Source organism: uncultured Stenotrophomonas sp., from assembly GCF_963519925.1.
GTDB classification, from domain to species: domain Bacteria; phylum Pseudomonadota; class Gammaproteobacteria; order Xanthomonadales; family Xanthomonadaceae; genus Stenotrophomonas; species Stenotrophomonas maltophilia_AE.
Map to the genome: position 1 here is coordinate 1 of NZ_CAUQPH010000006.1, position 57,671 is coordinate 57,671.

General features: G+C 66.0%; 34 protein-coding genes and 3 pseudogenes (1 of these 37 running past the window's edge). 28 read left to right on the forward strand and 9 right to left on the reverse strand.

What is annotated here, in order from left to right:
- The 4 genes and pseudogenes from RWO33_RS02300 to RWO33_RS02315 all read left to right on the forward strand — a co-directional run.
- A pseudogene (locus RWO33_RS02300) lies at nucleotides 1-434 on the forward strand (hypothetical protein); the annotation flags it as partial.
- A gap of 228 nt (nucleotides 435-662) precedes the next feature.
- Entirely contained in the window at nucleotides 663-953 is a 291-nt protein-coding gene (locus RWO33_RS02305) for a hypothetical protein (RefSeq protein WP_314101660.1), read from the forward strand.
- A gap of 73 nt (nucleotides 954-1,026) precedes the next feature.
- The gene (locus tag RWO33_RS02310; RefSeq protein WP_314101661.1) at nucleotides 1,027-1,326 is read left to right on the forward strand and encodes a putative quinol monooxygenase; all 300 of its coding nucleotides are present in this window, start codon (nucleotides 1,027-1,029) and stop codon (nucleotides 1,324-1,326) included.
- A 258-nt stretch (nucleotides 1,327-1,584) separates the two neighbouring features.
- Complete coding sequence (locus RWO33_RS02315) at nucleotides 1,585-2,196, forward strand: hypothetical protein (RefSeq protein ID WP_314101662.1); 612 nt, start codon at nucleotides 1,585-1,587, stop codon at nucleotides 2,194-2,196.
- Nucleotides 2,197-2,311: 115 nt separating this feature from the next.
- On the opposite strand, the gene RWO33_RS02320 is transcribed toward RWO33_RS02315, so the two are convergent.
- A complete protein-coding gene (locus tag RWO33_RS02320) occupies nucleotides 2,312-2,878 on the reverse strand; it encodes a hypothetical protein (RefSeq protein ID WP_314101663.1) in 567 nt (188 codons plus the stop codon).
- A gap of 415 nt (nucleotides 2,879-3,293) precedes the next feature.
- Here RWO33_RS02320 and RWO33_RS02325 point away from each other — a divergent pair, with 415 nt between their 5' ends.
- From RWO33_RS02325 to RWO33_RS02335, 3 genes are all read left to right on the forward strand, one after another.
- The gene (locus RWO33_RS02325) at nucleotides 3,294-4,208 is read left to right on the forward strand and encodes a hypothetical protein (protein ID WP_314101664.1); all 915 of its coding nucleotides are present in this window, start codon (nucleotides 3,294-3,296) and stop codon (nucleotides 4,206-4,208) included.
- Nucleotides 4,209-4,836: 628 nt separating this feature from the next.
- Nucleotides 4,837-5,112, forward strand: coding sequence for an alanine-zipper protein (locus RWO33_RS02330; protein ID WP_314101665.1), 276 nt, complete (start codon nucleotides 4,837-4,839; stop codon nucleotides 5,110-5,112).
- Between the two features lie 156 nt (nucleotides 5,113-5,268).
- Nucleotides 5,269-5,985 (forward strand): hypothetical protein, encoded by a 717-nt coding sequence (locus RWO33_RS02335; RefSeq protein WP_314101724.1) that lies wholly within the window; start codon nucleotides 5,269-5,271, stop codon nucleotides 5,983-5,985.
- A gap of 31 nt (nucleotides 5,986-6,016) precedes the next feature.
- On the opposite strand, the gene RWO33_RS02340 is transcribed toward RWO33_RS02335, so the two are convergent.
- The 3 genes from RWO33_RS02340 to RWO33_RS02350 all read right to left on the reverse strand — a co-directional run bounded on the left by RWO33_RS02340 (nucleotide 6,017) and on the right by RWO33_RS02350 (nucleotide 9,080).
- Nucleotides 6,017-6,889: a LysR family transcriptional regulator gene (locus RWO33_RS02340; RefSeq protein WP_314101666.1), complete on the reverse strand. Its 873-nt coding sequence runs from the start codon at nucleotides 6,887-6,889 to the stop codon at nucleotides 6,017-6,019.
- 14 nt (nucleotides 6,890-6,903) lie between these two features.
- Complete coding sequence (locus tag RWO33_RS02345) at nucleotides 6,904-7,938, reverse strand: putative sulfate exporter family transporter (protein ID WP_314101667.1); 1,035 nt, start codon at nucleotides 7,936-7,938, stop codon at nucleotides 6,904-6,906.
- 74 nt (nucleotides 7,939-8,012) lie between these two features.
- Nucleotides 8,013-9,080, reverse strand: a complete 1,068-nt coding sequence (locus RWO33_RS02350; protein ID WP_314101726.1) for a LacI family DNA-binding transcriptional regulator — start codon at nucleotides 9,078-9,080, stop codon at nucleotides 8,013-8,015.
- Between the two features lie 334 nt (nucleotides 9,081-9,414).
- On the opposite strand from RWO33_RS02350, the gene RWO33_RS02355 reads away from it, so the two are divergent.
- The 7 genes and pseudogenes from RWO33_RS02355 to RWO33_RS02385 form a co-directional block, all read left to right on the forward strand.
- The gene (locus RWO33_RS02355) at nucleotides 9,415-12,546 is read left to right on the forward strand and encodes a TonB-dependent receptor (protein ID WP_314101669.1); all 3,132 of its coding nucleotides are present in this window, start codon (nucleotides 9,415-9,417) and stop codon (nucleotides 12,544-12,546) included.
- A gap of 67 nt (nucleotides 12,547-12,613) precedes the next feature.
- Nucleotides 12,614-13,372 carry a SapC family protein gene (locus RWO33_RS02360; protein ID WP_186308812.1) on the forward strand — a complete coding sequence of 253 codons (759 nt, stop codon included), beginning with the start codon at nucleotides 12,614-12,616 and terminating at the stop codon, nucleotides 13,370-13,372.
- 3 nt (nucleotides 13,373-13,375) lie between these two features.
- Nucleotides 13,376-14,395: a cupin-like domain-containing protein gene (locus RWO33_RS02365; RefSeq protein WP_314101672.1), complete on the forward strand. Its 1,020-nt coding sequence runs from the start codon at nucleotides 13,376-13,378 to the stop codon at nucleotides 14,393-14,395.
- Between the two features lie 13 nt (nucleotides 14,396-14,408).
- Nucleotides 14,409-15,938 (forward strand): tryptophan halogenase family protein, encoded by a 1,530-nt coding sequence (locus tag RWO33_RS02370; RefSeq protein WP_314101674.1) that lies wholly within the window; start codon nucleotides 14,409-14,411, stop codon nucleotides 15,936-15,938.
- Nucleotides 15,939-16,003: 65 nt separating this feature from the next.
- Nucleotides 16,004-17,497 carry a xylulokinase gene (gene xylB / locus RWO33_RS02375; protein ID WP_314101675.1) on the forward strand — a complete coding sequence of 498 codons (1,494 nt, stop codon included), beginning with the start codon at nucleotides 16,004-16,006 and terminating at the stop codon, nucleotides 17,495-17,497.
- A gap of 45 nt (nucleotides 17,498-17,542) precedes the next feature.
- Nucleotides 17,543-18,877 (forward strand): xylose isomerase, encoded by a 1,335-nt coding sequence (gene xylA / locus RWO33_RS02380; RefSeq protein WP_145477556.1) that lies wholly within the window; start codon nucleotides 17,543-17,545, stop codon nucleotides 18,875-18,877.
- A 155-nt stretch (nucleotides 18,878-19,032) separates the two neighbouring features.
- A pseudogene (locus RWO33_RS02385) lies at nucleotides 19,033-21,471 on the forward strand (exo 1,3/1,4-beta-D-glucan glucohydrolase); the annotation flags it as partial.
- Between the two features lie 14 nt (nucleotides 21,472-21,485).
- Here RWO33_RS02385 and RWO33_RS02390 read toward each other — a convergent pair.
- On the reverse strand, nucleotides 21,486-22,544 hold the full coding sequence (locus RWO33_RS02390) for a LacI family DNA-binding transcriptional regulator (protein WP_145477558.1): 1,059 nt from the start codon (nucleotides 22,542-22,544) through the stop codon (nucleotides 21,486-21,488).
- A 137-nt stretch (nucleotides 22,545-22,681) separates the two neighbouring features.
- Here RWO33_RS02390 and RWO33_RS02395 point away from each other — a divergent pair, with 137 nt between their 5' ends.
- The 8 genes and pseudogenes from RWO33_RS02395 to RWO33_RS02430 all read left to right on the forward strand — a co-directional run bounded on the left by RWO33_RS02395 (nucleotide 22,682) and on the right by RWO33_RS02430 (nucleotide 35,457).
- A complete protein-coding gene (locus RWO33_RS02395) occupies nucleotides 22,682-24,907 on the forward strand; it encodes an alpha-glucuronidase family glycosyl hydrolase (protein WP_314101676.1) in 2,226 nt (741 codons plus the stop codon).
- A complete protein-coding gene (locus RWO33_RS02400) occupies nucleotides 24,904-26,898 on the forward strand; it encodes a sialate O-acetylesterase (RefSeq protein ID WP_314101677.1) in 1,995 nt (664 codons plus the stop codon). Before RWO33_RS02395 ends, RWO33_RS02400 begins: the two co-directional genes overlap by 4 nt.
- A 17-nt stretch (nucleotides 26,899-26,915) precedes the next feature.
- Nucleotides 26,916-28,583: a glycoside hydrolase family 43 protein gene (locus RWO33_RS02405; protein ID WP_314101728.1), complete on the forward strand. Its 1,668-nt coding sequence runs from the start codon at nucleotides 26,916-26,918 to the stop codon at nucleotides 28,581-28,583.
- Nucleotides 28,580-31,249, forward strand: a complete 2,670-nt coding sequence (locus tag RWO33_RS02410; protein ID WP_314101678.1) for a glycoside hydrolase family 3 C-terminal domain-containing protein — start codon at nucleotides 28,580-28,582, stop codon at nucleotides 31,247-31,249. The genes RWO33_RS02405 and RWO33_RS02410 overlap by 4 nt, the downstream gene beginning before the upstream one ends.
- Nucleotides 31,242-32,696: pseudogene (locus RWO33_RS02415) on the forward strand (MFS transporter); the annotation flags it as partial. The gene RWO33_RS02410 and the pseudogene RWO33_RS02415, both read left to right, overlap by 8 nt.
- A 21-nt stretch (nucleotides 32,697-32,717) precedes the next feature.
- Nucleotides 32,718-33,698 (forward strand): glycoside hydrolase family 43 protein, encoded by a 981-nt coding sequence (locus RWO33_RS02420; protein WP_314101730.1) that lies wholly within the window; start codon nucleotides 32,718-32,720, stop codon nucleotides 33,696-33,698.
- Nucleotides 33,688-34,536, forward strand: coding sequence for an aldose epimerase (locus RWO33_RS02425; protein ID WP_314101679.1), 849 nt, complete (start codon nucleotides 33,688-33,690; stop codon nucleotides 34,534-34,536). The genes RWO33_RS02420 and RWO33_RS02425 overlap by 11 nt, the downstream gene beginning before the upstream one ends.
- A 192-nt stretch (nucleotides 34,537-34,728) precedes the next feature.
- Nucleotides 34,729-35,457: an OBAP family protein gene (locus tag RWO33_RS02430; protein WP_314101680.1), complete on the forward strand. Its 729-nt coding sequence runs from the start codon at nucleotides 34,729-34,731 to the stop codon at nucleotides 35,455-35,457.
- A 301-nt stretch (nucleotides 35,458-35,758) separates the two neighbouring features.
- Here RWO33_RS02430 and RWO33_RS02435 read toward each other — a convergent pair whose 3' ends face one another.
- From RWO33_RS02435 to RWO33_RS02445, 3 genes are all read right to left on the reverse strand, one after another.
- Nucleotides 35,759-38,773: an NACHT domain-containing protein gene (locus RWO33_RS02435; protein WP_314101681.1), complete on the reverse strand. Its 3,015-nt coding sequence runs from the start codon at nucleotides 38,771-38,773 to the stop codon at nucleotides 35,759-35,761.
- Nucleotides 38,774-39,609: 836 nt separating this feature from the next.
- The gene (locus RWO33_RS02440) at nucleotides 39,610-39,825 is read right to left on the reverse strand and encodes a hypothetical protein (protein ID WP_314101682.1); all 216 of its coding nucleotides are present in this window, start codon (nucleotides 39,823-39,825) and stop codon (nucleotides 39,610-39,612) included.
- The gene (locus RWO33_RS02445) at nucleotides 39,822-48,533 is read right to left on the reverse strand and encodes a glucoamylase family protein (protein WP_314101683.1); all 8,712 of its coding nucleotides are present in this window, start codon (nucleotides 48,531-48,533) and stop codon (nucleotides 39,822-39,824) included. The genes RWO33_RS02440 and RWO33_RS02445 overlap by 4 nt, the downstream gene beginning before the upstream one ends.
- 201 nt (nucleotides 48,534-48,734) lie before the next feature.
- Between RWO33_RS02445 and RWO33_RS02450 the strand changes: the two genes are divergently transcribed.
- Nucleotides 48,735-50,120, forward strand: coding sequence for an NAD-dependent succinate-semialdehyde dehydrogenase (locus tag RWO33_RS02450; protein ID WP_314101684.1), 1,386 nt, complete (start codon nucleotides 48,735-48,737; stop codon nucleotides 50,118-50,120).
- 56 nt (nucleotides 50,121-50,176) lie between these two features.
- Here the strand turns inward: RWO33_RS02450 and RWO33_RS02455 are convergent, their stop codons facing one another.
- Nucleotides 50,177-50,737 carry a fasciclin domain-containing protein gene (locus RWO33_RS02455; RefSeq protein ID WP_314101686.1) on the reverse strand — a complete coding sequence of 187 codons (561 nt, stop codon included), beginning with the start codon at nucleotides 50,735-50,737 and terminating at the stop codon, nucleotides 50,177-50,179.
- A 183-nt stretch (nucleotides 50,738-50,920) separates the two neighbouring features.
- Here RWO33_RS02455 and ltaE point away from each other — a divergent pair, with 183 nt between their 5' ends.
- From ltaE to RWO33_RS02480, 5 genes are all read left to right on the forward strand, one after another.
- Entirely contained in the window at nucleotides 50,921-51,949 is a 1,029-nt protein-coding gene (ltaE, locus tag RWO33_RS02460; protein ID WP_314101688.1) for a low-specificity L-threonine aldolase, read from the forward strand.
- Nucleotides 51,950-52,340: 391 nt separating this feature from the next.
- Complete coding sequence (locus RWO33_RS02465) at nucleotides 52,341-53,420, forward strand: efflux RND transporter periplasmic adaptor subunit (protein WP_314101690.1); 1,080 nt, start codon at nucleotides 52,341-52,343, stop codon at nucleotides 53,418-53,420.
- Nucleotides 53,417-56,515 carry an efflux RND transporter permease subunit gene (locus tag RWO33_RS02470; protein ID WP_314101692.1) on the forward strand — a complete coding sequence of 1,033 codons (3,099 nt, stop codon included), beginning with the start codon at nucleotides 53,417-53,419 and terminating at the stop codon, nucleotides 56,513-56,515. Before RWO33_RS02465 ends, RWO33_RS02470 begins: the two co-directional genes overlap by 4 nt.
- The gene (locus tag RWO33_RS02475) at nucleotides 56,512-57,501 is read left to right on the forward strand and encodes an aspartyl/asparaginyl beta-hydroxylase domain-containing protein (RefSeq protein ID WP_314101693.1); all 990 of its coding nucleotides are present in this window, start codon (nucleotides 56,512-56,514) and stop codon (nucleotides 57,499-57,501) included. The genes RWO33_RS02470 and RWO33_RS02475 overlap by 4 nt, the downstream gene beginning before the upstream one ends.
- Nucleotides 57,498-57,671 carry the 5' portion of a response regulator transcription factor gene (locus RWO33_RS02480; RefSeq protein WP_314101694.1) on the forward strand. 522 nt of this gene lie beyond the right edge of the window, so 174 of the gene's 696 nt are visible here — the first part of the coding sequence; it begins with the start codon at nucleotides 57,498-57,500; its stop codon lies beyond the right edge, outside the window. The genes RWO33_RS02475 and RWO33_RS02480 overlap by 4 nt, the downstream gene beginning before the upstream one ends.

The following is a 57,671-nucleotide window of genomic DNA, read 5'->3' on the forward strand; positions in this document are numbered from 1 at the left end:
GCGTCGCCCCGGCCGCTCCGGATGCCGCCGCCGGTCCGGCAATGGTTGGCCCCGCGGCAGCGCGTCTGGCGCCGCCGCGCCCGATGCCGGGTCCGGGCATGGGTGATCGTCGTGAGGTGCGTGCAGAAGTCAACCGCATCATCGTCACCAGCCTGCAGGGCCAGGGCCTGAGCCCCGCCGACCAGCAGTACCTGGGCCAGCTGATCGCCCGGGAGACCGGCATGAGCCAGGCGGAAGCCGAAGCCCGTGTCACTGAAATCCAGACCCGCATGCGTGCGGCGCTGGAGGAAGCGAAGAACACCGCCAAGCAGGCGGCTGATGATGCCCGCAAGGCGACTGCCTACGCCGCGCTGTGGCTGTTCATCACGCTGCTGATCGGCGCCTTCGTGGCCAGCCTCACCGCCACCTGGGGCGGCCGTCGCCGCGACCTGTAAATCCATCGAGCAAGGAGAACGAACATGAAAATGCTGCTGCTGTGGGCACTGGGCGTGCCGATCCCGCTGTTGATCCTGTGGGCCATCTTTACCTGAGCATGATCCGCACGTAAGAACGAAGAAGGCCGCCTCCGGGCGGCCTTCTGCATTGCTGCCTGGCAGCCCCGCTTGACCCCGGGCAGGCAGCGCCCGAAGATCGGCACTGACCAACGGGATCAGGGATCGAGCATGGCCGGCATCATCGGGGATCTGCTGGAGGGCATTGCTGGATTCGTGACCGACGTGTGGCTGCTTCGCCGGCAGCGCAGCGCCAGGGGCCGTCCCGGAAACAGCTGGGGCGACGATGCCGCCGACGTCGTGGTGTTCAATGCATGGGCGATCGGGCTGTCGATTGCGGCCGTAGCGCTCGCATCGATCCTGTTCTTCGTGCTGAAGCTTCCGTCATGGATCAGCCTGGCCCCGGTACTGGCAGGTGGGATCTACCTCGGCTATCGATGGCTGGCCCTGGCGCGGGCGTGAGGCGCGGGCAGCGGACGCGCAGAGACCGTAGCGGACGCATACTATTGACCCACCTCAAGGGTCAGGACCAGCCATGTACGGATTGATCGGCAAGATGCTCGTCGCACCCGGCCAACGCGACGCGGTGATCGATATCCTTCTGCAGGGGACGGGATCCATGCCTGGCTGCCAGAACTACATCGTGGCCCGCGACCCCACCGACCAGAACGCAATCTGGATCACAGAGGTGTGGGACAGCGCGGAGCAGCACCGCGCCTCACTGGCATTGCCGGCAGTGCAGCAGGCCATTGCCCAGGCGCGGCCGCACATTACCGGCTTTGGCGAGCGCTTCGAAACCGAGCCGGTTGGTGGTTTTGGGTTGCCGGGTTCCTAGCGAGCAATAGACATGCGCTTCTCGAAATCCATCATGTTTCGCAACGCGGTGGTGGAGCATCTTCACCATTCCTTCCCTGGCCTTTTCGCGACCGGAGAAGCAGGCAAAGCGACGCCAGGGCGCGGGCATGGATCGGGCAGGCTTGGCTGGCCGGTATCTTTTCTGAGCGCGGCACAGTAGTTGTACGGGCGCGCCGGGGCAGGGCAGCTGATGCAATGCCGGGGCATCGGCCGTCCGGCCGCCGTCCTGGAGCTTTCCATGCGCATTCGTACCCTTTCCCCCTCCGCCGTGCTCGTTGCGGCTCTCGTCGCCGCCGGCGCGAGCAGTGCCGCACCGCCCGCCGCTACACCCGCCGCCCGTACCATGCCCGGGCCCGTCAACGCCGCATCCGCAGGGGTGACCCTGCAGGGCACGATCACCGCGCTGGATACCCGCACCCGTGCGGTCACCGTGACCGGTGCCGATGGGGGTGCGCTGGAATTCGTTGCCGGCGCCGACGTGCGCAATTTCAACCAGCTGAAGGTAGGCGACAAGGTCACCCTCGATTACACCGCCGCGGTGGCCCTGGACCTGCAACCGGCCGGCAGCGCGCCGGTGGGACTCACAAAGTCGCAGTCGCAGACCATCCCGACCCGGGGCGCCAAGCCGGGCGGCGCACGCTCGAGCACGCTCGAGCTGGTCACCGAGGTGGCAGCGGTGAATCCCACCGCCAACACCATCGCCCTGCGAGGCCCCAGCGGCAACACCCAGCTCATCGCGGTAGAACGCCCGGACCTGCGCGCCAAACTACCGAGCGTGAAGCGGGGCGATCTGGTCAAGATTTCCTACACCCAGGCGGTCGCGGTGGCGATTCGCCGCGACAGTCCGTAATCGCTACGCCGGACGAACGCTGACGGCGTGAACCAGCGCTTGTGCCCCGCCACGGAATGTGGCGGGGCCTGTTCGTGTGTTCGCGAATCCGGGCCGCGCAGGAGGCGGGTGGCGGTTACAGCGCCCCTTCGCTGCCGGAATACGTGACGCTCCACGGCTTTCCCTTCTGGTCGGTCATGCACGACCAAGGCGCATCAGCGCCGGGCACGCGCACCTTGACCAGAATCCCGGCTTCGGCCCCCAGCGCCTCGCTCACCGCAAGCTTCGCAGCGGGAACACGCGTCTTGGCGGCCACGGCTGCGAGGCAGGCCTTCTCTGCAGCGGGATGCGATTCGCGCCGCGTCGCTCCGGCCGGCGCCGCGCCCGGAGCGGCTGATGCGGTCGAGACCACCTTGCACACGCCATTGGCGCGGTTCTTCCCGGTGTAACTCACATCGCTGGAGCCATCCGGATTCCGACTCACCGAGACAGTGACGCCAAGTTTGGCATCCCTCGCTTCGTAGTAGTTTTCGTTGGATACCTTCAATGCGGCCTCCCGGCCGTTGATGAAGGCCGGCCCGCCCTCGTCCACGTGCAGCTCGATGTTGCCCGGGCAGGTGGCGTTGAGCTGCGGGATCTGCGCCTGCGCCTCGAAGGTGGCCAGGGAAGCAAATAGGGACACGGATACCAGCATTGCGTTCATCACCGAACTCCGTTGGCAGGGGCATGGTTGTCTGAAAGGGAATCGCTTACCGGACTGCAGTCATCCCAGCTTATCGGCCGCGACCGCATACGCAGTGTGTTGATCCAGCCACCCTCGTGTTCACGCTGATGGGACTGCCATTTACTCGCCCCCCCCTGGGCCGCCATGCAACGCTAACCGGCCGGCAGGCGCTGCTATGTCTGAGAGAGTCTCGGTCTCAGCCCGTACTACACGGGGGCAAGCCGTTTCCGACAATGCTTGGGCACGCTGTCGATCCATCGCGTATCTGCTCAATTCCAACTACCGCAGGCCTTACGACGATCAAGCGTGCTGGCACGCGGCGAAAAATCGGCCCACAAATACCAAATGGGACGCGTTCGCATCTACGATTGCCGCCGAACTTGAGGTTGGTCACATGAAACGAAGATATCCAATAGCCGCCACGCTTGTTGCGATTGCCATATCAGCCACCTTCGCCGGCATAGCCGCGCTTGCCCTCAGCAATGCCGAAGTAAAGGAGCTGGCTGAGAAATCACACGCGGACGCCGTCGTTGCACAGCATCCTCAGGACCGGCGCGAACCGGGTGGTGCAGCCACTCCATCGCAACGGATATCCCAGCGACAAGTTCAGTCGCGGCTGGACCCGGAGGTCTTCAACGCACTGAGCGAACGGACTTACTACATCTCACGCATGCAGGTACGGCCTAAGGGGGATGCATTGGACTATGTCCAGCCCCTGCTTCGACGTTCTCGAGAAGGCGACGCCTTGGCAAGCTTCAAGATCTATCTCGCTGTTGCCGATTGCAGGACGAAACTCTCAGGAGCAGCCAACAAGGGCGCCGCCGCAGGCATGACTGAAGCGCAGCACTTGACGCAGTTGCTGGCGGCAGACGAGTGCATCGCTCTCGCCAACGATCAGGAGGTGATGACTAGTAACTGGCTACCGTTGGCCGCGGAGCAAGGTTCAATCGAAGCCAAGCTGTACTACAGCCTGGATGTGAACTCTGTACTAGGTGATTCACGGCAAAGGCTCGCAGATCCTGAAGCGACCATCGCATGGAAGGAGAGGGCGATGGCCTACCTTCATGAGGTGGCGGGAACAGGAAACGTAGATGCAATGGCCGCCCTCTCCAATGCATATGAGCAGGGGATTCTCGTACCGAAAGATTCCGAGGTGTCCTACGCCTACACATTGGCAACCAACAGAATGATGCCAGACGAAAACCGTGAATATCTGATGCGATCAATGGAACAAGGGCTTTCGATCAAGCAACGGGAATCGGCCGTCGCCCTATCTCATCAGATCTATGATTCCTGTTGCAAGCCTTGAATGTAGGGTCAATATGATCAAAAGGAAGAAGATCGCAATTGGTGTGGCGGTCGTGACGATTGGTGTCGGAATGGCTGCGGCGAACGAGTTCATTGAGCCTCGCATATTTGGTCCTTTCCACTGTGACGCCTGCATGGTTGAGCCCATTATGCCCGGGCCGTCCACAGAGGCATTCCTGCAAAAATTGCGCGCCAATCTACTCGTGCAGCGTAATCAGACCTTCACTGGCGACAAGATTGCGGTTTGTAGTCGCGGATTCTGCACTACGTACACGATCACTGAAATGAATGGTTTTCATGGCGGTGGGACGCTTGATAACCGTTCACCGATCAATAGTGGCAGGCCCTCCGGTTCGAGCGTTCTGGGGGGAGGCTCCAATGCCGGGGGAGGATGGACAGGTTCCGTAACTACGGGAGCCCCGACTCCCGTTCCGATGGTGCCGTGCAATCTAGGAGGCGCCGTCCGCATGGTGCCGGCAGGGGGTGCGACTTCTAGCACAGCCTGCCGCGACTCTCTTCACAGTTCATCTACGTAACCCAACGCAAGCTACATGCGGGGTCATGGCTCCGGTAAAAATCCGCTCCAAGCCTGCAATATTTCCGACGTCCCAGACGAAAGGAGAAGTGGAATGAACATCTCGAAGAAGCATGTGGCAACAGCGCGTACCCTGGTCGTCGCACTCGTCGCAGGCTTGAGCCTCGCCGGTTGCGCCAGCTATAAGAACGAGTTTGCAACGATCAACTCGCGACTGGATTCACTGGATACCAAGGTGAACAGCGCGGCCCAGAGTGCAGACCAGGCCAACCAGTCCGCACAGCAGGCCAACCAGCGTCTGGATCAGATCGAAGGTCGCCTCCAGCGCCTCGAGTCGCAGCCGACCACCAAGCGTCAGCCGCGCGGCTGATCGCTGTTGGGCAATACGTAACACAATTTTGAAAACCGGGACCCGGTGGCCGTTCGTGGCCACCGGCTTCTTTGCTTGACCCGCAGTAGCTTCAAGGAATCCCCCATTACCATGTCCCTGCATTCTTCCTTCCGGCCTGTCTTTGGCGCCTTGGCGCTGGCCCTCTCACTGGCCTGTTCTGGTGCGGCTGTCGCCCAGGAAGAGCGATCCATCGAGGCGGATCACTCGTCAGAAGCGGTGGACATGCTGCCGACCGGGCAGGAAGTATCCCAAACGCTGATCGATCTGGCCGGTTGGATCAAAGCAAGCAACGACACCGTCGGTTATCCGTTTGCCGTCATCGACAAAGCGAATGCACAGATCCTGGTGTTCGACGGCAAAGGGAAGTTGCGCGGTGCAGCGCCCGCACTGTTTGGTTCGGACAAGGGCGACTATTCGGACCCCAGCGTCACCAAGTATGCGTTGAAGGATATCCCGCAGGGCCAGCGCACCACGCCGGCGGGTCGTTTCATCGGGGGGTATGGCCCCTCGCTGGATACCGGGCGCGTACTTTGGATGGACTTCGATACCGCGGTGTCCATCCATCCCACCGCGACTGGCGTCAAGTCCGAGCGCCGCCCCGAGCGACTGGCATCGCCTGCGCCGGATGACAACCGCATCACCAACGGCTGCATAAACGTCGACCCTGGTTTCTATGCCAAGGTGATCAAGCCGACCTTCGAAAAGGGCGGTCTGTTCTTCGTGCTGCCGGAGGTCATGGCCATGGCCGATGTCTTCCCGGATTTCGTTGAGAGCCAGTCCACCGCGCAGCACAAGGAAGGCAAACGCCCCCGGCGTGAACGCGCGGAAGCGCGGGACGGTGTCTCGCCGTAAAGGCGGGTGACAGGCAGCCGACGAATGTCGACTACCGCAGCAACTTCAGGAATGCATCGACGGCAGGCGCCTGCCAGGCGCCTTCGCGCCGGATGATGCTGAGCGGCCGCTGCAGTGCGAGCGCCCTTACCGGCAGCTTTACCAGCCGACCATCCTGCAATTCGCTGCTGACACTGATCGTTGGCAGCCACGCAAGGCCACCTCCGTGGATCGCCGCCTGCTTCAGCGCTTCGGTGTTGCCGAACTCGACGATGCTGCCGGTCTCCACGCCAAGCTGCTTCAGCAGGGTGGCAATCAACTCGCGCGTGCCCGAGCCGGGCTCCCGCATCAGCAGCGGTTCGCCGTCGATATCGGACGGCCTCATCCGTTTGCGCAGCGCCAGCGGGTGATCGGCGCCGACCACCGGGATCAGCTCATCGCGGCTGAAGGCGTCCACCGCCACGCCCTCCACCCGGATTGGACCTTCAACGAAGCCCAGGGTGAAGCGTAGATCGGCCACCCCCTGTGCCACCTGTTCGGTATTGCCCACGAACAGGGAAATGCCAATGCCGGGGAAGGCCCGCCGGAACCGGGCGATGTAGCGGGGCAGCACGTAGGTGCCGATGGTGTTGCTGGCGCCGATCGACAGCTGCCCGGCGCGCGCGTCGGCGAAGTCGCGCATGGCGGCCTGGGCGCTGTCGGCCACCGCGAACAGGCGCGCCGAATAACCGTGCAATACCTTCCCCGGGTCGGTCAGGCGCATGCCGCGCGGCTGCCGCTCGAACAGCAGTACGCCCAGCCGCGCTTCGAACGCCTTCAGCTCGCGCGACAACGCCGGTTGCGAAACATGCACGCGCAAAGCCGCCGCGGAAATACTACCGGTCTCGGCAATGGCATGGAAAATGGCCAGGTGATGGAGGTTCATCTGCAGGATTCGGCTCAGAGCTGCCCGCTAACGTACTGCACCAGGAGGCTGCTGGCAGCCACCGCCACCCAGACGCCAAGGCCGAGCGCGATAGGCCGGATACCCGCGGCCGCCATGCGGCGGAGGTTGGCCGACAGGCCGATGGCGGACAGCGCGAACACGATCAGCACCTCGGCCAGCCCCTGCAGCACCGGCAGCGCTGCGCTGGGCACCCAGCCGGCCGTGCGCAGCCCCGAGGCGACCAGGAACCACAGGATGAACCACGGGAAGAGGGCGCCCAACCTGAAACCTCCGCTGCCTGCATCCGTGACGCTGCGCCGCTTCGCCAGCGCGGCCATCACCAGAGCCAGGACGAGACAGATTGGAATGATCAGGGTGGAGCGGGTCAACTTGACGATGGTGGCGTAACCGCCGGCCAGGTCGCTGTAGGCATAGCCGGCGGCAACCACCGAGGACGTATCGTTGATGGCGGTGCCGGCCCACAGGCCAAAGCCCGTGTCGCTCATCTGCAGCAGGTGCCCCAGCAGCGGGAACAACAGCACCGCCACCACGTTGAACAGGAAGATGGTCGAAATGGCGAGCGCGGTATCGTGATCGTCCGGCTTCAGGATGGGCGTGACCGCGGCAATCGCGGAGCCGCCACAGATCGCCGTGCCGACGCCGATCAATAGGGTCAACTTGCCTTGCACGCGCAGCCAGCGGCCCAGCGCCCAGGCGCTGACGAAGGCCACGGTGATGGTGACCAGGGTGACCGACAGCGATTCCAGTCCGGTCCGGAGCACGTCAGCCAGGCTGAGGCCGAAGCCCAGGGCAATGATCGACCACTGCAATATCTGCCTGCTGCCGAAACGGATACCGGCGTCGAAGGCAGCGCCCGGCGCAAGCACGTGGCGGACGGCGATGCCCAGCACGATGCCGAACACCGGGGCACCGATCCGGGGCAGCAGGTGGCCGAGCAGTAGCGCCACGATGGCGAGAATGGCGGTCAGCAGCAGGCCATGGCCATGACGTCGGCCCCAGTCGGCGGGGAGGGCGAAGAATGCGGGCATTTCGATCGGCGCAGGAGAGACAGGTGCCCAGTCTGATCCCGCCCTCGATATGCATCCAATACAATTAATCTGGCTCAGCCATGCATGAAAGGCATGGCTCCCCCGGGCGTGGACACCGACGCACGCGCCACCAGCTGGTGCGCCAGCACATGGCTGCCTGCAGACTGCCCGGTGGCGCCGTTGCGCCGGATCTCGCGCAGCAGCAGGTCAATGGCGGTGTCGGCCATCTGTGCTACCGGCTGGTGGATGGTGGTCAGCTCCGGCCACACCATCGTCGATGCCGTGGTGTCATCGAAGCCCACCACGGACAGGTCGCTTGGCACCAGCAGTCCGCGCCGGTGTGCCACCGAGACCACGGCCGAGGCCATGTCGTCGTTGCTGGCGAAGATCGCGGTCGGGGGCCGGGGAAGGGCGAGCAGGCGTTCCGCCGCTTCCAGGCCGGAGCGGTAGGTGAAGTAGCCCGGCTGGACGTGGGTGTCGTCGTAGCCGATGCCAGCGGCGTCCAGCGCGTCGCGGTAGCCCTGCCAGCGGTGTGCGCTGGCGGTCTGGTTGGGATCGCCGGTGATGTAGCCGATGCGCGTATGTCCGTGCGCGACCAGGTGCTGCACCATCTCGAACGCTGCCAGGCGGTCGTCGATGCGGACGCAGGCAATGCGGTCGCTGAAATGCCCGGAGGCGATCGCCACCACCGGCACGCCGCTGTTGATGAACTCGGCCACGATGCGCTTTGACTCGCACAACGGCGGTGGCAGGATCACGCCCGCCACGCGGGTGGCCAGTTGCCGCGCCGCGTCGCGACGTGCCTGCGCGCCGAGCCCGTCCCAGGTGGCGATCAACAGCTGCGCTGCGGCCCGGGTGGAGCCGCGCAGTGCACCGACCAGCAGTTCGCGCAGGTAGCTGGCGCTGGGATTGGTGTAAATCAACGCGATGCAGGTGTGCTGCGCCGCCGCCAGCGCACTGGCGGCCAGGTTGGGGCGGTAGTCCAGCGCGGCCACGCTGCGCTGCACCCGCTCGCGGTTGCTTTCACGCACGCCGGCATGGCCATTGATCACGCGCGACACGGTCATCGGGGACACGCCGGCATGCGCGGCGACTTCATCGATGGTGACCGCGCTGCCCTTGCGGCGCACCGCTCTGGACATGTTCCTCAAGGATGGGACTCCTTTGCTGCGCTGCATGATGACAAGCGTGTGACCGGGTGATTAGTCTGCGCCGTGACGCGATGGTAGCGCTACCACTGAGCCGATGTAAGGCGCAGCGGCACCCCCCCCATTTACCGCGCGGCTGTTCCTGCAGGTCTGAAACGAGTTTGAGTCGCAGCGCTCCTGAAAAGCGCGTTGCGATATTCGGTGTGGAAGACGGGCCTCGCCCGTGCGTGCCCCCAGGAGGGGCGGTACATCCATTCGATCGTATGTCAGAGGGGAGAGTCATGAGCGCTTGTGCTTTCCGTCGTACCCCAGACCTGAGGGCTCATCCATGAGCCGCAGGCTGGCGAAACTTACTTCCCGGGCCATGTTCACCTTCGTCGGTGGCGTCCTGGTCATCAATCCCGCCTTCGCACAGGACGCCGCGTCGCCGGCACCTGCCGCGCAGCAGCAGTCCGCGTCTACACCGACCCAGCTGGACACGGTGCAGGTTACCGGCATCCGCAACAGCCTCAGCCAGGCGATGGACATCAAGCGCGACTCCGCCGGCGTGGTGGACGCGATCAGTGCCGAGGACATCGGCAAGTTCCCCGATACCAACCTGGCCGAATCGCTGCAGCGCATCACCGGTATCTCCATCGAGCGCCGTGATGGTGAAGGTGCGCAGGTTACCGCCCGTGGCTTCGGCCCGCAGTTCAACATGGTGACCCTCAACGGCCGCCAGATGCCCGGTGCGGACGCGTTCGGCGCGGCGGGGCAGGTCGCCATCGGCGGTGTTGACGGCGGCACCCGTGCGTTCAACTTCGCACAGCTGGCGGCCGAAGCGGTCAATGGCATCGAGGTCTTCAAGACCAGCCAGGCCAACGTGCCCAGCGGCGGTATCGGCGCCACCATCAACATCCTCACCGGACGTCCGTTCGACCATGAGGGCACCGTTGCCAGCGCCGGGGCCAAGATCGTCTCCGACCAGAGCCAGCCGTTCGACAACGACCTGACCCCTGAACTTTCCGGCATCTTCAGCTACACCAACCCGGACAAGACCTGGGGCGTGGGCGTCAGCGCGAGCTACCAGAAGCGCAAGGGTGGCTCGGTGCAGGCCACCAACAACTACTGGAACATCCAGCCGTGGACCGGGACCATGCCCGGCAACCCGACGGTGACCAACGCCCCGGCCATCGGCGCGCTGTATGGGCGCCCGAACGACCTGCGCTACGCCTTCGCCGATTTCGAGCGCGAGCGCATCAATGGCCAGGCGGTGCTGCAGTTCGCACCGACCGACGCGGTGACCCTGACCCTGGACTACACCTACTCGACCAACGAGATCGAAGAGAATCGTGGCGAGCAGGGCATGTGGCTGCAGAACAGCAACTACACCGATGTGGTCTTCGACACCAGCGGTGCGGTGGCTACGCCGATCTACATCCGTGAGATCGCCGGCACCAAGGACTTCGGGCTTGAACAGCAGCGCAGCATGCAGAAGTACAAGCTGGGTTCGCTCGGCTTCAATGCCACCTGGAACATCACCGACCGCTTCAAACTGAGCTTCGACGGCCACGACTCGAAGAACGAGAGCCGGCCGAACGATCCGCTCACCGGCGGCGGCTCCATCTTCTCCAGTATCGCCGGCACCAACAACTGCACCAGCGGCCCGCAGTGCGGTGGCACGTACGTGCAGGAAATGGTCTGGAACAACGGCCTGCCGGTGGGCACCCAGGTCTGGTACCCGACCGCTGCCGATGCGATCGCCAAGACCAACGGCGTGGTCAACGGCGGGTTCGTGCCGGGCGAGATCGGCTCGCAGGTGCTGCGCATCAATTCGCAGACCCAGATCAGCGAGATCAAGCAGGGTCGCATCGACGGTGAGTGGGCCTTCGACGCGGGCCGCTTCCAGTTCGGCGTAGACTCCAGCAAGCAGACCACCCACCGCATCCAGGCTGCGGAGAATTACAACACCCTGGGCGACTGGGGCGTGGCCAATGTCAACGGGGACGTTGCCAACGGCCTGATGGACCTGCTGCAGCCGGTGAACATCGTCGGCATGTTCGACGACTTCAACGTCAACAGCTTCAGCGCCTGGCGTGGCGACGCAGGTCGGCTGGCGCAGTGGGCGGGACAGTACTACGGCGCCAACCTCGGCGTCAGCCCGCAGAATGCCGCCGACAACCGGGTCGAAGAGAAGACCAATTCGGCCTATATCCAGGTCGAGCTGGACGGCGACCTGGGCGGCCACCGCACCAATACGCGCCTGGGCGTCCGCTACGAAACCACCGACGTGGTGTCGACCTCGATCATCGCCATTCCGGAAGGCATCCAGTGGCAGGCCAACAATGACTTCCGCGTGCTGTTGTCCAACGAGCAGCAGCCCTTCACCGAGAAGACCAGTTACAGCTACATCCTGCCGAACCTGGACTTCAGCATCGACCTGCTGGATGACCTGAAGGGCCGCGTGTCGTTCGGCAAGAGCATCGCCCGCGCACCGATCGGCAACCTGTATGCCGGTCCAACCGCACAGCAGCCGTTCGGCTCGGTGCTGATCGATCCGTCTTCGCGGGCCAGCGGCACGGCGCAGAACCCGGCCCTGAAACCGCTGGAATCGGACAACCTGGACCTGGCGCTGGAATGGTACTTCGCCGATGCCAGCTACGTGTCGGTGACCTACTGGAACAAGCGGGTCAGCAACTTCATCGGCAACACCATCGTGCAGGAAAACCTGTACGGTCTGCGCGACCCGTCCTCGGGGCCGGACGCGCAGGCGGCGCTGGGGTTCCTGACCAGTGGGGCGTGTATCGCACAGGTGGGTCCGGCCAACGCGGCGGCCTGCTCGGCCAACGACACCTCGCTGTTCACCGCGCTGGCGCTGCTGCGCAACAACCCCGCCGGGCTGGGCGCCTACAACGGCACCGACGCGCAGGTACTGGCCACCGAAGCGGCCTACGACCTGGTAGGCGAGGCGGACGACCCGCTGTACCAGTTCAACGTCAACCGCCCGATCAACCAGAACGAATCCAAGCTGCACGGCTGGGAACTGGGCGGGCAGTACTTCTTCGGCGACACCGGCTTCGGCGTGCTGGCCAACTACACCATCGTCAATGGCGACGTGGGCTACAACGACGCCGGCGACCCGAACGTCGACCAGTTCTCGCTCACCGGCCTCAGCGATACCGCCAACGCCATGCTGATGTACGAAAAGTACGGCTGGTCGGTCCGCCTGGCCTGGAACTGGCGCGACCAGTACCTGATCCTGGCCAACCAGGGTTCCAGCCGAAACCCGTACTATGTGGAAGAGTACGACCAGTGGGATCTCAGCGTGGGCTACACGCTGAATGACAACTGGTCGTTCAGCCTGGAAGCGATCAACTTGACCGGTGAGGACGTGCGTTGGCGTTCGCGCACGTCGCAGATGATGGTGAAGCTGGCCGACCAGGATCCGCGTTACATGCTTGGCGTTCGTTACAGGTTCTGAACAGGCCACGGGTGCCGCTGTTCCGGCGGCGGCACCCGTGCAGGCTCCTGCTGGGATTGGACTACACATGCCGCGTTACGAAATGCTCAACAACATCGCCCACCGGGAGCTGCGGGTAGCGACCGGGTTCGGGCCGGAATATGGCGACGCGGTCGGCATGGTGCCGGCCTACCCGAGCGAGTACGCCGAACTGCAGCGCGAATACCCGATCTTCCTGCGCAGGGACGCCGCCAGCGGGGAATGGCAGTCGGTGGCCTTGCTGGGGTTCGAGCAGCACGAAAACCTGTACCTGCAGGAGGGCCGCTGGAACGCCTCCTACCTGCCCGGTGCAGCGGCCAAAGGGCCGTTCCTGATCGGGTTCCAGGAGAATCGCATCGATGGCGAGCTCACCCGGGAGGCGGTCCTGCACGTGGATCTCGACCATCCGCGCGTGGGTACGTCGCAGGGTGAGCCGGTGTTCCTGCCGCAGGGTGGCAATACGGCGTACCTGGACCACATTGCCAACGTGCTGCGCGGCATCCACGACGGCCATGCGTTTGGCGCCGACATGTTTGCCATGCTCGACGCGAAGGGACTGATTCAACCGGTCACGCTCGACGTGCAGATCGACCCGCAGAACAGGGTAGGGGTGAACGGCCTGCACGCGATCGACCGCGACCGGCTGGCCCAGCTGGACGGTGCCGCGTTGGCGGAACTCAACCGAGCCGGCTACCTGGAAGGGGCGTACCTGATGCTGGCGTCGCTGCACAACATGCGGCGGCTGATTGCCGAAAAGCAGCGTCGCCTGCGCTCACAGGACGCCGCCGTGGCGGCGGGCAGGAACTGACCGATGCCGGATGGCGTTGCCATGCGCACCCTGGAGGGCCTGCAGCCCGACGCGCTGCCGCTGGAGGCATTGGTTGCCGCTGGCGAGCCGGTGGTGCTGCGTGGCATCGCGCGTGACTGGGCGCTGGTACGGGCGGGGTTGCGCTCCACCCACGAGGCGCTGGCGTACCTGCGCGGTTTCGATGCGGGCGTGCCGGTGCAGTACTCCTTCGGCGGCCCCGAGATCGAGGGGCGCCCGTTCTACAACGACGATTTCACCCGGTTGAATTTCGAGGTGCGGCGCGGACTCCTGACCCAGGTGCTGGATGAGATCGCCGACACCCTCGATGCGCCGAAGCCGCCCACCTACTACGTGGCCTCGCTGCTGATCGAACGTGCGCTGCCCGGGTTCGCACAGGCCAACGATGCCGGACTGGCCGGGCTGGGCATCGACGCGTCGGCCAGCATCTGGATCGGCAACCGGGTCACCGCCTCCTGCCATTACGACACCCCGGACAACCTGGCCTGCTGCGCGGTGGGCCGGCGCCGGTTCACCCTGTTTCCGCCGGAGCAGATCGAGAACCTCTATCCCGGCCCGCTGGAACCGACCCCGGGCGGGCAGGTGGTCAGCGTGGTGGACTTCGACCATCCGGACTTCGACCGCCATCCCCGGTTCCGTGACGCGCTGGCGAGCGCGCAGACCGCCGTGCTGGACCCGGGCGACGCGATCTTCATTCCCAGCATGTGGTGGCACCACGTGCGCAGCCTCGAACCGTTCAACGTGCTGGTGAACTACTGGTGGCGCAGCGTGCCGGGCTTCCTGTCTTCGCCGCTGCCGGCGCTGCAGCATGCGATGTGGGCGCTGCGCGATCTGCCGCCGCGCCAGAAGCAGGCCTGGGCAAAGATCTTCGAGTATTACGTATTCGGTCCCGGTGAGCGCGCAGGGCAGCACCTGCCCGACGCTGCCCGGGGTGAGCTTGCACCGTTCGATGAGACGCAGGCGCGGCGCACGCGCGCGCAGCTGCTCAGCCGACTCAACCGCTGATGGGGGCATCGCTTTGAACGCTGCGAACACGACCGAAGGACGGATCCGCAAGGTAGTCATCGCCGGCGGCGGCACCGCAGGCTGGCTGGCCGGCTGCGCGTTGTCGCACCAGTTCCGCGAGCAGCTGGACATCACCCTGGTGGAGTCCGAGCAGATCGGCACCGTCGGCGTCGGCGAATCCACCGTGCCGCCGATCCGCACCTTCCACCGCTTCCTGCAGATCGATGAGCAGGAGTTCCTGCAGGCCGTGGCCGGCACCTTCAAGCTCTCGATCTCGTTCGAGAACTGGCGCCGCCCCGGCGAGCGCTTCATCCATCCGTTCGGCACCATCGGGCAGGGCACCTGGGCCACCCCGTTCCATCACTTCTGGCTGGACAGCCTGCGCCGCGGCATGCCCTCGGACCTGGGCGACTTCTGCCTGGAAAGCGTGGCCTCGCGCGGCGACCGGTTCTCGCTGCAGACCCAACCGCAAGTCAACTACGCCTATCACTTCGACGCCGGGCTGTACGCGAAATTCCTGCGCCGCCGTGCCGAAGCGCAGGGCCTGCGCCGGGTGGAAGGCAAGATCCGCGAGGTGCGGCAGCACGCCCACGACGGTTCCGTTGCGGCGCTGGTGCTGGAAGACGGGCAGGTGATCGAGGGCGACCTGTTCATCGACTGCACCGGCTTCCGCGGCCTGTTGACCGAGCAGACCCTGCACAGCGGTTACGAGGACTGGAACCAGTGGCTGCCCAGCGACCGTGCCGTTGCGGTGCAGACCGAGTCGGTCAACCCGCCGGTGCCATATACCCGTGCCATCGCGCACGAGGCCGGATGGCGCTGGCACATCGCGCTGCAGCACCGGGTGGGCTGTGGGCTGGTGTTCTCCAGCCGCCACCTGTCCGATGACGAAGCGCAGGCCAAGCTGCTTCGGGATGTCGAGGGTCCGCCGCTGCGCGATCCGTGGCTGGTGCCGTTCCGCAGTGGACGCCGCTTGAAGGCGTGGAACAGGAACGTCGTGGCGCTCGGCCTGGCCAGCGGCTTCATCGAACCGCTGGAATCGACCAGCATCCACCTCACCATCAGCGCCGTGGTGCGGCTGATCCAGCTGTTCCCGTTCGACGGGATCACCCCGGCCCTGACCGCGCTGTACAACGATGTCAGCCGCCAGGAAATGGAGCACGTGCGTGACTTCATTATCCTGCATTACCACGCCACCCAGCGCGACGAGCCGATGTGGAAAGCCTGCCGCGAGATGGAGCTGCCCGAATCGCTGGCGCTTCGGCTGCGTGCCTGGCGCGAACGCGCACACGCCTGGCAGGACCCCGGCGAACTGTTCCGCGTCGATTCCTGGACCAGCGTGCTGATGGGGCAGGGCATCCAGCCGGGTCCGCCGCACCCACTGGCGCGCGCGCTCGGCGATGCCGATCTGCGCACGCTGCTGGCGCGGATCCAGCAACCGGTGCAGCAGGCGGTTGCGACGATGCCATCGCAGGCGGATTTCATCGAGCGCTACTGCAAGGCACCGGCAGAGGTCTGGCCACGGAGCCTGGCCACCGCCTAGCGTGGCCGTGTTCTGCTGCAGGAAATTGGTAGCGCTACCTTTCTGGAATACATGGGGAATATTGGATGGATCTGGTTGCTGGAATCGATGCAGGTACGCAGAGCCTGAAAGTGCTGGTCTACGACCCGGCCAAGCGCAGCGTGGTGGCCAGCGCCAGTGCCCCGCTTGAACTGGACAGCGCCGCCGACGGCAGCCGCGAGCAGCGCCCGGCCGACTGGGTGGCTGCACTGCACACCTGCTTCGCGGCCATCGCCCCTTCGGTGCGCGCGCGCATCTCCGCGTTGGCCGTGTCGGGCCAGCAGCACGGCTTCGTGCCCCTCGATGCCGCAGGGGAGGTGCTGGCACCGGCCAAACTGTGGTGCGACACCAGCACCTCGGCCGAGTGCATCCAGATCATGGACGCGGCGGGCGGCACCGGAAAGACGATCGCCCTGGCCGGCAACCCGATCCTGACCGGTTACACCGCGTCCAAGCTTCCGTGGACGAAGACCCACCGGCCGGACGCGTACGCACGCCTGGCCACCATCCTGCTGCCGCACGACTACCTCAACTTCGTGCTCACCGGCGAGCGCTTCTGCGAACATGGCGATGCCTCAGGCACCGGTTGGCTGGACGTGCGCACCCGCACCTGGTCGCCGGAGCTGCTGCGCGCGACCGATCCGGACCGCAACCTGGCGGAGTGCCTGCCGCCCATCGCGCCGCCCGACGCCCTGTTCGACATCGTCCCCGCCGCCGCAAAAGCATTTGGACTGCCTGCCACCGCGAAGGTGGCCGTGGGCGGTGGCGACAACATGATGGCCGCCATCGGCACCGGCTGCGTGGCGCCCGGCCGCCTGGCGATGAGCCTCGGCACCTCGGGCACGCTGTTCGCGTACTCCGACACGCCGGTGGTCGACCCCGACGGCGCGTGGGCCGCGTTCTGCTCGTCCACCGGCGGCTGGCTGCCGTTGATCTGCACCATGAACTGCACCGTGGTCACCGAGCAGGTGGCCGACGCGTTCGGTTTCAGCACCCGCTTTGGCGACGGACACCTGCGCGCCACCGCACCCGGCGCCGACGGCCTGGTGATGCTGCCGTTCCTCAATGGCGAGCGAACCCCGGACCTGCCGCATGGCAAGGGCGTGCTGGCCGGGCTGGACACCACCAACATGACCCCGGCGCACTTCTACCGTGCGGCGATGGAAGGGGCTACCTACAGCCTGAAGTACGGCTACGACGCCTTCGTGCGTGCCGGCATGCGGTTCGAACGCATCGTGCTTACCGGCGGCGGCAGCAACAGCGCGCAGTGGCGGCAACTGGTGGCCGATGTGTTCGGCCTGCCGGTGGACGTACCGACCCAGCCCGAAGGCGCTGCGTTCGGCGCCGCGCTGCAGGCGCTGTGGGCGCTGGGCAAGGCGCGCGGGGACGCGGACTCGATCGCCGACATCACCGAGCGCCACGTTGCGCTCGACCCGCAGCTGTCCGCACGCCCGGATGCCTCGCGGGGCGCCGCCTACGCCGCCGCCTACGACCGTTTCCTGCGCCACCTTGATGCCATCACGCCGCTGCAGCGCGGCTGATCCCGCTTTTTTCGCGACACCTCGCACAACGAAAGGAACCGCAGCATGAGCACCCAGCCCTTCATCGGCGCCACCGAATACTTCCCCGGCATCGGCCGCATTCCCTTCGAAGGCCGCGGGTCGGACAACCCGCTTGCGTTCAAGGTGTACGACGCCAACAAGGTCATCGGTGGCAAGACCATGCAGGAGCACCTGCGCTTCGCGGTCTGCTACTGGCATACCTTCTGCAACGCCGGGCATGATCCGTTCGGCCCGGGCACCCGCCACTTCCCGTGGGAGGCCGGCACGCCGATGGCCAGCGCCGAAGCCAAGGTCGACGCCGCGTTCGAGTTCTTCACCAAGCTGGGCGTGCCGTACTGGTGCTTCCATGACATCGACCTGGCGCCGGACGCCGACGATGTCGGCGAGTATGAGAAGAACCTCAAGCACATGGTCGGCCTGGCCAAGGAGCGCCAGGACGCCACCGGGATGAAGCTGCTGTGGGGCACCGCCAACCTGTTCTCGCACCCGCGCTACATGAACGGTGCCTCGACCAACCCGGACTTCGCCGTGGTGGCACGTGCCGCGGTACAGGTGAAGGCGGCGCTGGAAGCGACGGTGGAGCTGGGCGGCGAACACTACGTGTTCTGGGGTGGCCGCGAAGGCTACGCCTCGTTGGTGAACACGCAGATGAAGCGCGAGGTCGACCACTTCGCACGCTTCCTCACCATGGCGCGCGATTACGGCCGCAGCATCGGCCTGAAGGGCAATTTCCTGATCGAGCCCAAGCCGATGGAGCCGATGAAGCACCAGTATGACTTCGACAGCGCCACCGTGGCCGGCTTCCTGAAGGAACACGGCCTGCACAAGGACTTCAAGCTCAACATCGAAGCCAACCACGCCACGTTGTCCGGCCACACCTTCGAACACGACCTGCAGGTCGCCTCGGACCACGGCCTGCTGGGCAGCATCGACGCCAACCGCGGCAATGCACAGAACGGCTGGGACACCGACCAGTTCCCGACCGACCTGTACGACACCGTCGGCGCGATGCTGGTGGTGCTGCGCCAGGGCGGGCTGGAAGGCGGCCTGAACTTCGACGCCAAGGTGCGGCGCGAGTCGACCGACATGGAAGATCTGTTCGTTGCCCATATCGGCGGCATGGACGCCTTTGCCCGCGGGCTGGAAGTTGCGCATGGGCTGCTCAACGACTCGCCGTGGGAGCAGTGGCGCGCCGAGCGCTACGCCAGCTTCGACAGCGGCGCCGGCAAGGACTTCGAACATGGCAAGCTCAGCCTGGCGGACCTGGCCGCACTGGGGGCGAAGGGCGGTGAGCCCAAGCAGATCAGCGGCAAGCAGGAACGCTACGAAAACCTGATCAATACCTACCTGCTGCGCTGATCGCGGCAACAAGGAAGAGCGCCATGACCCACCACACCCTCCCGCGTCGTACCCCCGTCCTGATGGTCGCGATCGTCTTGGCGCTGGTTGCCTGCAAAGGCGACGACAAGGTCGCCGCCACGGCGGCGCCCGCAGCCACTGCCGAGGCCACCCCGTGGCCGTCGGTGAGCTGGCCGCTGGCCGAAGACCCCGCCCTGGAAAAACGCATCACCGAGCTGATGGCGGGCATGACGGTGGAGGAGAAGGTGGGCCAGCTGATCCAGGGCGACATCGCCAGCACCACCCCCGAGGATGTCCGGAAGTACCGGCTGGGGTCGATCCTGGCCGGCGGCAACTCCGACCCCGGCGGCCGCTACGACGCCTCGCCCGCGGAGTGGCTGGCGCTGGCCGATGCCTTCTACGCGGCCTCGATGGATACCGCGCAGGGCGGCAAGGCGATCCCGGTGTTGTTTGGCATCGATGCGGTGCACGGGCAGAGCAACATCGTCGGCGCCACCCTGTTCCCGCACAACATCGGGCTGGGCGCGGCGCGCAATCCGGAGCTGGTGCGCCGCATCGGCGAGATCACCGCGCTGGAAACCCGGGCCACCGGCATGGAATGGGCGTTCGCGCCCACCGTGGCGGTGCCGCAGGACGACCGCTGGGGACGTACCTATGAGGGCTACTCCGAATCGCCCGAGGTCGTAGCGAGCTACGCCGGCAAGGTGGTCGAAGGATTGCAGGGCAAGGTCGGTTCGCCGGAATTCCTCGACGGACGCCATGTCATCGCCTCGGTGAAGCACTTCCTCGGCGACGGCGGCACCACCGACGGCAAGGACCAGGGCGACACGAAAATCAGCGAAGCCGAACTGGTACGCATCCATGCCGCCGGCTACCCGCCGGCGACCGCCGCCGGCGCGCAGACCGTGATGGCCTCATTCAACAGCGTCAACGGCGAGAAGATGCATGGCAACAAGCCGTACCTGACCGATGCACTGAAGGGCCGGATGAACTTCGGCGGCTTCGTGGTCGGCGACTGGAACGGCCACGGCCAGGTCAAGGGCTGCACCACCACCGATTGCCCGGCGACCATCAATGCCGGGCTGGACATGCCGATGGCCTCGGACAGCTGGAAGGGCATGTACGAAACCACGCTGGCTGCGGTGAAGGCCGGCACCATTTCGCAGGAACGCCTGGACGACGCCGTGCGCCGGATCCTCAAGGTAAAGATGCGACTGGGCCTGTTCGAGGCCGGCAAGCCGTCCGCGCGTGCGGTGGGTGGCCAGTTCGCCCTGATCGGCGCGCCGGAACATCGCGACGTGGCCCGCCAGGCCGTGCGCGAATCGCTGGTGCTGCTGAAGAACCAGGGCGGGGTACTGCCGCTGGCGCCGAAGCAGCGCATCCTGGTCGCCGGTGACGGCGCCAACGATGTCGGCAAGCAGGCCGGTGGCTGGACCCTGAACTGGCAGGGCACGGGCACCACCCGCAAGGACTTCCCGAACGCGGACACGATTTTCGAGGGCATCGCCCAGCAGGTCAGGGCGGCGGGGGGGCAGGCCGAGTTCGCAGTGGATGGCGCCTGGAAGGCCAAGCCGGATGTCGCCGTGGTGGTGTTTGGCGAGAACCCGTATGCCGAGTTCCAGGGCGACCTGGCAACACTGGCGTACAAGCCGGGCGACGAGACCGACCTTGCGCTGATCAGGAAACTCAAGGCAGAAGGCATTCCGGTGGTCGCGGTCTTCCTGAGCGGTCGCCCGCTGTGGGTCAACCGGGAGATCAACGCTGCCGATGCCTTCGTTGCCGCATGGCTGCCGGGCTCGGAAGGCGCTGGCGTGGCCGACGTGCTGCTGCGCAGGCCGGACGGTGCCGTGCAGAACGACTTCAAGGGCAAACTGAGCTTCAGCTGGCCGCGCACCGCGGTGCAGTACGCCAACAACGTGGGGCAGAAGGACTACGATCCGCAGTTCGCGTTCGGCCATGGGCTGACCTACGCCGACAAGGGCGACCTGGCCGCGCTGCCTGAAGTCTCGGGGGTGACCGGTAACGAGGGCGCGGCGGGCGTGTTCTTCGCCCGCGGCGACGCCGGCGCCGGCATGGCGCTGCGGCTGGAAACCGCCACCGGGCAGGGCGTGACCGTCACCAAGGTGCCGGAGGGCCTGGACGGCGACCTGCTCAAGGTCACCGGGGTGGACCATCTGGTGCAGGAAGACGGCCGTCGTTTTGCCTGGTCGGGAACGGGTGAGGCGGTCGCCGCCCTGCAATCGCACACCGCCCTTGACCTGCAGCGCGAGAGCAACGGCGACCTGATGCTGGTCACCACGCTGCGAGTGGACGCCGCACCCAAGGGCGATGCCTGGCTGGCGGTGGGCTGTGGCACCGGCTGCACGGCGCGGGTGGCGATCGGCCCGACCTTGGCGAAGCTCCCGGTGGGGCAGTGGACGCGGGTGGGCGTGCCCTTGAAGTGCCTGGCCGGTGCCGGCGCGCAGGTGGGCACGCTGGATCGCCCGTGGTCGCTGGTGACCGCGTCGGCCATGACCGTCTCGATGTCGCGCGTCGCGCTGGGCGCTTTGAACGAAGCGGACGTCACCGTCGCCTGCGCGGGCGCCGGCGCATGACGCTGCGGCGCGCCCTACCGACCCTTGGGCGGGCGCGCCACCGAGTCGCGCATCACCAGCCGGTGCGGCAGCACGTGGTCGGTCAACGGGCGCGCTTCGTCGTTGCGGTGGCGGATGGTACGCAGCAGGATATCGATGGCCGCATCGGCCATCGCCGCAATCGGCTGGTGGATGGTGCTCAGCTCCGGCCACACCGTGGTGGCGGCCGAGGTGTCATCGAAGCCGACCACCGAAAGGTCGCGTGGTACATCCAGTCCCCGCCGGTGCGCGACCGAAATGGCGGCAGCGCCCATGTCGTCGTTGCTGGCGAAGATGGCGGTCGGCGGCCGCGCGTGCGCGAGCAGCAGCTCTGCCGCGCCCAGCCCGGAGCGGTAGGTGTAGTTGCCACGCTGGACCAGTTCGGGATCCACCTCAAGGCCCGCCTCCTGCAGCGCGACGACAAAGCCGTCGTAACGGCGTGCGCTGGCGCTGAGGTCATCGCGACCACAGATGAAGCCGATGCGCGTGTGCCCGTGTTGGATCAGGTGCTCGGCCATTTCCTTTCCGGCGTGGAAGTCGTCGATGCGCACGCAGGAAATACCGTCCCCCTGGCGACCGGACGCGATCGCCACCACCGGGATGCGCGCCTTCACCAGCTCGCCCACGGCGGCGGCGGATTCGCACAGCGGCGGTGGCAGGATCACGCCATCGACCCGGCTGGCGAGGCTGCGCGCGGCCTTGCGCTCGGCCTCGGCATCCATGTTCTCCCAGTAGTCGATGGTCAGCTGCACCGGTGCGTTGGACGCCACGCGCAGCAGGCCTACCAGCAGCTCACTCAGGTACGCACCGCTGGGGTTGGCATAGATCAGCGCGATGCGGGTGTGCTGCGCGGCGGCCAGCGCACTGGCCGCGACGTTGGGCGTGTAGCCCAGCTTGCGCACCGCGCGCATCACGCGGTCGCGGGTCTCTTCGCGCACATTGCCCTGGTTGACTGCCCGCGACACGGTCATCGGCGAAACGCCTGCCAGCGCCGCCACCTCGTCGATCGTCACGCCACTGGTTTTGCGGCGGACCGATTTCTTCGGCTTGTCCAATACGCGTTTCCTTTCGTTTTCGCAACGCTACCGTGCGGCGGGCAGGGGAGATGATGCAGCGACCAAGGCACGTCTCCAGCTTACCCGGTTTACTGCCGAAAACGCCGCATCGTGCCGCTGTCGAACGGTGTCATTGGATGTCGAGCGCTGTCATCGCCTTGCTGCTTTTTGTAGGCAGCGCACGCGCCGAAGACGGTCATTCGCTGTGGATGCGCTATGTACCGGTCGAGCCCGTGCTCGCCGCCACGTACCGCGCGCAGTTGAGCGATATCGTCGCGCCCGACGCGACGCCGACGCAGCGCGCTGCGCGCGCGGAACTGGAGCGCGGGCTGGCCGGTCTGCTGGGCAAGTCGCCGCGGATGCATGCCGATGCAAGCCGGTATTCCGTGATCCTGGGAACGCCGCGGTCGTCCAACGTAATCGCAGCGCTGCACGGCGAGATCGATGCGCTGGGGCAGGATGGCTATGTGCTGAAGCGCGTGCAGCACGACGGACGCAGCGTGCTGGTGGTGGCAGGGCAGCGTGACATCGGCGTTCTCTACGGTGTCTTCCACCTGCTGCGCCTGCTCCAGACCGGGGCCGCGCTGGACAGGCTGGACGTGCACGAATCACCGCCCGTGCCGCTGCGGGTACTCGACCATTGGGACAACCTGGACGGCCATGTCGAACGCGGCTATGCGGGTCGCTCGCTGTGGGACTGGCAGAGCCTGCCGGAATGGAAAGACCCGCGTTACACCGATTACGCGCGCGCCAATGCTTCGCTGGGCATCAACGGCACCGTACTCAACAACGTCAATGCCAGCGCCTGGAGCCTGGCGCCTGCGTACATCGAGAAAGCGGCGGCGCTGGCGGAGGTGTTTCGTCCCTATGGCGTCCGCGTTTACCTGAGCGCGCGCTTCAGTGCCCCGATCGAGCTCGGTGGTCTGAAGACCGCGGATCCGCTGGATCCGGCGGTGCAACGCTGGTGGCGCGACAAGGTTGCCGACATCTACGCCCGTATTCCCGATTTCGGCGGCTTCCTGGTCAAGGCCAACTCGGAAGGACAGCCGGGTCCGCAGGGTTACGGGCGCTCGCATGCCGACGGCGCCAACCTGCTGGCGGACGCGCTGGCGCCGCACGGCGGCGTGGTGATGTGGCGGGCCTTCGTCTATGCCCACGACGTGCCTGCCGACCGCGCCACCCAGGCGTATACCGAGTTCGCCGGACTGGACGGTGCGTTTCGTCCGAATGTGATCGTGCAGGTCAAGAACGGGCCGATCGATTTCCAGCCGCGCGAACCCTTCCACCCACTGTTCGGGGCGATGCCGCGCACCCCGCTGATGCTGGAATTTCAGCTCACCAAGGAGTACCTCGGCTTCGCCACGCACCTGGTGTACCTGGGGCCGTTGTTCGAGGAAGTGTTGCGCGCCGACACCCGCCGGCGCGGTACGGGACCGACCGTCGCCGAGACCCTGGCCGGCATCGCCGGGGTGGCCAACATCGGCAACGACCGCACCTGGACGGGCTCGCACTTCGACCAGGCCAACTGGTACGCCTTCGGGCGCCTGGCCTGGAATCCGCAGGCCTCGGCGCGCGATATCGCAGCGGACTGGGCGGCGATGACGTTCTCGCCGGACCCGGCCGTGGTGCAGCCCATCGTCGGCATGATGATGGGCTCGCGCGAGGCGGCGGTGAACTACATGACCCCGCTCGGCCTGCACCACGTGATGGCGCGCGGCCACCATTACGGGCCCGGGCCCTGGGTGGACGGTGGTCCGCGTGCGGACTGGACCTCGGTGTACTACCACCGCGCCGACCGTAACGGCATCGGCTTCGACCGCACCGCAAGCGGCAGCAACGCCGTCGCCCAATATGCCCCGGACGTGGCCGCCACCTATGCCGACCCCGCGAAGGTTCCAGAGCCCCTGCTGCTGTGGTTCCACCATGTCCCCTGGGACCACCGCATGGCGTCCGGGCGCACCCTCTGGGACGAGCTGGTCAGCCGCTATTCCCTGGGCGTCCGCCAGGTCCAGGCCATGCAGGCCACCTGGGCCACCCTCGCACCGCCGCCCGCCAACGCGGACGCACCGGCATCCGCAACGGAACCCGCACCCGTAACGGAACGCGCACACGTAACGGAACCCGTACCCGTAGCGCGGGGCTCAGCCCCGCTTGCCGGCAGCATCGACCCCCAACGACACGCCCAGGTAGCCGCCTACCTGCAGATCCAACTACGCGAAGCCCAATGGTGGCGCGACGCCAGCGTCGCCTATTTCCAATCGATCAGCGGCCGGCCCTTGCCCCCGGGCGAACCCGCACCGCCGCACCCGCTGGCGTACTACGAGGCACTGCAGTTCCCTTCCGCACCAGGAGACGGGCGATGAAAAGCTCACGCTGGGCAGTGGCCGCCGTGTTGCTGGGAATGGTCACGCCATCACTGGCCCAGGAATCGGCGCAGACACTCCTGCACCCGCTGTTCCGGGACCACGCCGTTCTGCAGCGCGGCCAGCCGATACCGATCTGGGGCGATGCCGATCCGGGCGCGGCAGTAGCCGTCACCTTCGCTGGCCACACCGTCACCGCTCGCGCAGCGGCCGACGGGCACTGGCGCGCCACGCTTCCCGCCACCGCAGCGGGAGGGCCTTATTCACTCACCGTGCGCGCAGGCCAGGTCACCCAGGTCGCCCGTGACCTGCTGATCGGCGACGTGTGGCTGTGCTCCGGCCAATCGAACATGGAGCTCCCGGTGCGGCGCGCGCTCGACGCGGACAGCGAGATCAGCTCGGCCACGCACCCGGACGTCCGCCTGTTCACCGTGCCCAAGGCCGCGGCGGTCACGCCGCAACAAGGCTTCGCCGGCCCCGTTTCATGGCAACCCGCATCACCGGACAGCGTGCGCGACTTCTCCGCCGCCTGTTTTTACTTCGCGCGCGAGCTGAGAAAGACCGTCAACGTGCCGATGGGCCTCATCCAGTCGGCGTGGGGCGGCTCGCGGATAGAGGCCTGGACCAGCGCCGATGCGCTGCGCGCGCAGGGCGGCATGGACGAGGCGCTGGATGTCCTCGCACTGCATGCCCACGATACTGCCGCGGCAAACGCACACTGGGGCCAGATCTGGCAGCAGTGGTGGTCGCAGCGCGAGGGTGCCACGCCCGGCGATGCGCCCTGGCAGCCCAACGCCAGCCACGCCGGGTGGCACGCGGCACCGGCCCCGCTGGGCGCGTGGGAGCGCTGGGGCGTGCCGGCGCTGTCCAGTTACAACGGCATGGTCTGGTACCGCAGCCAGGTCACGCTGACCGCCGCGCAGGCAGCACAGCCGGCCACGCTGGAACTCGGGCCGGTGGATGAAACCGACGTGACCTGGGTGAATGGCGCCGCGGTGGGCAGCCAGTACGCCCCCGGCGAAGCACGCCGGTACCGGCTTGCTGCCGGTGCATTGAAGGCGGGCACCAACCAGGTGGTGATCAACGTGCTCGACACGTACGGCGACGGCGGGCTGGCGGGTCCGTCGAGCGCCCACGCCGTGCGCCTCGATGATGGCACCCGCGTGGTCTTGGACGCCGCTTGGCAGTACCGGATGGCGCCCGGCGCGCAGGCACCGCCGCCCGCGCCGTGGCAGGCGGCCACCGGCCTGTCCACGCTGTACAACGGCATGATCGCGCCACTGGGCACGTTCGGCCTGCGCGGCATCCTGTGGTACCAGGGCGAATCCAACACCGGCGACGGTGCTGCCTACGCCGGCCGACTGCGCAGCCTGCGCGCGGATTGGCGCACGCGGTTCGGCACCGATCTGCCGCTGCTGATCGTGCAGCTGGCTGGCTATGGAAGGCCGCCCGCATCGCCTGTCGAGAGCGGCTGGGCACAGCTGCGCGAGGCGCAACGGCAGGTGGCGGCGGACGATCCGCACAGCGGCCTGGCGGTCACCATCGACATCGGCGACGCCTACGACATCCATCCGCCCAACAAGCAGGAACTCGGCCGACGCCTGGCAACGTTGGCGCGCCATGTGGTGTACGCAGAGCGCGCAGGCGCCGCGTCCGGCCCGGTGCCGCGCAGCGTGTCGCGCACCCCGGACGGGCTGCGGATCCACTTCGACGACGTCACCGGGCGCCTGGCCACCACCGGCGCGAAGGGACCGATCGGATTCGAGCTGTGTGATGCGGACGTGCGGCAATGCCGGTATGCGGACGCCGTGTTGGACGGGCACGATGTCGTGTTGCGATCCGATCGCGTGGCGCCGGAAAGCAGTCCGCACCACGGCAGCGCACGCGTGCGCTACTGCTGGGCTGATGGCCCGGTCTGCACGCTTGGCGACAGCAGCGGCCTGCCGGCGGGGCCGTTCGAACTCACGCTGGAAGAAGCAGGGAGGCCCTGATGCGCGTGTTGCTTGCCATGCTGCTGTTGCTGTCCGTTGCGATCCAGGCCAGGGCGGCCGAGGCGCCGCCGGTCTACTTCGACTGGTTCGAATACAGCGGCCGCGACCAGGCGTTTGAAGCGCCGTTGCCCGCCGGTCACTACCGTAATCCGATCCTTGCCGGGTTCCACGCCGACCCCAGCATCGTCCAGGCGAACGGCCGCTACTACCTGGTCAATTCCAGCTTTACCTACTTCCCGGGCATTCCGGTGTTCGAAAGCATGGACCTGGTGCATTGGAAGCAGATCGGCAACGTCATCGACCGCCCCTCGCAGCTGGATTTCGACGGCCTGGGCGTGTCGCGCGGCATCTTCGCGCCCGCTATTTCGTTCCACGACGGGCTGTTCTACGTGGTCACCACCGCGGTAGACAGCGGCGGCAATTTCATCGCCACCGCGCGCGACCCGGCCGGTCCATGGTCCGACCCGCACTGGCTGCCCGGCATCGAGGGCATCGACCCGTCATTGTTCTTCGATGACGACGGCAGCGTATACCTGCTCAACAACGATGCACCGCCCGGCACACCCCGCTATGAGGGCCACCGTGCGATCTGGATGCAGCAGATCGACCTGGACCGGTTCATCCCCGTCGGTCCGCGCAGGGTGCTGATCGACGGGGGGGTGGAACCTGCGAAGAACCCGATCTGGATCGAAGGCCCGCACCTCTACCGGCGCGACGGCTGGTATTACCTGTCCGACGCGGAAGGCGGCACCGGCCCGCAGCATTCGCAGGTGGTCCTGCGCAGCCGCGACGTCTGGGGACCGTACGTGCCGTACCCGGGCAATCCGATCCTGACCCAGCGCGACCTGCCCGACGACCGGCCGCTGCCGGTCACCAATGCCGGGCATGCCGACCTGGTGGAAGGCCCGGACGGCTCCTGGTGGGCGGTGTTCCTGGCCAGCCGCAACTACGCCACGCGCCACTACAACACCGGGCGCGAGACCTTCCTGCTGCCGGTCGAGTGGCGCGATGGCTGGCCGGTGATCCTGCCGGCGGGCGAGGTCATCCCCTATGCGGTCAAGGCACCGTCGTGGATGCAGGACGAGGCGTCGCAGGCACCGTTTACCGGCAACTTCGTCGACCGCGACGACTTCACCGCGCCAACGCTGGGCAACGGGTGGCTGCGCGTGCGCGTTCCCAAACAACCGTGGGCAGACCTGCGTGCGCGGCCGGGCAGCCTGGCCGTGCATCCGCTGGCGGAGGACCTGGACACGCTGAAGAATCCCGCGTTCCTCGGCCGGCGCCAGCAACACCTGCGCTTTGACGCCAGTACCGCGATGACGCGTCCGCAGGCAGGCGTGGCCGCAGGGCTGGCCGCGTTCCAGAGCGAGGCGTACTGGTATTTCCTGGGCGTCCGCAGTCTCGACGGGAACCGCATGGCGGTCTTCCTCGAAGGGCGCGACGGCAAGGGCGTAACCCGCACGCTGGCAACCCGGGAGCTGGAGGCAGCGGCGTCGCTGCAGCTGAGGATACGCGGTGACGAAGGCCGCTATGCGTTCGCCTTTGACACCGGCGATGGGCGTGGCTGGCAGACGCTGGCCGACGACGTGGACGGAACGGTGTTGAGTACGGATCGTGCAGGCGGCTTCGTCGGCGCACTGCTGGGACCATTCGCGCGCGATGAGCGTGCACTGAGGAGCAAATGATGACGCGCAGGCCCATGTTCCACACGCTGGCGCTGTGCGCCGCCATCGCACTGTCGCCCGCAGGCCACGCTGCCGAACCAGCGCCCTGGCTCGACACTTCGGCCAGCTTTGAAACCCGCGCCGCTGCGCTGGTCGCGCAGATGACGCTGGAGGAGAAGGCCGCGCAGATGCAGAACGCCGCCCCGGCCATCGAGCGCCTGGGCGTGCCGGCCTACGACTGGTGGAACGAAGGTCTGCACGGCGTGGCGCGGGCAGGGCAGGCCACCGTGTTTCCGCAGGCGATCGGCCTGGCCGCCACCTTCGACGTGCCGCTGATGGGGCAGGTGGCGACCAGCATCAGCGACGAGGCGCGCGCCAAGCACCACCAGTTCGTGCGCGAAGGCGAGCATGGCCGCTACCAGGGGCTGACCTTCTGGTCGCCGAACATCAACATCTTCCGCGATCCACGCTGGGGCAGGGGCCAGGAAACCTACGGCGAAGACCCGTACCTGACCGCGCGCATGGGCATTGCCTTCGTCCATGGCCTGCAGGGCGACGATCCGAAGTACCGCAAGCTGGATGCCACCGCCAAGCACCTGGCCGTGCACAGCGGGCCCGAAGCCGACCGCCACCACTTCGACGCCCAGCCCAGCAGGCGCGACCTGTACGACACCTACCTGCCGGCCTTCGAGGCGCTGGTGAAGGAAGGGCAGGTGGATGCGGTGATGGGCGCCTATAACCGGGTCTACGGCGAATCGGCCAGCGCCAGCCACTTCCTGCTGCGCGACGTGCTGCGCCGCGACTGGGGCTTCAAGGGTTACGTGGTCTCCGACTGCTGGGCCATCGTCGACATCTGGAAGCATCACAAGATCGTGCCTACCCGCGAAGCCGCCGCCGCGCTGGCGGTCAAGAACGGCACCGAACTCGAATGCGGCCAGGAATACGCCACGCTGCCGGCGGCAGTGAAGCAGGGGTTGATCAGCGAAGCCGAGATCGACGATGCGGTAACCCGCCTGTTCACCGCACGGATGCGCCTGGGCATGTTCGATCCGCCCGAACAGGTGCGCTGGGCACGCATTCCGCCAGACGTGAACCAGGCCCCGGCGCATGACGCGCTGGCCCTGCAGGCGGCGCGCGAATCGCTGGTGCTGCTGAAGAACGACGGCGTGCTGCCGCTGCCGCGCACGCTCAAGCGCATCGCCGTGGTCGGGCCGACCGCGGACGATACGATGGCGCTGCTCGGCAACTACTTCGGCACCCCGGCGGCGCCGGTGACGATCCTGCAGGGCATCCGGGACGCCGCCAAAGGCGTCGAGGTCCGCTATGCACGCGGGGTGGACCTGGTAGAAGGGCGCGACGATCCCGACGCCACCCCGCTGATCGAAGCGGCCTACCTGCGCCCCGCGGCCGACTCGCCGGAGCGCGGCCTGCGCGGTGAATACTTCCGCAGCGCCGACCTGTCCGGCACCCCGGCGCTGGTGCGCACCGACGCGCAGATCGGCTTCCGCTGGGACCGCGGCTCGCCCACGGACAACCTGATGGCGCGGGGCGAAGCAGGACCGGGGCAGGGGGTGCCCAACGATCACTTCAGCATCCGCTGGACCGGCCAGCTGCTGCCGCCGGTGTCGGGCCGTTACCGCATCGAAGCCGCCGCCGACGACGGCTTCCGTCTGTACGTGGACGGCATGCGCGTGCTGGAGCACTGGGCCGACAGCGACCGCATGCAGAGCGGCGGCGTGGAGCTGGACCTGCAGGCCGGCCAGGCCTACGACCTGCGCCTGGAGTATTACGATGCCGAGCGCGATGCCGGCGTGCGCCTGGGCTGGCGCATGCCCGGGGCCAAGCCGCCCTTCGAGGAGGCGCTGGACACGGCGCGCAGCGCCGACGTGGTGGTGTTTGTCGGCGGCCTGACCGGCGATGTCGAAGGCGAGGAGATGAAGGTCAACTACCCCGGCTTTGCCGGCGGCGACCGTACCGACCTGCGCCTGCCGGCCACGCAGCGGGCGCTGCTGAAAGCGCTGCACGCCACCGGCAAGCCGGTGGTGATGGTGCTCACCGGCGGCTCGGCCATGGCCGTGGAATGGGCCCAGGCCAACCTGTCCGCGATCCTGATGGGCTGGTATCCGGGGCAGCGCGGCGGTACCGCCGTGGGCGAAGCGTTGTTCGGCGACATCAATCCGGGCGGACGCCTGCCGGTTACCTTCTACACCGCCGACCAGGCAATGCCGGCCTTCGACGACTACAGCATGGAGGGGCGCACCTACCGCTACTTCCGCGGCACTCCGTTGTACCCGTTCGGGCACGGGCTGTCCTACACCCGGTTCGACTACGGCAAGCTGCGTCTGGACGCCTCGCGCATCGCCGACGATGGCCGTTTGAAGGTGTCGGTGAAGGTGGCCAACGCCGGCAAGCGTGACGGCGATGAAGTGGTGCAGCTGTACGTGCGGCGGGTGGCGGCCGGGCCCGGCGACGCAGTGCAGGCGCTGCGCGGTTTCCAGCGCGTGCACCTGGCCGCCGGCGAGCAGCGCACGGTGGACTTCGAGCTGGACGCGCAGGCGCTGCGCCAGTACGACGAAACGCGCAGCTCGTATGTCGTTCCTGCCGGTGAGTACGAAGTGCGGCTGGGCGGCTCCAGTGCAGACGCTCGTGTGCTCAAGCGCTTCACCGTGGAGGCGAAACGTGACTGATCACACCCTGTCGGTGCGGGAAAAGCTCGGCTACAGCCTGGGCGACCTTGCGGCGAACCTGATCTTCCAGACGCTTGTCACCTATCTGGCGTTCTTCTACACCGATGTGTACCGGCTCCCGCCGGCGACCGCGGCAACGCTTATTTTCGTGATCGGGCTGCTCGGCGCGTTCGTGTTCACCCCGCTGATCGGTATCCTTGCCGATCGCACCGCTACCCGCTGGGGACGGTTCCGACCGTGGATCCTGTGGACGGCGGTGCCGTTCGGCGTGCTCTCGCTGCTGGCCTTCAGCACGCCGAACTTCGGCGAGCGCGGCAAGATCGTCTACGCCGTGGCCACCTATGGCCTGCTGATGCTGGTGTACGCGGCCAACAACCTGCCGTATTCCGCCCTGAGCGGCGTGCTCACCGGAAGCATGGCCCAGCGCAACAGCCTGTCCGCCTACCGGTTCGTGGCGGTGATGATCGCGCAGTTCATCATCCAGGTGCTGCTGCTGCCGCTGGTGCTGATATTGGGCGACGGCGACCGTGTGGTGGGCTTCGAACGGGTGATGACCGTCTTCGCCGTGGTGGGCACGGTGTTCTTCCTGATCACCTTCGCCACCACGCGTGAGCGCGTGGTACCGGCCAGGGAACAGACCGGCGGCGTCCTGCAGGACCTCAAGGACCTGCTGCACAACCGGCCGTGGCAGGTGATGCTGGCGCTGACCGTACTGGTGTTCGTCAATCTGGCGCTGAAGGGCGGCACCTACATCTATTACTTCCAGTACTACATGAGCGAGCCGGCGCTGGCCGGCTTCCTCGACAGCTCCGGCTTCAACCGCTTCATCGGCGGCCTCAACGCAACGCTCAGCAGCTGGGGCCTGGCCGGCTTCACCTGGCCCGAGGACCCGGCCACCTCGGCCTTCAGTCTGTTCAACGCCTGCGGCATCCTGTGCATGATCCTGGGCATCGGCGTTTCCCGCCGACTGGCCGACCGCTTCGGCAAGCGCGATGTGTTCGGCGCGGCGCTGCTGCTGTGCACCGTGTTCCTGCTGGTGTTCTACCTGTTCCCACCGACTGCCGTGGCGGTGGCATTCGCTTCGTTCATGCTGCACGGGTTCTTCTACGGCATCACCATTCCGCTGCTGTGGGCGATGATCGCCGACGTGGCCGACTATTCCGAATGGAAGAACCATCGGCGCGCCACCGCGATCATCTTCTCGGCCATGCTGTGCGGCCTGAAAATCGGGCTCAGTGTCGGCGGCGCGCTGGTGGCCGCCATCCTGGCCCACTACGGCTACCAGACCGGCGCCGCCGAGCAACCCGATGCCGTGGTCGACGGCATCCGCCTTACCGTCAGCGTGTACTGCTCGATCCCGTTCCTGGTCGCAGTCGCGCTGCTGTTCCTCTATCGGATCGACAAACGCATGGAAAACCGCATCGAGCACGACCTGCTGCAGCGTCGCAACGGCACCGACCTGCAACAGTTGGCTGCACGGGCCATCTCGCAGCCGCTGGTGAGCCACATCTACACCGCCGATCCTTCCGCGCACGTGTTCGAAGGTCGCCTGTACATCTATCCCTCGCACGACATCGACGCCGGAACCCCGTTCGACGATGACGGCGGGCACTTCGGGATGGAGGACTACCACGTGCTGCGGATGGACTCGCCGCACGGGGAGGCCACCGACTGCGGCGTGGCCCTGCATGTACGTGACGTACCCTGGGCGGAGAAGCAGATGTGGGCGCCGGACGCCGCCTGTCGTGATGGGCGTTACTACCTGTACTTCCCGGCAAAGGACGCCGAAGGCATCTTCCGCATCGGCGTGGCCGTGGCCGACCGTCCGGAAGGACCGTTCACCGCCGAGCCCAAGGCGATGCCCGGAACCTACTCGATCGACCCGGCCGTGTTCGAGGACACCGACGGCACTCATTACCTGTACCTCGGTGGGATCTGGGGCGGCCAGCTGCAGAAGTACCGCGACAACCGCTACGACGCATCGCACGAAGAGCCGGTCGGCGACGCGCCTGCGTTGGGGCCGCGCGTGGGTCGGCTGCAGGCCGGCATGACCCGGCTGGCCGAGCCCCTGCGCGAAGTGCTGATCCTGGACGAACACGGGCAACCGCTGCGTGCCGATGACCACGCGCGCCGTTTCTTCGAGGGGGCGTGGCTGCACGCCTGGCAGGGCCGCTATTACCTGTCGTACTCCACCGGCAACACGCACCTGCTGTGCTACGCCATCGGGGACGACCCGTATGGGCCGTTCACCTATGCCGGCGTGATCCTCAAGCCCGTGGTGGGTTGGACCACGCACCATTCCATCTGCCAGGTCGACGGGCAGTGGTACCTGTTCTATCACGACGCCCTGCTGTCCGGCGGCGTCACCCACCTGCGCTCGGTGAAGTGCACGCCGCTGCAGATCGACGCGGACGGCAGCATCAAGACGATCGATCCCTATGGCGCCTGAAGCCACCTCGCCGAAGGACGACGCGCTGGCGCCGCTTCCGGCTGGCCGCCTGCACTGGTTGCGCGCCGGCCCGCTGGAGGTTGCACTCGCGCCCGAGGCGGGTGGGCGCATCGCGCAGATCCGCTACGACGGCGTTGACTGGCTGGTCGGGGTGGACGACGGCGATTCCGCCGCCATCGCCTGGGGCTGTTACCCGATGGTGCCGTGGGCCGGCCGCATCCGGCACGGGCGATTCGAGTTCGACGGCAAGCCGTACGCACTTCCGGCCAACTTTGGCGGGCATGCGATTCATGGGGTAGGGTTCACCCGGCCGTGGGTGATCGAAACGCTCGACGCCACGTCCGCCAGCCTGTCGCTGGCGCTGCCCGAAGACGCCGTGTGGCCGTTCGGTGGCATCGCAACGCAGACCATCGAACTGACGCCGAGCCGGATGGAACTCCACCTCGCCGTGCAGGCGGACCAGCAGGCCATGCCGGCCGTCATTGGCTGGCACCCGTGGTTCCGCAAACCAGACCGGCTGCTGTTCACCCCCGACGCCATGTACCCGCGGGACGGGGAGGGCATCGCCACCCAGCCCCCCGTTCGTCCCACACCCGGCCCATGGGACGACTGCTTCATCCACACGGGTGAAGTGACACTCGAATCAGCGGGGCAACGCCTGCGCATGCAGGCAGACACCGACCACTGGGTGCTCTACGACGGCGCCCCGCACGCCACCTGCGTGGAACCGCAAACCGGCCCACCCGATGGCTTCACCCTGGCACCGCACCGACTGGCGCCAAGCCAACGCCTGGAGCTACGTTTCGAATTGAATTGGAAGCCTGCGCCAGCCCCGTAGAGCCACGCCCTGCGTGGCTGAACACCTCACTCTTTAGAAGCAGGCGAAGCTGCTTCCCAGCGTGCGGACTGCCCGTTCATCAGCCTCGTGAAGGGGCCGGCAAGGATGATTCACGGAAAGGGCACGGCAGAAGGAACTAATTGTGACGCTGCGGATTGCCGCTCGCGAACTATCTGGGAACAAGGAGTCATCATGCCCCGCTCCATCGCCTCTGCCGCCCTCGCACTTTTCCTGTCTTCGTGTGGAGGCGGAAACACCCCATCCAACGTCGACGCCCCGGGCGCGGAAGAAACAGGCAGGACCAAGGCCCTGGAGGCGGGCGCGGCGGTGCTGCAGGATCGGCCGCCCGTGGACGCCATCAACGCCTACCTGGACGGTTTCCATTTCTACAACGGCCAGATGAAGGTCCAGATGGAGGCCCACCACTACTGTTCAATCCTCAACGAGGATGTCATCCAGTGCACCATCTACGACGGAAACGTCAAAGATGCCAAATTGATGGGGGTGGAATACATCATCAGCCAGAAGCTGTTTGCCGATCTTCCCGAGCATGAGAAAGGACTGTGGCACAGCCACGTGCATGAGGTGAAATCCGGCCAGCTGGTGGCACCCGGCATCCCGGAGGTGGCCGAACACGCGCTGATGGAGAAGCTCATCCACACCTACGGCAAGACCTGGCACACCTGGCACACCGACCTGGACAAGGACCTGCCGCGCGGCATGCCGCAGTTGATGATGGGCTTTACCGCCGATGGCCAGGCGGACCCGGCCATGGTCGCTGCCCGCGACAGTCGGCTGGGAGTGGACAGCGAAGACAAACGCGCGCGTCGCGCGGACATTGCGGCGCCGGCGATCGATGGGGGCGCAGACGCCTGGCAGAAGGGGAACATCATCCAGATCGAGGACCCGAACGGGCACTGACCTGCCTATTGGTCGTCCACTGCGCAGGCAGGACGCGCAAGAACGGGCCATCGCCTTCTCGACCGGGCCGGTACCGGGCTGTCCATAGCTAGCAATCGCGCGCATGGGGAGCTTGAAGGTCACGCGTCCCATCTCACCGCCGGCCATCGAAGGCACTACCGCCGACGCGCCACAACCGAGTTAACGCGGGCCAGGCTAGAATAGGGCAAGAGAAGCGGTGAAACAGAGCGCCCAGCAAGATTACTGGGCGCGTGTTCGAGCATCGCACATATAATGCGCCACCCGCGCTCTAAGTTACCCGTTACAGCATGCTCCAGAACTTAGTGGACTCTTCACTAGTCGAGTCTCGCTTAATTAGCTTATCGAATGAGATGACTGGCGAGAGCCGAACCTTCGCTCTACCAGAAGCAGGTAGCGCCTCAAGCACAGCCGCGCCACTTGCAACCAATGCGTCCACAAACGACGTCCAGAAGTAAGAATCGTAGTGCGTGATCCAGGAAAGCCGAGCATCGTCTGCCGTCTTATTGTCTCTATCGATGATTACTGGAACATCCGGCCGACGCTTTAGTCTCGACAGGTAGTGTTCCGCAGCTTCGACAAGCTGCTCGTCCTTCGACGCCACTATTTTTTGGACCAGTCCAGCCTTCTGAAGCAAAGCGTTAACCTGCGCGGGCCCGTCTGCGAATACCCCGCCAATTTTAAGAGAGCTCACCTCCGCATGGTCGATGTTCTGGATGCTATTCTTGGACAAAGAGGCAGAGTGGATGTCAAGATATTCGATGAGTGTGTTCCGTACATCCACAGAGCCGGACATTCTGTCTGGTATGGTCAGATGCGCTACTGAGCTGCCTGACAGATCCAGTTCGCTCCAGCCGGAATTCGAGAGTTCAACGCTGCCGATTGCGAGAGAGCGCGCCGATTTTGTGGGCGGGACGCCATCTTGGTGCTTCAGAATTGTCTTCCAGAGCGCGCCGAGATTCGCCGAAGCAACACGAGCTTCTACATCGCTGTCCAGGTTGAAGTCAAGATTTTTAGACAGTGTGGCAGCTGCCTCCGGGTACTTTTCGATTAGCCATTCAAACACCGCTTCATTAATACTACTTGCTGTGATCATGGCGAGTAGCGACTTGGTGTTAAGTACACCACTTAGGCGCCGCTGTATAGCGAGAAGTAGGAAGCAATCGAAGAGAACCTCATGGGAGAATCCAAAGAGATTGTTTCCGTTCTCGTCCGCGCGTACTCCGAGCCCCCCTAGTGAGGACAGTCGCCGGGATAGCCCGGGGCGGACGTCATCAAGCGGCTCACCGACAATCATCTTGGCGCACGAAACTAGCTCCGACTGCTCCAGTTCCCGGCTCTTGCTACTCTGCATATAGTCCGCGACCTCCGCAAATAGCTCTCTCAATTCGTTGATCGACAAGAGTTCGTCCGAGTTCTGATTTCGGAGCTTGCTCGCCTCTCGGTCCAAGAACTGATCTACAACTATTTCGTACATGGCCGGCATCTGAACAGGATTCCCCAAGTTGAGCTTAATCCAGGCCGCAAACGCCTTCGCAAAGAACGGGACACTTAGTACCTTCCAGTCTTTTGCGCTGAGATCGTTCATTATCTCTTGCCTCACCCCGGCATTTGAAAGGAACGTCGATGACTCCGACTTGCTCCATGGCTGGAGTTCTATGAGCGTGTGGTCAACGTTCAGATCAACCGCCTCTACAAGAGATCGGCGATACTGAGTGAGATAATATGATGAGCGTGCAGACGCAACAAGCACGCCTTGGCCATTTAGATCCCTAAACCAGGGCTCAAGCGAACCTAGTGCATTCTCATAGCCACTGCCGCCGAGTAGCTCGTCGAATCCGTCAACCATTAGGACGAGCAAGCCATTTCTGCATAATGCCCTGGCGCTATGGCTTGACAGCACTCGTGTAATGTTAAGTGCGCTATTGACGGCATCCTCGAGACTGGACAGAGTCCTGCCTGTCGACGAAACAAACAGGTACAGCGGCCTATTGTTTTGGGGGTCATCAGCCACGCTCGCAGCCCGTTCTCTCGCGAGGCGCAGCATCAGCTCAGTTTTACCGAGCCCGGCCTGACCAACCAAAAAGAATACTGAAGTGGACGGCTTTATAGCTTCACATGCCGAGTCAATACGGCCGCCCAACTCAAAGAAGTTGTTCCCATCGACTGGCTCAGGATTTCCGCCCACATCGTGCACCTCCTTGAGCTTCGACGGACCTCGCGCCATGGTGCGATCAGTGATACCAAGCCGCGACGTCTCCTCATCCTCGCGGCTCTGCTGAAGAGTGTGCAGCCCAATTCCAATGCGACGTGCCAAAAGCTCCCACTTGGAGATGTGCTTAAGAAATTCGCTGTATCCGCTCCACTTCCCAGAACCGCACTCCCATTCTCGCCTATGGTTTTGTCCTATTCTGAAAACGTCGATCCGCGACTCATAACCCTCACTGGTCGTTCTGGACCACGGAACGTGCAAGTAACCAGCGCGATCATCGTCACCAAAGAAGTAGCTGGGAGTAGAGTAGTCCTCGGTATAGGCTGAAACGTCACTCAGAGTATCTGTGACAAGTCTCGCCAAATACGGGCCCGGGTTGCCCTTGTCCGGCAGAAAGAGCCTTCGGAATCGTGAGGTCGACTCTTGATCTCCCTCGGTCCAGAGATCCCCTTCTGGAGCAAAATAGAATATCCTGTCGTCAGCAAAGTGCGAGAAGATCCCAAGCGCTTCGCTTGGTCCGCGCATAATCCAGAGCGGGGACACCTCGAGCTCGGCGGCATCGCCAATTTTCGTCATCCAAAGCCTGCCGTCTCTTTCCTTGAGGGACGTATCTGAAAGTACTTCAGAAAGCGCTCGCCGGAGATGCTCAATGAGATTTGACGTAGCTTCGTGCAGTTTTGCCTTGGTATCGGGATCGGACGAAAGCGAGCCGCCGTGAGACAGGCGGTCCCTAAGCGACTTAAAATTCGCGTACTTGTTTACTACACGGAACGCGTCAATGGCCTTGACGGCATTTTGGGCCAAAGTCCGAATTGAAGCACTAATCCAGCTGGACGAGGCGCCGCCGGTCGACTTTGCCGCTCCTCGCACTACAGCTAGCATTGATCCGAAGCCAGGCGTGGGCAACAAGCGAACTGTCGAGCTCGGCTGCCGGCGATCAAACGACATGTGTAGCGTATAGATAACCCTCAGATAGAAGTCGATCAATGCGAGGGACTCTCGGACGTCGATCTCCCCAGCATACCTGACGTGTTTGAAGTTCGACGCCAAAGCGGAAATTAGATCTGCTGTTCTGGTATTGGTCATTTGGTCATTCCTTTGTTAGAAGGTGGAGCACACTCAGTTGATCTTTGTGTGTTCAGTCCGCAAGCGAGTAGGGGTGGCACCGTATCTGCTTTGCGGGCTCTCCCTGGGTTAGGCGATACCCACTGCAAGCAGCTGCTCGTTGTGGATCGGGCCAGAGCTATGCGGCAAACAGTTGGTGTGGGAGGCGGACGAGGTGCCGTGGCGCCATGTCAACAGTCCGGCACCCTTGGCACAGAAGGGTTTTTTGTCAACACAGAACTTCCCATCCGCGCATCTGGCCGATCGTACGCCTTAGCGTGCGTTTGGACTATCGGGAGGAACCTGACCTAGCTGGGCCTTCATCGTAGAGGTGCGGCCTCGCCTTTTAATAGCCCACTTAATTATCCTAGCGCCGCCTTGCTGTCGAGGCTAGCGGTGGGGAGCGAGCGGCGCAAATGCAGGTAGCGGCGAAGCTTGGCGGGTGGTTCTAACCGCTGGTCAGCGGAGCCCGAGGTATGGAGGGGCGCGCCTTGCGATGGGCAGCAGCCTGCAGCAAGTACTTCCTGATCCCGAATGCGCGCCACCCCGCATCAGTGGTTATCGTGTGTGCGCATGCCACGGCAGATCCCACCGGGATGAAGATCTTGGCGGATCATCTGCACTGCTTTGGATAAAGGTGGGAGCTCTGCCAGATTAGGCACAGCGAACGGCTTTCAGCGCAGCTCGGGAGTCTAGGCAAGCTCAACATGGTTTAACACTTCTTCACGGCATGCGTCAGCCGCGTGGTCGGCCTCTCGTCTAGGAGGCAATCGAACAGGGAGACTGGGCAATTGACCATCATCTGATGGACTTCGGTGCTACTTTGGAAGCTCAAGCGCGTGCCGCTTGAGCATGGCCTCGATGAGCGCGCAGACCTGTTCCCGTTCGGTATCCGTGCAGTGGTCCAGGATCTCGGCAGCCAGGTTTTCAAACTGCGGCCAGAACTGCGCTGGATGGCGCACGTGCGCCAACCAGTGCGCCAGCATGGCGTCCAGCGCTTCAAGCCGCCCCTGTATGGCGGGGCGGATGCTCATCCAGGCGGCGCCATCAGGTCGAGCGCAACCTGGTAGTGATGGCCGTCGTCGCGGAGCAGCACACTGAGCCCGGGCTGCAGCACGCCATCCACATGCAGCGTCGGCTGATCCCGCGCATTTCGAGTCACCACGAATTCGTAGCGGCTGCGACCAAACCGGTAGCTCAGCTCGAAGGACGGCCAGTCATCCGGCAGGCATGGCGCAAGCGACAGCTGATCGCCCTGGCGACGTATGCCGAGCAGGGATTCGACCAACAGGCGATACATCCAACCGGCCGAACCGGTGTACCAGGTCCAGCCGCCGCGACCCACGTGCGGGGACACCGCGTAGACATCGGCCGCCAGCACATAGGGTTCGACACGGTAGGTCTGCACGGCCTCCGGATCCAGTGCGTGGTTGAGCGGATTGATCATCGCGGCCAGTTCCCAGGCGCGCGCCGCATCGCCCTGGTGCGCGAAGGCCATGGCCGCCCACACCGCCGCATGGGTGTATTGCCCGCCGTTCTCGCGCACGCCCGGCACGTAGCCCCGGATGTACCCGGGATCCTCTATCGTCTTGTCGAACGGCGGATCGAGCAGCTGGATCAGCTTTGCATCCTTCCGCACCAGGTGGGTGTAGAGCGAATCCAGTGCCTGCCCGGCGCGCTCGGGCGCGGCAACGCCCGACAGCACCGACCAGCTCTGGGAGATCGAATCGATCCGGCATTCCTCGCTTTCGGTCGAGCCCAACGGGGTGCCGTTGTCGAACCAGGCGCGGCGGTACCACGCCCCATCCCAGGCATGCAGTTCCAGGTTATGACGTAGGCGGTCGGCCTGCTCCTGGCACCAGTGCGCACGGTGCTCATCGCCGCGCGCGTTGGCCAGCACGATGAAGCGGCGCAGCGCGTCATGCAGGAAGAAACCGAGCCAGACGCTCTCACCGCGCTGCTGGTCGCCGACGCGGTTCATGCCGTCGTTCCAGTCACCGCTGCCCATCAACGGCAGGCCGCGCTCGCCCAGCAACCGGCACCCGCGCTCGAGGGCAAGCACACAATGCGCGTACAAGGTGCCGCGCAGTGCGGATGGGGTAGGCATGTCGTAATACCCTTCCTCGTCCGGGCTCACCGCGCGCCCCTCGATGAAGCCGACCATTTCGTCCAGCACGCTGGCGTCGCCGGTAACCTCCAGGTAGCGGCAGGCGCCCTGCGGCAGCCAGAGATAATCGTCCGAACAGCGGGTGCGCACGCCGCGACCCTGCGGCGGGTGCCACCAGTGCATCACATCGCCTTCGGCGAACTGGTGGGCCGCGCACAGCAGCAGGTGTTCGCGGGCCAGGTCCGGGCGCGCGTGTACCAGCGCCAGCACGTCCTGCAGCTGGTCACGGAAGCCGAACGCGCCGCCGGACTGATAGTAGCCACTGCGTGCCAGGTAGCGGCTGCCCAGGGTCTGGTAGACCAGCCAGCCATTGGCGAGCGCGTCCAGGGCCGGGTCCGGCGTGCGCACCTGCACGCTGGCCAGCACATGGCGCCAGTGGATGCGCACCGCGTCCAGCGCATCGTTTGCCTCATGCGCGCCCTGGCGGCCTCTTGCCAGCGTGAGCGTTTCCTCGCGGTCGCGACCCGCGCCCAGCCGGAACGTGGTTTCACTGCGCTCACCCGGCGCCAGCTCCAGAGGCACCTGCAACGCGGCGCAGGGATCCAGCCCTGCGCCCGCGCGTCCGCCCAGCCGCTCGCGGCGCAGGGCAGCCGGTGCGTGCAGACCACCGTTGCGACCGAGGAACTCCAGGCGGTCACAGGTCCAGCCGCAGCCTTCCGCATCGGTGTCGAAGAAGGCCATGCGGCCACCGAAATCGGTGCTGTAGGTGTTGCGCGCCAGCAACGCGCCGGTCTGCGCGTCGCGTTCGGTGACCACGTGCATGCGCGACTTCGCGCGCAGGTCGCCCATCACCCACTCAACGTACCCGATGGCCGACAGCCGCCGTGGCCTGCCCGACAGGTTGTGCAGGCGCAGGACCGAATACTTCAGCGGTGCGGTGACGTCCACGAACACCCACAGCTCGCTGACGATGCCGTCCTCGATATGCTCGTAGACCGTATAGCCGAATCCATGCCGCGTGCGGTACGCGCCGGTGCCCCGGCGCGGCAGCGGCATCGGCGACCAGACCCGGCCGGTGTCCTCGTCGCGGACGTAGAACGCCTCGCCACCGGTGTCGGACACCGGGTCGTTGAGCCAGGGCGTCAGCCGGAATTCGTGCGCATTCTCGAACCAGGTGTAGCCCGGGGCACTCTCGCTGACCACGGTGCTCAGGCGGGCATTGGCGATCACATTGGCCCATGGCGCCGGTGTCGGCGCGCCTTCGCGCAGCACCACCACGTACTCGCGGCCGTCCTCGCTGAAACTGCCGGTGCCGTTGTCGAACTGGCCGGCACCGCGGTACGGCAGGAACGGCCACGGATCGTCCACGTCTTCGTCAAGCGCGGGGCTCGGCGGCAGTCCAGGCTCGGGTCCGAGGTCGGCGACGACGGGCAGGTCGGCGGTGTCCTCCATCGACAGTGCCAGTTCCTCCTGCACCGCCAGCGGCACCAGGGCAGGCACACGCCGAGTGGGCGCAGCCTGGCGCCCCACCTGCGCGACCAGTGTGCCGTCTTCGTCGCTGATCACCGCCCTTGCCACCGCCTGCAGCAGGATGCGGTCTTCGTGGGTCATGTTCTGCACCGGCCGCACGAAAATGCCGCCGGGGCGATCCAGCAGGCCGGTCTCGGAACTGGCGGCCACCATTCCCAGGATCTGGTCCTGCAGCTCCTGCCGATAGCCGGCCTTGCTGTCGTTCCAGATCACCAGGTCGGTATTGAGTCCCTTCTGGCGCCAGTAGGCATGCGCCTGCACCAGCTGCCGGACCAGTTCCACGTTTTCCGCGTCGGTGACCTTGAGCAGCACGATCGGCAGGTCGCCGGAGATGGCGTGCCCCCACAGCCCGGACTGTCCGCGCTGGTTCTGCTGGAGGATGCTGGCGCCCGCGCGCAGCAGCGAGTTCGCATACAGCACGTGGCTGGCCAGGCGCTCATACAGCTGCGCCTCGGCCTGGGTGGCATTGATCTGCCGGCGCACCACCTGGCTGTGCGTCCAGGCCAGGTCGAAGACACGGTCGGCCAGGCGGCGATCACGATATTTGTCCAGCAGCGCTTCGCAGCCGGGGCGGTCGGCGCCGATGCCATACACCATGTCCAGCTGCACGGTCTGCTCCGGCTCCAGTACCACGCGCACGCGGATGGCCACGATCGGATCGAGCACCGAACCGGCCGTGCCGGAGAGCTCGCTGTCCGTGGTCAATGCCTGCGGCGTGCGCGGCGTGTTGCCACGCCCCAGGAAGCGCGCCCGGTCGGTTTCGTAGGAGATCGCCGCCACGTCGGCGTCGTGCACCGCCACCAGGTGGAACATCCACGGTGGCACTTCGTCGTGTGAACGCGGGCGGCGCGTGCACAGCACGGCCTGCTTGGCGGCCAGGATCTCGCTCTGCACGAACAGGTTGCTGAAGGCCGGATGCGCATCGTCCGCAGCGGCAGGTGCCAGCACCACCTCGGCATAGGTGGTGATCTCCACGGTACGCGGGCGACGGCTGCGGTTGGTCAGGCGCAGGCGCCGCAGTTCGATGTCGTCCTCGGCGGAGATGGCGACCTGCAGGTGGCTCTCGCAGCCGCGCTGGGTGCTGCGGAATTCCGCCTTGGCGTCGGAGAAGATCGCCTCGTAGGTGTCCGTCGCCACGCAGGTGGGCTGGTAGGCGGCAGACCAGAACTCGCCGCTGTCCACGTCGCGCAGGTAGCAGAACGTTCCCCAGGCATCGCTGGTGCCGTCTTCGCGCCAACGGGTAAGCGAAAGGTCACCCAGGCGGCTGTAGCCGCCGCCGGCGTGGGTCAGCATGCCGTGGTAGCGACCATTGGACAGCAGCTGCACCTCCGGGCGCGGGCCGCCAGGCTTGCGCAGCACGCGCAGGGCGGTCTCGTGCTGGGCCATGGTGGCATGCTCGCCCAGCGCCTCGACTTCGTGCGGATGGAACACGCCGATGCGCGGGATGCGCTCCTGCAGCAGCAACAAGGTGGCCTGGAACTCGACATCGGCCACGAAGCGGCGCTGCATCGGCTGGTCGCGCAACAGGTAGTCCAGCGACAGCAGCCCCATGCCCTGGTGGTGGGCCATGAACGAACGCAGCAGCACGTGATCCTGCCCTGGCGGTACCCGGGCCGGGGTGTAGTCGATCGCCTCGTACATGCCGAAGCGCCCGGAGAAGCCGAGGGCTTCCAGCGCCTGCAGGTTCTGGCACGCCGCTTCCGGCGCCACCATCAGCGCCATCATGCTGGCGTAGGGGGCAATAACGCGGTCCTGGCCCAGGCCGCGCTTGAGCCCCAGTCCCGGCACGCCGAACGCCCGGTACTGGTAGTTCAGGCGGGCGTCGACTGCGTTGTAGCCGGACTCGGACACGCCCCACGGCAGGTTCAGGCTGCGCCCGTAGACGATCTGCGCTTCCACCGCGTGCCGCGCGGTCTGGTCGAGCAGGGTGTCCGGGAAGCTGGGCATCACCAGCTGCGGCATGAGGTACTCGAACATCGAGCCGCTCCAGGACAGCAGCGTCGGCGTGCCGTTGACCTCGGTGAGCAGTCGGCCGAGCGCGAACCAGCTTTCCTGCGACAGCTCGCCCTGGGCAATCGCGACGAACGCGCACAGCCGTGCTTCGGAGGCCAACAGGTCGTAGAAACTGTTGTCGAGGCGGTGGTCGTCGACGTTGTAGCCGATCGAAAGCAGGTTGCGGGAACGGTAGAACAGGAACCCGTATTCCATCAGCGAGAACTGCCCGGCACGGTGCGCCAGCGCCTGCAGGTGCTCGATGCGCGCGCGCGCGTCGGTACCGGCGGTACCGGGCAAGGCAGACAGCTGGCGCAGGCTGGGGATCGGCGCATCCGCATCCGCGCGGACCTGGGCCGGAATCTCCTCAAGCGCAGCCTGGGCGGCATGGCATTCGGCAGCGAACAGGGACGGCCAGTGCAGCTCGCCTTCCCCCGGCGACGTCGGTGCCGGCCACTGCGCCAGCACGGCGTCGGCCAGCCCGGCCAGTTCCTGCAGTCGCGCAAGTGTTGGCGCGATGCCGACAGGAAGGTCGGCCCGCGTTGACGCCAGCCGCTGGCGAAGCTCAGTGACCGCCTCGGCCAACGGTGTGTCGCCGGCGCGGAGACGCAGGCGCTCCTCATCCAGCACGCCGAGGGTATCGGCCAGGCCATCGAAGGTGTGCGGTGCCAGCACCGGCGCGTCCACCAGCGCGAGCAGGCCCTGGCGCAACGTAAGCAGGTGGCCGGCGAGGTTGCCGCTGTCCACCGTGGAAACGTAGCGCGGCGGCAGCGGCGCGAGGGTTTCGGTGTCGTACCAGTTCAGGAAGTGGCCGCGATGGCGCGGCAGCTGGTCCAGCGTACCGAACGCCAGCGCGGTGCGTTCGGCGACCGCGCCCTGCTGCAGATAACCGAAATCCCACGCCGACAGGTTGGCCAACAGGGACAGGCCGATGTTGGTCGGCGAGGTGCGCCGTGCCACCACCAGGGCGGGATGTTCCTGGATGTTGTCCGGCGGCAACCAATGATCCTGCTCGCGCACCCAGGCCTGGAAGAAGGACCAGGTGCGACGCGCCAGCCGGCCCAGGAACGCCCGCTGCGTGTCCGACAGTTCGGCCACGATCGCGGCTGGTGGCCGGCCCAGCCACCCCATCAACGCGGGCGCGAAGGTCCATGCCAGCAGGAAGGGCAGGGCGATCGGCAGCGCCTGCGGGCGCAGCACGGCCACCACCGCCACCAGGGCCAGCGCCAGCAGCGACGCCGGTGCCATCACCCGCCATTCGGCGCCACGATCACCGCCGAGGCGGCGCTCGACTTCGCTGGAGGGATTCCATTGCAGCAGGTGACGGCGGGTGATGGCCATGCGCCAGAGCGTGCGCAGCACCGCGCCAGCGGACAGCAGCGCCTCGTAAGGCAGGCAGGCAATCTGGGTGGCCGCGCGCAGCAACGACTTCAGCGTCCCGCGTCCGACCTTGATGTAGTGGGCCTCCAGCGGCGTGTCGTCCGGAACGCTCAGCGCATCGCGGAGCATGCCGATCAGCGGCGGCGCGAACCACAGCGCTAGCACCCATGTCGTCCATGCAACCGGGTTTTCGGCCCATAGCCAGCCCGCTACCAGCAACGCAAACGCCGCGATGGGGACCAGGCTGCGGCGCAGGTTGTCCAGCAGCTTGCCCCGGGACAACAGACTGAGCCGGTTGCGCTCCCACCCGGAGCCCGGGCGCGGCGTCCACGGCAACAACCACGGCAGCAGCTGCCAGTCGCCGCGGATCCAGCGTGCACGGCGCTTGGCGTCGGCGACGTAGCGCTCGGGGTAGTCTTCGTACAGGCGCACGTCGCTGACCAGACCGGCGCGGGCATAGCAGCCTTCCAGCAGGTCATGGCTGAGGATGCGGTTCTCGGGCAGGCGGCCCTCGAGCGCGTGCTCGAAGGCGTCCACGTCATAGATGCCCTTGCCCACGAACGAGCCTTCGTCGAACAGGTCCTGGTACACGTCCGAGACCATGCGCGTGTACGGATCGATGCCCGGCTCGCTGCCGAACATCCGCGCGAACCGCGAAGTGCGGCGCCGGCCCAGGCTGGTGCCCACGCTGGGCTGCAGGATGCCGTAGCCCTCGACCACGCGCTGCAGCGCCGCATCGAAGCGCGGGCGGTTGAGCGGGTGGGCCAGGGTGGCCACGAACGCACGCGCCGCATCCCGCGGCAGCTGCGTGTCCGAATCCAGGGTGATGACGTAGCGGACGCCGACCAGGGCGACCGTGTCACCGACGGTGCGCATGAACGCGGCCGCATCGCCATGCCGGAGCAGCGCATTCAGCGCTGCCAGCTTGCCGCGCTTGCGCTCGTGTCCCATCCACACGCCTTCGCCCGGGTTCCACTGCCTGGGGCGGTGCAGCAGGTAGAAGCGGTCGCCATGGCCGGACGCGTAGCGCTGGTTCAAACTTTCGATCCGCTGCACTGCGTGGGCAAGCAGGGCGTCGTCGTTCGGCGCCTGCGCTGCTGGCGCGTCCAGGAAGTCGGTCAGCAGGACGTAGCGCAACTGCGGATCACGGTTGGCCAGGAAACGGACCTCCAGCGCTTCCACCAGCACGTCGATGCCATCCGGGCTGGACAGCATCGACGGCACCGCCACCACGGCGGCGCAGTCGGCCGGAATGCCCTCGCTGAAATCCAGCTTCGGCAGTGGCTTGGGTGCGACCAGCACCGTCGCGGTCCAGTTCACCAATACAATGCCCAGCTCACTGAATACCAGCAGCCCGAGCAGGGCGGCCAGCCAGACGGGTACCGCGCCCGTGCCGGTTGCCGCCAGCCCATAAGTAGCCAGCACCGCGAGCAGGGTGATCGGCAGCAGGTACAGGGCCAGCGGCACGCGATGCGCCAGCCGCCGTGCCCTGCGGTGGCGCGGCGCGGTGTCGGCCACTGCGTCCACGGTAGCGGGCAGGCCTTCGCCCACCAGCCAGTAGCCCACGTGCGTGCGCGGGCCGTCGGGTGGGGTGGCGGACCGTGCCAGCTCAAGTGCGATGGCCGCCACGCGCTCTTCCGAAACGCGGCTGCCACGCGCGATCTTCTCCACCACGTGGCGGTAGGCGTCGCGGGTGCCGAAATCCATCTGTGCGTAGACGGCCATCGGGTCTTCGCGCAACCGCTGCTCGACCACGCTCATGTCTTCGACGAACGTGCGCCAATCCATGGTGGAGAGGAAGCGCAGGCTGCCGATGCTGTTGCTGATCGACACCTGGTCAGACGCCTGCTGCTGGCCTTCGCCGGCAACCAGGTCCTCCACACGCTGCCCCGCCGCTGCTGCCCACTGCTCCAGCCAGGCAAGGGGCATGGCCCATGCGCCGCCGCGACCCTGCAGCGAGCGCGTCAGCTCGGCGATGAACGCGCCGGTCAGGGGCGGCTCGGAACGTGCCATGTCCGCCACCACCAGCACCACATCGGTGGGGGTGTCCGACGCCGCACGGTTGAGTTCGCCCGCCCACTCCGACGCCAGGCGCCGGTCGGTTCCGTCACGCATCACCCGTGCCGCCATCCGCCGCAGATTTTCCAGCAGGGCCAGGCGGAGCATGATCGGAACCGCCCACAGCTCGCCCAGGCTCAGCGGCGCCAGCGTCTGGTACGCGGCGATGAACCGTCCCAGCGTGTCGCCGTCAATGCGGCCATCGCCGTGCGCGATGGCCTGCATCGAAAGCTCGTAGACGCGCGGCAGCCCGGCCGAAGGGCCCGAGACCAGCGACGGCAGCTGACGGCTATAGCCGCGCGGCAGGTGGCGCCGCGCGGTCTGGATCTGTTCTTCGATCAGGTAGTAGTTGTCCAGCAGCCATTCCCCGGCCGGGGTCACGGGCCGCTGCTCGCGGACTACGCTGCCGAGCAGCGTATTGGCGTCCTGGAGCACCCGCTCGTTGGCCTGCAGGCGTTCCAGCAGGCGCTCCGGGCTGCGGCGCATCCGCACGCGGTGCTGGCGTGCGAGCGCGCGGCCGTAAACCTCCATCTGTTCAACGCTGTACAGCGCCGAACGCAGCGGCCCTTCCGTGGCCTCGATGGCAGGGGCCGCGGCCTGGCGTTCACGCCAGCGCCAGCGTACGAGACGACGCAGACGCAACCAGCGACCAAAGAGACGAGGAAGGTGAGGCATAGGGTACCGGGGGGGAAGGGCAGGGTCGCCTCCGGCATCGTTGCATTTGGGGGGCAGTGGGCGTTGTGAAGGTGCGATTCAGCTCCCCGGCGCCGCAGTGAATCCGGGGTGACGCGCGTGGCGTTCCGCTTCACTGCATGAGAACCGGAAAGACGTGATCCTCCTTCATCCGTTTCTTCCCCCATGAAGTGAAGGTTTTCCATGTCCAAGAAGCAGCTCACCACGATCAACCCATTGACCGAAGAGGTGATCGCCACCTACGCCTACATGTCAGACGACGAAGCCGGCGCCGTCGTCAAAGCCAGCCACGAGGCCTACCTGGAGTGGCGCCTGCGCTCGCTGGATGAGCGGGCAAACGTAGTGGCCGCCATCGCCAAGGCGTTGCGCGAACGCAAGGAAGAGTTCGCCCAGCTGATGACCCGCGAGGTCGGCAAGCTCATTGAAGACAGTCGCACGGAAGTAGAGCTGTGTGCCGCCATCTGCGACTACACCGCCCAGCAGGGGCCCGCAGCGTTGGCCGATGAGGAGCGCGATGTCGACGGCGCCACCGGCATCGTCACCCATTCGCCGATCGGCGTGGTGTACGGCATCCAGCCCTGGAACTTCCCGGCCTACCAGGCGATCCGCTACTCCATCGCCAGCCTGATGGCCGGCAATGGCGTGCTGCTCAAGCATGCGGAGAGCTGCACCGGCAGCGGGCTGCTGCTGCGTGACATCTACGAAGGTGCCGGGCTGCCGAAGGGCCTGTTCGGCGTGCTGCTGATCAGCCATGACCAATCCAACGCCATCGTGGAAAACGACCTGGTCCGGGCCGTCACGCTGACCGGGAGCGAGACTGCCGGCCGCACCGTGGCAGCCAAGGCGGGCGCGGCGCTCAAGAAGACGGTGCTGGAGCTGGGTTCCAACGATGCCTATCTGGTGCTCGACGATGCCGACCTCGACCTGGCCGTCGAGACCTGCGTCAAGGGCCGCCTGTTCAACAACGGGCAGACCTGCGTCAATGCCAAGCGCTTCATCGTGACCGAGAAGAACTACGACGCCTTCGTTGCTGCTTACGCCAGCAAGTTCGAAGCCATCAAGATGGGCGACCCGAACGCCGCCGATACGCAGCTGGGCCCACTGGTTTCCGAGGCGCAGCGCGACAAGCTGCATGAACAGGTGACCAAGAGTGTCTCGCAGGGCGCGCGCCTGCTGGTAGGTGGTGAAGTCCCGGATCGTACCGGCTGGTTCTACCCGGCCACCGTGCTGGCCGATGTGGCGCCGGGGCAGGTGGCCTATGACGATGAGCTGTTCGGCCCGGCAGCCGCCATCATCCGCGCCAAGGACGATGAGGATGCCATGCGCATTGCCAACGACAGCCGCTACGGCCTGGGCGGCAGCATTTTCAGCCGCGACGTGAACCGTGCCCGCGAGCTGGCCACGAAGTATTTCGATACCGGGATGGTTTTCATCAACACGTTTGACGTCGCCTCCCCAGCGCTTCCCTTTGGCGGGGTGAAGGCTTCGGGCTACGGCCGCGAGCATGGCCCGGAAGGGCTGAAGGAGTTCGTGAACGTGAAGTCCATCAAGATCCCCAAGTCGAACTGACGCACAGCCATGCCCAAGATGGGCGGGGGCCGCAGGGGTCCCCGCCCACACAACACTCACTTGGGCATCAACACGCCATCAATCACGTGCACCACACCGTTGGACTGCCCCACGTCGGCGGTCGTCACAGCGGCCTTACCGCCCTTGGCATCCACGACCCACACCTTGCCCTCGGAGAGCTTGACGGTAAGCTTCTCGCCTTCAACGGTAGTCAGCATGCTGGACTCACCGCCCTTCTTGGCTGCCGCCGTGAGCTGCGCCGCGGTATGGGTGCCAGGAACCACGTGATAGGTCAGGATCTGGGTCAACTTGGCCTTATTTTCCGGCTTCAGGAGGGTATCAACCGTTCCCTTGGGCAACTTCGCAAAGGCGTCGTTGGTCGGTGCGAACACGGTGAACGGACCGGCCCCGGACAGGGTGTCGACCAGCCCAGCCGCCTTGACTGCCGCGACCAGCGTGGTGAGGTTCTTCGCGGCGGATGCATTTTCGACAATGGTCTTGGTGGGGTACATGGCCGCGCCGCCCACGGTCGGATTGGTGGCAGCCGATACGCTGCCGGTTGCAAGAGCTGCTGCGATGCACGAAGCGATAGCAAGACGCCGAATGGAGTTGTACATGGGTAGGTCCTCTGATCTTGGCGCACAACGTTGTGCCTCTATACCTACGCAGCGAGGCGGCATTCGGATGCAGTCCCTGGCCTTTGCAGAACGCCTCGAAAGCAAACACGTTCAGCCAGGCACTCACGGCGCTTTCACCACGTTCTAGAATGGGCTCACGCCTCCACCTCAGCGAGTTCCGGAATGCCGTGGATTGACCTGCGCAGCGATACCGTCACCCAACCCACCCCCGCCATGCGCCAGGCCATGGCCGCCGCCGAAGTGGGGGATGACGTCTATCAGGACGACCCCACCGTCATCCAGCTCGAGCGCCTCGCCGCCGATATGCTGGGCAAGGAAGATGCCCTGTTCGTGCCAACGGGGGTGTTCGGCAACCAGCTGGCCGTATTCACCCATTGCCGCCGAGGCGACGAAGTGATCGCCGGCGATGACTCGCACCTGGTCTGGCACGAAAACGGCGCAGCGGCGGTGATCAGCGGCGTGCAGCTGCGCACGATCGCCAGCAGGCAGGGGTTGTTGGAGCCCAGCGAGATCGCGTCACGTATCCGGGTGGGGGAGGACATCCATATTCCCCGCACCGGGCTGATCTGCCTGGAGAACGCGCACGGCAACGGCCGCGTGATCCCGCTGGCCACGATGGAAGCCACCGCCGCCATCGCCCGGAAGCACGGCGTTCCCATCCACCTGGACGGTGCACGCGTGTTCAATGCCGCCACCTACCTGGGGTGCGACGTGAAAGCCATCACCCAGCATGTGGACACGGTGATGTGCTGCCTCTCCAAGGGCCTGGCCGCCCCCGTCGGCTCGATCCTCGCGGGGCCGGCGGCCTTCATCAAGCGCGCCCGTTACAACCGCAAGCTGCTGGGAGGAGGGTGGCGGCAAGCGGGGGTCATTGCCGCGCCGGGCATTCTCGCGCTGACCGAGATGACGCAGCGGCTGGATGTGGACCATGACAATGCAATGTACTTGGCCCAGCAGTTGGCGGAAGTTCCGGGCATCGAGGTCGACATGGAAGACGTTCACATCAACATGGTGTGGTTCGCGCTGCCCGATGGGGTGGATATGCCTCGCCTGATGCAAGCCTTTGAAGCAGCAGGCATACGAGCCAACGGCGCCTACGGCGGAAAGATGCGACTGGTGACCCATTGGCAGATCGATCGGGAAGCCATCGACAGGACCGTCTCCGTGATCCGGACCGCAGTGACGGTTTGATCCAACGACTCACGGGACGAGGACCAGCGCGCTACATCAGGTACGAACCGGCATGCCCCATCGTGTACGTACCGGCCTGCTCCGTCGGTTGCGATCCGGCACGCTCCATTGGGTACGAACCGGCATGCGCCATGGTGTGCCTACCGGCCTTCTCCATCGGTTACGAACCGGCATGCGGCATCGGTAGGGTCGGTCGCAAGACGACCGCCCTGAAATATTCAACACCCGGTAACGCATGACCCCAAACGGAGAAGTGCGCACGACCGCCCGGTCTCCGCCGCGCCGCCCCGCGACATTTCCACGACACCCCCCCGCCATCCTCGCCGCTGACGCATCGAGGATCGCTCCAGCAATGAAACGAAACCGGATTGCCCTAGCGGGGGGCTTCTGCTTGGCCGCTGTACTCATCGGCGCCGCATGGGTAGGCACTGACGAGGATGACGCACCGGCCGCCTCGTCGCCCACGCCGGTGATGTCCGTGCGACTCGTGCGGCCGCTGGTCACCCGGCTGCCGCTGCGCGTGCCGGCCACGGGCAGCGTTGCCGCCTGGGAGGAAGCCAGCATTGGCGCCGAAGCCGACGGCCTGCGCCTGACCGCCGTGCAGGTCAACGTGGGCGACCAGGTACAGCGCGGCCAAGTACTGGCGCGCTTCACCCCCGAGCTCATGCAGGCCGAGTTGGCCGAGGCCACTGCCGCAGTAGCACTGGCGGACGCCGAAGCGAAAGAAGCCGCCGCCAACCTGCAGCGCGCCCAGGTTCTGGACGCGTCGGGCGCGATCGCGCGGCAACAGTTCAATCAGTACCAGGCCGTGGCACTGACCACCCGGGCGCGCCTGGATTCGGCCCAGGCAGCGGCCAACAAGGCGCGGCTGCGGCTGGTGCAGACGCAGGTGCGGGCGCCCAGCGACGGGGTGATCAGTGCGCGCACGGCCACCGTCGGCGCGGTGGTGCCGGCAGGCCAGGAGCTGTTCCGGCTGATCCGCGATGGAAGGCTGGAGTGGCGCGCGGTGGTGGCATCCACTGACCTGCGCGCCCTGGAACCTGGCCAGACGGCCGTCATCAACATGCCGGGAGCGGGTCCCGTGGAGGGGCGCGTACGCATGCTGGGTCCCGTGATTGATGCCTCCACGCGCAGCGGGCTGGTTTATGTCGACCTAGCCGCCGGGGTGCCGCTGCGTGCAGGTGCTTTCGTACAGGGCCACGTTGCCGTAGGCAGCGTAAGCATGCCGACCCTGCCACAGAGCGCGGTGCTGCTTCGCGACGGCTTCCACCATGTAATGCAGGTCGGCCAGGACGGCAAGGTGCGTACCCGCCGAGTAGAGGTGGGCCGGCGCAGCGATGACCGGGTGGAAGTCGTGTCTGGCCTGGGCGCTGACGATGCCGTGGTGGCGTCTGGCCTCGGCTTCCTCGACGACGGCGACCAGGTGCAGGTGATCAGCGTGGCGGCAGCCGCCAAGGCAGGTCGCCCATGAACCTCAACGTGTCGGGCTGGTCCATCCGCAACCCGGTGGCGGTGACACTGTTGTTCGTCACGCTGGCACTGGCCGGCGCGTTCGGCTTCGCGGCGATGAAGGTGCAGAACTTCCCGGATATCGACTTTCCCATCATCACCGTCACCGCGACACTGCCCGGCGCATCACCCGCACAACTGGAAAATGATGTCGCGCGCAGGATCGAGGATGCGCTGGCAAACCGCCAGGGCATCAAGCACATCACGACAACGCTGAGCGACAGCGTGGCGACCATCAGCGCCGAGTTCCATATCGGCAAGCCTGTCCAGGAAGCAATGGACGATGTGCGCGACGCAGTGGCAAGCGTGCGCGCGGACCTGCCTGCCGACCTGGAGGACCCGGTGGTGCAGAAGGTGGAACTGGCCAGTCAGCCGGTGGTGACCTATGCACTGAGCTCCAATACGCTGGACATGGAAGCGCTGTCCTGGTTCGTGGACAACCAGGTAAGCCGGCGCCTGCTGGGCGAGAGCGGCGTGGGTGCAGTGTCGCGGGTGGGCGGGGAGGATAGGGAAGTGCGGGTGGCGCTGGACCCGGACCGGCTGCTGGCGTTGAACGCTACCGCTGCGGAGATCTCAGAGCAATTGCGCCAACTGCAGTTGGAAGCCTCGGGCGGGCGCGTGGCGCTTGGGAACGCGGAGCAGTCGGTACGCACCCTGGCAACAGTGGAGTCAGCCGAGCGCATCGCCGACATGGACGTCGTGCTTGCGGATGGCCGCCGCATCCGGCTGGCTGACGTAGCGGAGGTGTCCGACACCACCGCCGAACCGCGGACCGCAGCGCGAATGGACGGCTGGCCGGTGGTGTCGTTCGATGTGCTGCGTGCGCGCGGCGCCAGCGAGCTGGAAGTCGCCAACGCCGCCGAGGCCGTGGTCGAAGGGCTGCGCCACGAATTCCCACAGATCCAGTTCGAACGGGCGGTGGACTACGTAGCCCCGGTTGCGGAGAACTACCACGGCTCCATGATGCTGCTGCTGGAAGGGGCGGTGCTGGCGGTGATCGTGGTGTTCTGCTTCCTGCGGGACTGGCGCGCGACCCTCATCGCCGCTGTTGCGTTGCCACTCTCGGCCATTCCCACCTTTGCGGTGATGCACCTGATGGGCTTCTCGCTCAACACGGTATCACTGCTTTCGCTGTCGCTGATCGTTGGCGTGCTGGTCGACGATGCCATCGTCGAGATCGAGAACATCGAACGCCACCTGCTGATGGGGAAGGCGCCGTTCCGCGCCGCCGACGAGGCGGCGAGCGAGATCGGCCTGGCGGTGATTGCCACCACCCTTACGCTGGTTGCGGTGTTCCTGCCCACCTCGCTCATGGGCGGGGTGGTAGGACAGTACTTCGTGCAGTTCGGCTGGACCGCAGCCATCGCCGTGCTGTTCTCCCTGCTGGTCGCGCGCATGCTGACCCCGACCATGGCGGCCTACCTGTTGAAGGCACCCACCCGACGGCACAAAGCGCCGCGGTGGGTGCTGCGCTATCTGCAGGCGGTGCGTGCCTGCATCCGGCGCCCGCTGCTGACGCTGTCCGTTGCGTCAGCGCTGGTCGCCCTGGGCGTACTGACAGCCGCGCAGCTACCCGGCGAATTCATGCCGCCCGATGACGGCAACCAGGTGCAGGTGAGCCTGACCCTAGCGCCTGGCGGCACGCTTGCCGAGACGCTTGAACTGGCCGAGTCCGCCCGCGCCATTATTGCGCGCAGCCCCTTCGTTGCGTCTGTCCATACGGCAGTGGGTGCGGCTGGCGGCGGGTCGGGCGACCCTGATGAGGGCAAACCGACGGCCAGCGTCGGCACCGCCGTGCTGACCGCCAACCTGGTGGCGCGAGGCGAGCGCAGCGGCTTCACCCGGTCTACCATCGAAGGGCAGCTGCGCACGCAGCTTCACCAGGTGGCGGGCGCGCGGGTCAGCGTGGGCAGCGACAGCGAAGGTCTGGAGCTGGTGCTGGGCGGGGACGATGGCGACCGGCTGGCCAGCCATGCGCGCCGGGTGGAACAAGAGCTGCGCAGCATTCCGGGCATAGGCGCGGTGGTGTCATCCGCCGCCCTGGTGCGGCCGGAACTGGTAGTCCGCCCCGACTTCGCCCGCGCTGCCGACCTCGGAGTTACCTCCAGCGCCATCGCCGACACCCTGCGCATTGCCACATTGGGCGACTACGTCCAACGCCTGGCGAAATTGAACCTGAGCGAGCGCCAGGTGCCCGTCGTGGTACGCCTGGCCGACAGCGGTCGCAGCGACCTCGACACATTGCGTCGCCTGCCGGTGCCCGGAGCACGCGGCCCGGTGCCGCTGGAGAGCGTGGCCGACCTGTCCCTGTCGACCGGCCCCGCGGAGCTGACCCGGCATGACCGGCAACGCAACATCAGCCTGAAGGTGGCACTCAATGGCCTGCCGCTTGGGCAGGTGGAAAGCGCTGCGATGCGCCTGCCCAGCCTGGCAACGCTGCCGAAGGGCATCAGCGTCGCCCCCGCCGGCGACGCCGAGGCGATGGGCGAGCTGGTACTGGGGTTCGGGCTGGCGATGGGCGCCGGCGTGCTGTGCGTATACATGGTGCTGGTGCTGCTGCTTAAGGATTTCGCGCAGCCGTTGGCGGTGCTGTTGGCGCTATGCCTGTCCATACCCGGCGCATTCCTGGCGCTGCTCGTGGCCGGCCAGAGCCTGTCGATGCCTTCGATGATCGGGCTGATCATGCTGATGGGCATCACCACCAAGAACGCGATCCTGCTGGTGGACTACATCGTCATCGCCCGGCGCGAGCTGGGCATGAATCGTCACCGCGCCGTGGTGGATGCCTGCCGCAAACGCGCGCGACCCATCGTGATGACCACCATCGCGATGGGAGCCGGGATGTTGCCGGTGGCGTTGGGGTTGGGCGCAGACCCCAGCTTCCGTGCACCGATGGCCATCGTGGTGATCGGCGGCCTGATGACCTCCACCGTGCTGTGCCTGCTGGTGATACCCGTGGCCTACAGCGTGATGGACGATCTGGTGCAGGCCCTGCAACGGCGCTGGTTTGCCCGCCCGCGCGACAGCGCGCCTGTATCCCGGGAGGCAAACGCATGAACCTGGTCACGCTCTCAATGGCTGCGCTGCTGGCCTATGTGGCCGCCAGCATCGTGTACGTCTACCGGTTCCGTGGTTGCCAACGCTACGCCAGCTTCTCCCAGTACCTGCGCAAGAGCTGGCCCGTATTCGCGCCGCTGAACTGCCTGCTGTACATGACCACCGCACGCGCGGCGCGACAGCCGGTGCTGGAGCCGCACTACATCGAGGGCATCCACCGCCTGCGCCGCAACTGGCGACGAATCCGTGACGAGGCCATGCAGCTGCACGCCTCGGGCGCCTTCGAGGCCGCATCCGCGCCGGGGTCGGCCGGCCACCATGATGTCGGCTTCCGAACCTTCTACAAGCGCGGTTGGCGCAAGTTCTACCTGATGTGGTACGCCGGCCCGCACCGTTCGGCGCAGCGCCTGTGCCCAACCACAGTCCGGTTGCTGGACGGCATCCCCGGGGTGCGCGCCGCCATGTTCTCGGTGCTGCCGCCCGGCAGCGAGCTGAGCCTGCATTCGGACCCACTGGCCTGCTCGCTGCGCTATCACCTCGGGCTGGACACACCAGGAACGGCCGACTGCTATATCTGCGTCGATGGCCAGGCCGTGACATGGCGCAACGGAGAAGATTTCGTGTTCGACGAAACCTACCCGCACTACGCCCGCAACGACAGCGACGCCGTCCGGGTGATCCTGATGTGCGACGTGGAGCGCCCGATGAACCTGCTGGGGCGCACGTTCAATCGCATGTACGCCGGGTTGGCCTGGGCCATGAGCGTACCCAATACGGCAGAGGACAGGCAGGGCCCCATCAGCTGGCTGTTCGCTCGCCTCGCTCCGCTGCGCGAACATGGGTTGCGGCTGAAACGCAGGCATCGCCCGGTGTATACAGGGCTGAAGGTGCTGCTCAACACCAGCCTGTTGTTGCTGGTTTTTGCGGCCGTTGCTGGCGTGCTAGAGTTTCTCTCGCGGCTTTTCAACCAGGTGGGGATGCCATGAGCAGGGGGGCGCTTTCGATCCTGATCATCGAAGACAACGCGCAGCTGGCCGCCAACCTGTACGACTTCCTCGAGGCCTGCGGGCATACCCTGGACGCCGCGCCGGACGGACTGTCCGGCCTGCACCTGGCCTCGTCCAAGGACTACGACGCGATCGTACTGGACTGGAAT

Excerpts from the sequence above, each read along its gene's own strand:
- RWO33_RS02450 (WP_314101684.1), top strand. The coding sequence starts at position 48,735 with ATGTCCAAGAAGCAGCTCACCACGATCAACCCATTGACCGAAGAGGTG.
- RWO33_RS02455 (WP_314101686.1), bottom strand. The coding sequence starts at position 50,737 with ATGTACAACTCCATTCGGCGTCTTGCTATCGCTTCGTGCATCGCAGCA.
- RWO33_RS02395 (WP_314101676.1), top strand. The coding sequence starts at position 22,682 with ATGTCGAGCGCTGTCATCGCCTTGCTGCTTTTTGTAGGCAGCGCACGC.
- RWO33_RS02405 (WP_314101728.1), top strand. The coding sequence starts at position 26,916 with ATGCTGCTGTTGCTGTCCGTTGCGATCCAGGCCAGGGCGGCCGAGGCG.
- RWO33_RS02400 (WP_314101677.1), top strand. The coding sequence starts at position 24,904 with ATGAAAAGCTCACGCTGGGCAGTGGCCGCCGTGTTGCTGGGAATGGTC.
- RWO33_RS02345 (WP_314101667.1), bottom strand. The coding sequence starts at position 7,938 with ATGCCCGCATTCTTCGCCCTCCCCGCCGACTGGGGCCGACGTCATGGC.
- RWO33_RS02340 (WP_314101666.1), bottom strand. The coding sequence starts at position 6,889 with ATGAACCTCCATCACCTGGCCATTTTCCATGCCATTGCCGAGACCGGT.
- RWO33_RS02320 (WP_314101663.1), bottom strand. The coding sequence starts at position 2,878 with ATGAACGCAATGCTGGTATCCGTGTCCCTATTTGCTTCCCTGGCCACC.
- RWO33_RS02430 (WP_314101680.1), top strand. The coding sequence starts at position 34,729 with ATGCCCCGCTCCATCGCCTCTGCCGCCCTCGCACTTTTCCTGTCTTCG.
- RWO33_RS02445 (WP_314101683.1), bottom strand. The coding sequence starts at position 48,533 with ATGCCTCACCTTCCTCGTCTCTTTGGTCGCTGGTTGCGTCTGCGTCGT.
- RWO33_RS02475 (WP_314101693.1), top strand. The coding sequence starts at position 56,512 with ATGAACCTGGTCACGCTCTCAATGGCTGCGCTGCTGGCCTATGTGGCC.
- RWO33_RS02435 (WP_314101681.1), bottom strand. The coding sequence starts at position 38,773 with ATGACCAATACCAGAACAGCAGATCTAATTTCCGCTTTGGCGTCGAAC.
- RWO33_RS02355 (WP_314101669.1), top strand. The coding sequence starts at position 9,415 with ATGAGCCGCAGGCTGGCGAAACTTACTTCCCGGGCCATGTTCACCTTC.
- xylB (WP_314101675.1), top strand. The coding sequence starts at position 16,004 with ATGGATCTGGTTGCTGGAATCGATGCAGGTACGCAGAGCCTGAAAGTG.
- ltaE (WP_314101688.1), top strand. The coding sequence starts at position 50,921 with ATGCCGTGGATTGACCTGCGCAGCGATACCGTCACCCAACCCACCCCC.
- RWO33_RS02365 (WP_314101672.1), top strand. The coding sequence starts at position 13,376 with ATGCCGGATGGCGTTGCCATGCGCACCCTGGAGGGCCTGCAGCCCGAC.
- RWO33_RS02330 (WP_314101665.1), top strand. The coding sequence starts at position 4,837 with ATGAACATCTCGAAGAAGCATGTGGCAACAGCGCGTACCCTGGTCGTC.
- RWO33_RS02360 (WP_186308812.1), top strand. The coding sequence starts at position 12,614 with ATGCCGCGTTACGAAATGCTCAACAACATCGCCCACCGGGAGCTGCGG.
- RWO33_RS02310 (WP_314101661.1), top strand. The coding sequence starts at position 1,027 with ATGTACGGATTGATCGGCAAGATGCTCGTCGCACCCGGCCAACGCGAC.
- RWO33_RS02470 (WP_314101692.1), top strand. The coding sequence starts at position 53,417 with ATGAACCTCAACGTGTCGGGCTGGTCCATCCGCAACCCGGTGGCGGTG.
- RWO33_RS02350 (WP_314101726.1), bottom strand. The coding sequence starts at position 9,080 with ATGTCCAGAGCGGTGCGCCGCAAGGGCAGCGCGGTCACCATCGATGAA.
- RWO33_RS02305 (WP_314101660.1), top strand. The coding sequence starts at position 663 with ATGGCCGGCATCATCGGGGATCTGCTGGAGGGCATTGCTGGATTCGTG.
- RWO33_RS02325 (WP_314101664.1), top strand. The coding sequence starts at position 3,294 with ATGAAACGAAGATATCCAATAGCCGCCACGCTTGTTGCGATTGCCATA.
- RWO33_RS02315 (WP_314101662.1), top strand. The coding sequence starts at position 1,585 with ATGCGCATTCGTACCCTTTCCCCCTCCGCCGTGCTCGTTGCGGCTCTC.
- RWO33_RS02410 (WP_314101678.1), top strand. The coding sequence starts at position 28,580 with ATGATGACGCGCAGGCCCATGTTCCACACGCTGGCGCTGTGCGCCGCC.
- RWO33_RS02440 (WP_314101682.1), bottom strand. The coding sequence starts at position 39,825 with ATGAGCATCCGCCCCGCCATACAGGGGCGGCTTGAAGCGCTGGACGCC.
- RWO33_RS02425 (WP_314101679.1), top strand. The coding sequence starts at position 33,688 with ATGGCGCCTGAAGCCACCTCGCCGAAGGACGACGCGCTGGCGCCGCTT.
- xylA (WP_145477556.1), top strand. The coding sequence starts at position 17,543 with ATGAGCACCCAGCCCTTCATCGGCGCCACCGAATACTTCCCCGGCATC.